48 protein-coding genes (1 of these 48 running past the window's edge) are annotated in these 57671 nt (G+C 74.9%); 22 read left to right on the top strand and 26 right to left on the bottom strand.

Annotated elements, in window-relative coordinates:
* Nucleotides 1–2346 carry the 3' portion of a ComEC/Rec2 family competence protein gene (locus tag D5H75_RS26290; protein WP_242454526.1) on the top strand. The gene continues 267 nt to the left of window position 1, outside the view, so 2346 of the gene's 2613 nt are visible here — the last part of the coding sequence; the start codon falls outside the window, past its left edge; it ends in the stop codon at nt 2344–2346.
* Here D5H75_RS26290 and D5H75_RS26285 read toward each other — a convergent pair.
* From D5H75_RS26285 to D5H75_RS26270, 4 genes are all read right to left on the bottom strand, one after another.
* A complete protein-coding gene (locus tag D5H75_RS26285) occupies nt 2273–2704 on the bottom strand; it encodes an RNHCP domain-containing protein (protein ID WP_119929222.1) in 432 nt (143 codons plus the stop codon). The two genes, D5H75_RS26290 and D5H75_RS26285, sit on opposite strands and share 74 nt — an antisense overlap.
* Nucleotides 2705–2770: 66 nt before the next feature.
* Complete coding sequence (locus D5H75_RS26280; RefSeq protein WP_242454525.1) at nt 2771–3127, bottom strand: RNHCP domain-containing protein; 357 nt, start codon at nt 3125–3127, stop codon at nt 2771–2773.
* A gap of 515 nt (nt 3128–3642) precedes the next feature.
* Nucleotides 3643–4194 (bottom strand): hypothetical protein, encoded by a 552-nt coding sequence (locus D5H75_RS26275; RefSeq protein WP_119929220.1) that lies wholly within the window; start codon nt 4192–4194, stop codon nt 3643–3645.
* Between the two features lie 300 nt (nt 4195–4494).
* Complete coding sequence (locus D5H75_RS26270; protein ID WP_119929219.1) at nt 4495–5058, bottom strand: TetR/AcrR family transcriptional regulator; 564 nt, start codon at nt 5056–5058, stop codon at nt 4495–4497.
* 128 nt (nt 5059–5186) lie between these two features.
* On the opposite strand from D5H75_RS26270, the gene D5H75_RS26265 reads away from it, so the two are divergent.
* On the top strand, nt 5187–7601 hold the full coding sequence (locus D5H75_RS26265) for an MMPL family transporter (RefSeq protein WP_242454524.1): 2415 nt from the start codon (nt 5187–5189) through the stop codon (nt 7599–7601).
* 157 nt (nt 7602–7758) lie between these two features.
* Nucleotides 7759–8730, top strand: a complete 972-nt coding sequence (gene holA / locus D5H75_RS26260; protein WP_242454523.1) for a DNA polymerase III subunit delta — start codon at nt 7759–7761, stop codon at nt 8728–8730.
* 89 nt (nt 8731–8819) lie between these two features.
* Here holA and D5H75_RS26255 read toward each other — a convergent pair whose 3' ends face one another.
* The gene (locus tag D5H75_RS26255) at nt 8820–9629 is read right to left on the bottom strand and encodes an SDR family NAD(P)-dependent oxidoreductase (RefSeq protein ID WP_119929218.1); all 810 of its coding nucleotides are present in this window, start codon (nt 9627–9629) and stop codon (nt 8820–8822) included.
* 97 nt (nt 9630–9726) lie between these two features.
* Between D5H75_RS26255 and D5H75_RS26250 the strand changes: the two genes are divergently transcribed.
* Nucleotides 9727–10341 carry a TetR/AcrR family transcriptional regulator gene (locus tag D5H75_RS26250; protein ID WP_119929217.1) on the top strand — a complete coding sequence of 205 codons (615 nt, stop codon included), beginning with the start codon at nt 9727–9729 and terminating at the stop codon, nt 10339–10341.
* 141 nt (nt 10342–10482) lie between these two features.
* On the opposite strand, the gene D5H75_RS26245 is transcribed toward D5H75_RS26250, so the two are convergent.
* The 5 genes from D5H75_RS26245 to rpsT form a co-directional block, all read right to left on the bottom strand.
* Nucleotides 10483–11175, bottom strand: coding sequence for an ABC transporter ATP-binding protein (locus tag D5H75_RS26245; RefSeq protein WP_119929216.1), 693 nt, complete (start codon nt 11173–11175; stop codon nt 10483–10485).
* Nucleotides 11172–12104: an ABC transporter ATP-binding protein gene (locus D5H75_RS26240; protein ID WP_119929215.1), complete on the bottom strand. Its 933-nt coding sequence runs from the start codon at nt 12102–12104 to the stop codon at nt 11172–11174. The genes D5H75_RS26245 and D5H75_RS26240 overlap by 4 nt, the downstream gene beginning before the upstream one ends.
* On the bottom strand, nt 12101–14779 hold the full coding sequence (locus D5H75_RS26235) for an FtsX-like permease family protein (RefSeq protein WP_119929214.1): 2679 nt from the start codon (nt 14777–14779) through the stop codon (nt 12101–12103). The genes D5H75_RS26240 and D5H75_RS26235 overlap by 4 nt, the downstream gene beginning before the upstream one ends.
* Nucleotides 14776–17997, bottom strand: coding sequence for an FtsX-like permease family protein (locus D5H75_RS26230; protein ID WP_119929213.1), 3222 nt, complete (start codon nt 17995–17997; stop codon nt 14776–14778). Before D5H75_RS26230 ends, D5H75_RS26235 begins: the two co-directional genes overlap by 4 nt.
* 199 nt (nt 17998–18196) lie before the next feature.
* Nucleotides 18197–18466: a 30S ribosomal protein S20 gene (gene rpsT / locus D5H75_RS26225; protein ID WP_119929212.1), complete on the bottom strand. Its 270-nt coding sequence runs from the start codon at nt 18464–18466 to the stop codon at nt 18197–18199.
* Nucleotides 18467–18811: 345 nt separating this feature from the next.
* Here rpsT and lepA point away from each other — a divergent pair, with 345 nt between their 5' ends.
* Nucleotides 18812–20647: a translation elongation factor 4 gene (lepA, locus tag D5H75_RS26220; protein ID WP_202638530.1), complete on the top strand. Its 1836-nt coding sequence runs from the start codon at nt 18812–18814 to the stop codon at nt 20645–20647.
* A gap of 191 nt (nt 20648–20838) precedes the next feature.
* Here the strand turns inward: lepA and D5H75_RS26215 are convergent, their stop codons facing one another.
* Nucleotides 20839–21744 carry a zinc-binding dehydrogenase gene (locus D5H75_RS26215; protein WP_119929374.1) on the bottom strand — a complete coding sequence of 302 codons (906 nt, stop codon included), beginning with the start codon at nt 21742–21744 and terminating at the stop codon, nt 20839–20841.
* Between the two features lie 115 nt (nt 21745–21859).
* Between D5H75_RS26215 and D5H75_RS26210 the strand changes: the two genes are divergently transcribed.
* The 5 genes from D5H75_RS26210 (at nt 21860) to D5H75_RS26185 (ending at nt 28562) form a co-directional block, all read left to right on the top strand.
* Nucleotides 21860–22483 (top strand): TetR/AcrR family transcriptional regulator, encoded by a 624-nt coding sequence (locus D5H75_RS26210; protein ID WP_119929211.1) that lies wholly within the window; start codon nt 21860–21862, stop codon nt 22481–22483.
* A gap of 196 nt (nt 22484–22679) precedes the next feature.
* Nucleotides 22680–23888 (top strand): radical SAM family heme chaperone HemW, encoded by a 1209-nt coding sequence (gene hemW / locus D5H75_RS26205; RefSeq protein WP_119929210.1) that lies wholly within the window; start codon nt 22680–22682, stop codon nt 23886–23888.
* Between the two features lie 126 nt (nt 23889–24014).
* Nucleotides 24015–25889: a hypothetical protein gene (locus D5H75_RS41930; RefSeq protein WP_202638529.1), complete on the top strand. Its 1875-nt coding sequence runs from the start codon at nt 24015–24017 to the stop codon at nt 25887–25889.
* Nucleotides 25890–25977: 88 nt separating this feature from the next.
* Nucleotides 25978–27762, top strand: coding sequence for a histidinol-phosphate aminotransferase family protein (locus tag D5H75_RS26190; protein ID WP_202638528.1), 1785 nt, complete (start codon nt 25978–25980; stop codon nt 27760–27762).
* A complete protein-coding gene (locus D5H75_RS26185) occupies nt 27759–28562 on the top strand; it encodes a phosphatidate cytidylyltransferase (RefSeq protein WP_119929207.1) in 804 nt (267 codons plus the stop codon). Before D5H75_RS26190 ends, D5H75_RS26185 begins: the two co-directional genes overlap by 4 nt.
* A 105-nt stretch (nt 28563–28667) precedes the next feature.
* Here D5H75_RS26185 and D5H75_RS44275 read toward each other — a convergent pair whose 3' ends face one another.
* The 5 genes from D5H75_RS44275 to hrcA form a co-directional block, all read right to left on the bottom strand.
* On the bottom strand, nt 28668–29375 hold the full coding sequence (locus D5H75_RS44275) for a DUF4870 domain-containing protein (protein ID WP_119929206.1): 708 nt from the start codon (nt 29373–29375) through the stop codon (nt 28668–28670).
* A 55-nt stretch (nt 29376–29430) separates the two neighbouring features.
* A complete protein-coding gene (locus tag D5H75_RS26175; RefSeq protein WP_119929205.1) occupies nt 29431–30243 on the bottom strand; it encodes a DUF3097 domain-containing protein in 813 nt (270 codons plus the stop codon).
* Between the two features lie 15 nt (nt 30244–30258).
* The gene (locus D5H75_RS26170) at nt 30259–31149 is read right to left on the bottom strand and encodes a TIGR03621 family F420-dependent LLM class oxidoreductase (protein ID WP_119929204.1); all 891 of its coding nucleotides are present in this window, start codon (nt 31147–31149) and stop codon (nt 30259–30261) included.
* Nucleotides 31150–31381: 232 nt separating this feature from the next.
* Nucleotides 31382–32518: a molecular chaperone DnaJ gene (dnaJ, locus tag D5H75_RS26165; RefSeq protein WP_119929203.1), complete on the bottom strand. Its 1137-nt coding sequence runs from the start codon at nt 32516–32518 to the stop codon at nt 31382–31384.
* A 20-nt stretch (nt 32519–32538) separates the two neighbouring features.
* The gene (gene hrcA / locus D5H75_RS26160; RefSeq protein ID WP_119929202.1) at nt 32539–33555 is read right to left on the bottom strand and encodes a heat-inducible transcriptional repressor HrcA; all 1017 of its coding nucleotides are present in this window, start codon (nt 33553–33555) and stop codon (nt 32539–32541) included.
* Between the two features lie 102 nt (nt 33556–33657).
* On the opposite strand from hrcA, the gene D5H75_RS26155 reads away from it, so the two are divergent.
* Nucleotides 33658–34500, top strand: coding sequence for an MBL fold metallo-hydrolase (locus D5H75_RS26155; protein WP_119929201.1), 843 nt, complete (start codon nt 33658–33660; stop codon nt 34498–34500).
* A 9-nt stretch (nt 34501–34509) separates the two neighbouring features.
* Nucleotides 34510–35244, top strand: a complete 735-nt coding sequence (locus D5H75_RS26150) for a 16S rRNA (uracil(1498)-N(3))-methyltransferase (protein ID WP_119929200.1) — start codon at nt 34510–34512, stop codon at nt 35242–35244.
* Nucleotides 35245–35535: 291 nt separating this feature from the next.
* Here D5H75_RS26150 and D5H75_RS26145 read toward each other — a convergent pair whose 3' ends face one another.
* On the bottom strand, nt 35536–36168 hold the full coding sequence (locus tag D5H75_RS26145; protein ID WP_119929199.1) for a hypothetical protein: 633 nt from the start codon (nt 36166–36168) through the stop codon (nt 35536–35538).
* On the bottom strand, nt 36165–36710 hold the full coding sequence (locus D5H75_RS26140) for a SigE family RNA polymerase sigma factor (protein WP_202638527.1): 546 nt from the start codon (nt 36708–36710) through the stop codon (nt 36165–36167). The genes D5H75_RS26145 and D5H75_RS26140 overlap by 4 nt, the downstream gene beginning before the upstream one ends.
* Nucleotides 36711–36983: 273 nt before the next feature.
* Between D5H75_RS26140 and D5H75_RS26135 the strand changes: the two genes are divergently transcribed.
* The 8 genes from D5H75_RS26135 (at nt 36984) to D5H75_RS26100 (ending at nt 47429) form a co-directional block, all read left to right on the top strand.
* The gene (locus D5H75_RS26135; RefSeq protein WP_119929198.1) at nt 36984–37337 is read left to right on the top strand and encodes a histidine triad nucleotide-binding protein; all 354 of its coding nucleotides are present in this window, start codon (nt 36984–36986) and stop codon (nt 37335–37337) included.
* Between the two features lie 188 nt (nt 37338–37525).
* Complete coding sequence (locus tag D5H75_RS26130; RefSeq protein ID WP_242454522.1) at nt 37526–38488, top strand: PhoH family protein; 963 nt, start codon at nt 37526–37528, stop codon at nt 38486–38488.
* Nucleotides 38489–38496: 8 nt separating this feature from the next.
* Entirely contained in the window at nt 38497–38976 is a 480-nt protein-coding gene (gene ybeY / locus D5H75_RS26125; protein ID WP_119929196.1) for an rRNA maturation RNase YbeY, read from the top strand.
* An 82-nt stretch (nt 38977–39058) separates the two neighbouring features.
* Nucleotides 39059–40345: a hemolysin family protein gene (locus D5H75_RS26120; protein ID WP_119929195.1), complete on the top strand. Its 1287-nt coding sequence runs from the start codon at nt 39059–39061 to the stop codon at nt 40343–40345.
* A 218-nt stretch (nt 40346–40563) separates the two neighbouring features.
* A complete protein-coding gene (locus tag D5H75_RS26115; protein ID WP_202638526.1) occupies nt 40564–42438 on the top strand; it encodes a trypsin-like peptidase domain-containing protein in 1875 nt (624 codons plus the stop codon).
* A 364-nt stretch (nt 42439–42802) separates the two neighbouring features.
* On the top strand, nt 42803–43480 hold the full coding sequence (locus D5H75_RS26110) for a hypothetical protein (protein WP_147425281.1): 678 nt from the start codon (nt 42803–42805) through the stop codon (nt 43478–43480).
* A 4-nt stretch (nt 43481–43484) separates the two neighbouring features.
* Nucleotides 43485–43805, top strand: coding sequence for a cytidine deaminase (locus D5H75_RS26105; protein WP_119929192.1), 321 nt, complete (start codon nt 43485–43487; stop codon nt 43803–43805).
* Nucleotides 43806–44024: 219 nt separating this feature from the next.
* Entirely contained in the window at nt 44025–47429 is a 3405-nt protein-coding gene (locus D5H75_RS26100) for an ATP-binding protein (protein WP_119929191.1), read from the top strand.
* On the opposite strand, the gene D5H75_RS26095 is transcribed toward D5H75_RS26100, so the two are convergent.
* Nucleotides 47396–48082, bottom strand: coding sequence for a hemerythrin domain-containing protein (locus D5H75_RS26095; RefSeq protein ID WP_202638525.1), 687 nt, complete (start codon nt 48080–48082; stop codon nt 47396–47398). The two genes, D5H75_RS26100 and D5H75_RS26095, sit on opposite strands and share 34 nt — an antisense overlap.
* An 87-nt stretch (nt 48083–48169) precedes the next feature.
* Between D5H75_RS26095 and era the strand changes: the two genes are divergently transcribed.
* Nucleotides 48170–49078 (top strand): GTPase Era, encoded by a 909-nt coding sequence (gene era, locus D5H75_RS26090; protein ID WP_242454520.1) that lies wholly within the window; start codon nt 48170–48172, stop codon nt 49076–49078.
* An 85-nt stretch (nt 49079–49163) separates the two neighbouring features.
* On the opposite strand, the gene D5H75_RS26085 is transcribed toward era, so the two are convergent.
* The 6 genes from D5H75_RS26085 to D5H75_RS26060 form a co-directional block, all read right to left on the bottom strand.
* Complete coding sequence (locus tag D5H75_RS26085; RefSeq protein WP_147425280.1) at nt 49164–49796, bottom strand: hypothetical protein; 633 nt, start codon at nt 49794–49796, stop codon at nt 49164–49166.
* Nucleotides 49797–49898: 102 nt separating this feature from the next.
* Nucleotides 49899–50348 (bottom strand): hypothetical protein, encoded by a 450-nt coding sequence (locus D5H75_RS26080; RefSeq protein WP_119929187.1) that lies wholly within the window; start codon nt 50346–50348, stop codon nt 49899–49901.
* A 4-nt stretch (nt 50349–50352) separates the two neighbouring features.
* Complete coding sequence (locus D5H75_RS26075) at nt 50353–51540, bottom strand: glycosyltransferase (protein ID WP_119929186.1); 1188 nt, start codon at nt 51538–51540, stop codon at nt 50353–50355.
* A 105-nt stretch (nt 51541–51645) separates the two neighbouring features.
* Complete coding sequence (locus D5H75_RS26070) at nt 51646–53001, bottom strand: HAMP domain-containing sensor histidine kinase (RefSeq protein WP_119929185.1); 1356 nt, start codon at nt 52999–53001, stop codon at nt 51646–51648.
* A complete protein-coding gene (locus D5H75_RS26065; RefSeq protein WP_277949973.1) occupies nt 52998–53720 on the bottom strand; it encodes a response regulator transcription factor in 723 nt (240 codons plus the stop codon). Before D5H75_RS26065 ends, D5H75_RS26070 begins: the two co-directional genes overlap by 4 nt.
* Entirely contained in the window at nt 53717–55786 is a 2070-nt protein-coding gene (locus tag D5H75_RS26060) for an ArnT family glycosyltransferase (RefSeq protein WP_202638524.1), read from the bottom strand. Before D5H75_RS26060 ends, D5H75_RS26065 begins: the two co-directional genes overlap by 4 nt.
* Before the next feature lie 173 nt (nt 55787–55959).
* On the opposite strand from D5H75_RS26060, the gene D5H75_RS26055 reads away from it, so the two are divergent.
* Nucleotides 55960–56364 carry an SgcJ/EcaC family oxidoreductase gene (locus D5H75_RS26055; RefSeq protein WP_119929183.1) on the top strand — a complete coding sequence of 135 codons (405 nt, stop codon included), beginning with the start codon at nt 55960–55962 and terminating at the stop codon, nt 56362–56364.
* A 99-nt stretch (nt 56365–56463) separates the two neighbouring features.
* Here the strand turns inward: D5H75_RS26055 and D5H75_RS26050 are convergent, their stop codons facing one another.
* Nucleotides 56464–57177 (bottom strand): biosynthetic peptidoglycan transglycosylase, encoded by a 714-nt coding sequence (locus tag D5H75_RS26050; RefSeq protein WP_242454519.1) that lies wholly within the window; start codon nt 57175–57177, stop codon nt 56464–56466.
* Between the last annotated feature and the right edge of the window lie 494 nt (nt 57178–57671).

Below are 57671 nucleotides of genomic sequence, written 5' to 3'. Positions count from 1 at the left end.
GCGTCGGCCGTGGCCGTCCTGGCCGCCCCGCCTCTCCTCGCGCGAGCCCCTGGGCGGATCGGGCGGGGCCGTGCCCTCCGGCGGCGCGCGGAGGGCGAGGGGCGGGCGGGGTGGCGGAACGTCGGGGTCGGGGTGCTGGTCTGCGTCGCCGGGGCGGCCGGGGCTGTGGGCTTCCGGTTGGAGGCGGTCAGGGGCGGGCCGGTCGCGGAGCTGGCGGGGCGGGAGGCGGTCGCGGAGGCCGAGGTGGTGCTGACGGAGGACATGCGGGTCCGGGCGGGACGGGGCGGAGCCGTTCCGGGGGAGCCGGTCCTGGGGCGGGGGAGGGTGGAGCGCGTGTGGGCGCGGGACGGGGCGGTTCGCGTGCGCGCGCCGGTGCTCCTGCTGGCGGACGGCCGTCGGTGGCTCGGGCTGCTGCCCAGCCAGCGGGTGCGGGTGACGGCGCGGTTCGCGGCGGCGCGCGAGGGGGAGCTGCTGGCGGCGGTGCTGCTCGTCCGGGGGCCGCCGGAGGTGGCGGGGGAGCCGTCGGGGCTCCAGCGGTGGGCCGGGGGGTTGCGCGCGGGACTGCGCGAGGCGTCCACCACGCTGCCGCCGGCGCAGGGCGGGCTGCTCCCGGCACTGGTCATCGGGGACACCGCGCGGATGGACGAGCAGGTGCGCGCCGACTTCCGGGACGCGGGCCTGGGCCACCTCACCGCGGTCTCCGGGGCGAACCTGGCGATCATCGCGGGCGCGGCGGTCGCGCTGGCGCGCTGGGCCGGGCTCCCGCTGGTGGCGCGGGGCGGGTTCGCGGCGCTCGCCATGATCGCGTTCGCGGTGGTCGCCCGGCCCTCGCCCAGTGTGCTCAGGGCGCTCGTGATGGGGCTGATCGCGGCGGTCGCGCTCGCCACCGGGCGGAGCCGCCACGCGTTCACCGCGCTCACGGTCGCGTCCCTGGGGCTGGTGCTCTTCGACCCGGAGCTCGCCGCGTCGTACGGCTTCGCGCTGTCGGTCTGCGCGACCGGCGGCATCCTGCTCCTCGCGCCGCGATGGCGGGACCGGTTCGCCCGGCGCGTGCCGTTCCCGCTCGCCGAGGCGCTGGCGGTGACCGCCGCCGCCCAGGCCGCCTGCACCCCGGTCCTGGTGCTGATGACCGGCGGCCTCGGCCCCGCGTCCATCCCCGCCAACCTGCTCGCGGGCCCGGCCGTGGCCCCGGCCACGGTGCTCGGGTTCCTCGTCGCGCTCGTGGCGCCGTTCCAGATGGAGGTCGCCCGGCTCCTCGCCCACCTGGCCGGCGCCCCGGTCTGGTGGATCGTGACGGTCGCCCGGATCGCCGCCGCGCTGCCCGGCGCCACGCTCCCGTGGCCGGCGGGCTGGCCGGGCCTGGCCCTGCTCCTCGTGGCGGGGTTCGCCGCCTGGGTGGTGGTCCGCCGCCACGCGCTCCGCCGCACGGTCGCCGTGGTCGTCGCGTGCGCGCTCCCGGCGCTCCTGGCCGTGCGCTGCGCCGCCGCGCCCTGGCCGCCGCCGGGCTGGCTGCTGGTGGCCTGCGACGTCGGCCAGGGCGACGCCTTGGTCGCGAACGCCGGCGACGGGCGCGCCGTGGTCGTCGACACCGGCCCCGACCCCGTGGCCGTGGACCGCTGCCTGCGCCGGCTCGGCGTGCGCGCGATCCCGCTCCTCGTCCTCACCCACCCGCACCTGGACCACACCGCCGGCCTCTCCGGCGCCCTCCGCGAGCGCCCCGCGGGCGCCGTCCTCCTCAGCCCCTACGGCCGCGACGGCTCACGACCGGACGGGGAGGGACCCTTCGGGGTCGACGTCCGCCACATCCCCCGGGGGGTCCCCCTCTGGCACGCCCGGGCGGGCACCCGCTGGCGCTTCGGCGCCCTGGAGATCACCGTGGTCGCCGCCGCCGAGACCCTGACCGGCGGCGACGACGCGGTGAACAACGCCAGCGTCGTCCTCCTGGCCCGCTGGCCCCAGGCCACCGTCCTCCTCCCCGGCGACATCGAGCCGGAGGCCCAGCGCGACCTCGTGCGCCGGGGAGTCCCCCGCGCCGACGTCCTCAAGGTCCCGCACCACGGCTCGGCCAAGCAGGACCCGGCCTTCCTCCAGGCCACCGGCGCCCGCGCCGCCCTCATCAGCGCGGGCTCCGGCAACTCCTACGGCCACCCCGCCCCCGGCACCCTCCGGCGGCTGGCGGCCCTCGGCATGAGGACCCACCGCACCGACCAGGAGGGCGACCTGGCCCTGACCACCACCCGGCCCGGCACCCTCCTGATCACTTCCAGCCAGGTCAGGAGGGGATGCCCGGGAACGCGGAGCCGGGGGAGAGGCGGGGGTCGGAGGCGAGGAGGTGGGGCGTGGTGAGGGGGCGCAGGGCCAGGCGGATCAGGGGGAGGGGGTTGTCGTCGCCCGCGATCCGGTTGGCGCTGAGGGTGCCGCAGGCGGCGCATTCGTGGATGATCAGCCATTCGCCGTCGGGGCGGGTGGTGAGGCTGATCGGACGCATCCGGCCCCCGCAGGCGGCGCGGCGGTCGCCGGGGACGTCGCGGTCCAGGTGGAGGCTGGTCAGGCAGTGCGGGCAGTGGTTGCGGTGGGCGGTGCCCGGGGCGGCCAGCGGCACGTCCAGGCGGCAGTGGGCGCAGCGGAAGGCGTCCGCGCCGGGCGCGTGGAGCGAGGGCTTGGGGCGTTGCGGGCGGTTGCGGCCGGGCTTGCGGCGGGGCATGACAGTGACGGATCCCATCTCGTACGGCCGCCGCGGGCCGCCCGGGAGCGGCCCGCGGCGGGGTGATCACAGGTTGCCGAGGGTTTCCAGCGGGAACGGCGGCTGGGCGAGTGGCCGTACGGCCATGCGCACGAGGATCAGCCGGTTGTCGTCCGCGTGGACCGGGGCAGACGCGAGCTGCCCGCACCGGGTGCAGCGGTGGATCACGCGCCAGCCGCCGTCACGCGGCGCCGCGATGGAGATGGGTGTCATGGCGGCGCGGCACTCGGACGGCCCGCCCTCGGCCTGGTCGAGGACGTGCCTGGAGTGCAGGCAGGCCGGGCAGTGGTGACGCCGCTCGCCGTCGGGGCCGAAGGTGGTGACGGTGAGGCCGCAACGTACGCAGTCGAAGGTTTCGGTGACACGAGGGAAGGTGGTGGACACCTGGATACTCCTTGCCGGTGCTTCCTGGTCAAAGGGCAGCAAGGGAGCGCCGAGCATGCCTCGGTCGCGGCCGGGCGGCGCGGGCCGTACGACAGCCGGGAACGGCCGTCGTGCGACGGAGCCGCACGGCCGGGACGGGCGGATGCGCCAGGACGTCCAGCCGGGCGTGGCGAGAACGCGTCAGCGTGAAGTCACGCGGACGGGGTGCGCGTCAGCGGCGGGGACGCCCCGGGGCACGGGGAGGCACGCAAGGCGCTGACCGGGTCATAAATCGTTCCCTCCCAGATGCGGACACCCGCGTTCGCTGACGAAACCGACGCCGCGAACGCTAACAGGGCGCCCGCGCGCCGGGCCACCGATTTTTCCCCGCCCCGTACGGCGGGCGGCGGGCCGGCGCGGTGGGCGGGGCGGCGCGGTGGGCGGGGCGGCACGGTGGATGGGCCGGCGCGGTGAGCGGCCGGGCCCGGGACATGGGAGAGGGCGCGGAGACGGCCTCCGCGCCCTCCGGGAACGGGTCAGTTCACGCAGTCCTGGTTCTTGAGGGCCAGGGCCAGCTCGTAGACCCTGTCGTGGTCGTCGACCAGGAAGTAGTAGTGCGCCTTCGGGTTGCCCGGCACCGAGACGTACGGGAAGTTCGGCCCCTGCTTCAGGCCGGGGTACGCCTTCTTGACCTGGGCGAGCGTCGATCCGATGCCGATGCCCTTCGGCGTCCGCGCCTTCGCCGGGGCGAAGATCACCGCGACTCCGCGCCGCTTGGAGATGTAGAGGCCGACCTTGTCGCGCGGGTTCCGGTGCGCCTTGAAGTCCCAGGCCGAGCAGTGGTCGCGCCACTTGAGCACGATCTGCCCGGTCGCCGTGGCCTGCCTCGCCGTCATCCCCAGCTTGACGCCGCGGTAGCCGTACGGGCCGAAAGAGCCCTGTGCCTTGGACGCGGCGTTCGCGGCCGCGGGCGGCGCCGGCTCGGTCACCGCGGCCCCCGACGGCGCGGCGGACACCAGCAGCGCGCCCGCGATCAGCGTTCCGGCCAGCGCGAACCGTCCGAGCCCGCGGCCCTGCCTCTGAATCATCTCTCCCCCTGCGTGGTCGCTGACGAGGCTGTCCCGTCGCCTCCTCTGATGGACCCGCAGGGCGAAAGGTTCGCGCCCGCATCCGGATTTCCGGTCACCGGTCCGGCCGCGGCCCCAAGCCACCCACCCGAACCGGGGCACTCTCTCCCGAACCACTCGAACTCCCGAACCACTCGAAGATCCCAGACCACCGGCCACCACCCCGAACCCCGCCAACGGCTCCCCGGGCTCGGCCCGCCGCGTCAGCGCCGGCCCCCGAGCTCGCGCCCCGGGGCCTGGTGGCCGGTGCGTGCGGGTGGGTCAGGCCTCGTAGGCGCCCAGGGCGGAGGCGGTGATCGTGCGGACGACCACGTCCTCGGGGTGGTCCATGGTCCACAGGACGCCGCTGTAGATCGCGCCGAGGGCGCACCAGGCGCGGGTGGCGAGTTCGGGGGAGGGGTCGCCGCCGGTGAGGCGGGCGTGGATCTCGTCGCGGAAGGTGGCGATGGGCCGGGCGATGACCTCGGCGGCGCGCGTGTCGGCCGTCCCGCCCGTGAAGCCGCCGGTGAGCGGGTCGCCGAGGAGGAGGCGGATGACCTCGCGGTGCCGTACCGCGAACTCGGCGAGCTCGGTCAGGAAGGCGCGGCGGTCGCCGCCGAAGTCCCGGCCGAGCAGGGTGAGGATCTCCTCGGCGGCGGGGGTGAGCAGCTCTTCCGCCAGCCGGTCCTTGGGGTGGAAGTGGTAGGCGACCGCGGTCTTGGACAGGCCGACGGCGGCGGCGATGTCGGCGAGGGAGGTCGCGGCGTATCCCCGGGCGGCGAACAGGCGCTTGGCGGCGGCGAGGATGCGTGCCCGGGTGTCGGCGGATTCCGCTGATGTGGTCATTGTCTCAGTTCCTCCCGGACGTATTCCCGCGCCCGATGGGCACACGTATCGTCGTGAACGTGCGTCCTGTACGGGCGTACAGTACGCCCGGTAAATCCCATGTTACGCCGGTTGGATGGGGTCTGACGATGAATACGTGGCTCGCGCGTTGGGGAGGCTGGTGCGCCCGACGGGGTCGCCTCGTCATCGCGTTCTGGCTGGTCTCGGCGCTGGGACTCACCGCGCTCTCGTTCATCGTAGGCAAGCCCACCACGAGCGAGGTGGAACTCCCGGGCAGCGACGCGCAGGTCGCGCACGAGCTCATGGAGAAGGGATACGGCGAGGGCCTGGCGATGGGTGGAACGATCCAGATCGTCGTCCACTCGCCGAACGGCTCGCTGCTGCTGCCGAGGCGCAAGCGGGCGGTGGACCGCGCGATCGCCGCGCTGGAGCGCCAGCCGTACGTCCACAAGGTGCACACCCTCTACAACCGGACGGGCGGGCTGGCGCCCAACCTGCGCATCGGCGTGATCCGCGTCGAGCTGTCCGGGCACTCGTTCGACCAGGTCCCCGAGATCACCAAGCGGCTCAGCGCGGCGGCGCAGCCGGCCCGGGAGCTGGGCCTGGAGGTCGTCGCCGCCGACGCCTCGAACCCGGCGGACAAGGAGGTCAAGACCGGGGCGAGCGAGGTCATGGGCGTGCTCGTGGCCCTGGTCGTGCTCATGCTGGCGTTCGGGACCGTGATCGCGGCGGGCGTGCCGATCTTCGCGGCGCTGCTGAGCCTCGCGACCGCGCTGGCGGTGATCGGCATGCTCGGCCACGTGGCCGACATCCCCAAGAACGCCCCGATCCTGGCGTCCATGATCGGCCTCGGCGTCGGAATCGACTACGCGCTGTTCCTGCTCGCGCGGCATCGGGCGCTGCTGGCCAGGGGCGTGCCCGTGGTCGAGTCGGTCGCGCGCACCGTGGCCACGTCCGGCGGCGCGGTGATCTTCGCGGGCGGGACCGTGGTGATCGCGCTGAGCGGCCTGATGCTGGCCGGCCTGCCCATGCTGCAGACCCTCGCGTGGACCACCGGGATCGCGGTCGTCGGCGCGGTGCTCGCGTCGGTCTCGCTGGTCCCGGCGATCCTCGGCCTGCTCGGCCACCGCGTGAACGCCTGGCGCGTCCCGTCCCCGCGCCCGCGCCGCCGTACGGCGGCACGCAAGAGCCGCGACGCGGCGACCACGGCGAGCGCCGCCGGCCAGGCGAGCGTGGCGAGCACGGCCGGCCAGGCGAGCGCGGCCAATCCGGCAAGCGCGGCGAACGCGAAGAACGCCGGGAACGCCCCGGCCGGGCGGACGCCGTCCGGCGACATGGGGAACGCCGAGGGCTGGGCGCGGCTGGGCCGGTGGGTCGCGCGGCGGCCGTGGCGCGCGCTGATCGGGGCCCTCGTCGTGCTCGGCGTGCTCACCGCGCCCGCGCTCTCGCTGCGGCTCGGCGTGATCGACGAGGGCTACCAGGCGTCCGACAGCCCCGCCCGGCGCGCGTACGAGCTGATCTCCGTCGGGTTCGGCCCCGGCGCGACCGGTCCCGTGCTCGCCGTCGCCACCCTCGACCGGCCGCTGCCCGCCGGCGACGAGGCCGCCAGGGAACGCCTGAAGCGGATCACCGACCGCTTCGCCGACGTCGAGGGCGTCGCGCACGCCCAGGTCATGCGGGTGCGCGACGACCAGCGCGGCGTCATCGTCCAGATCGTCCCCACCACCCAGCCCGGCCACCCGGACACCGCCGACCTCGTACGGCGGCTGCGCGGGGTCGAGGTCCCGGGCGCGGAGGTGCACCTCGGCCACAAGGTCGCGGCGATGACCGAGGTGGGCGAACGCCTGACCGAGCGGATGCCGCTGGTCGTCGGCGTGGTCGTCCTGCTCAGCGCGCTGCTGCTCCTGCTGGCGTTCCGCGCGCCGGTGGTCGCGATCAAGGCCGCGCTGATGAACCTCGTCTCCCTGGGAGCCTCGTTCGGGGCGCTGGCCGTGGTGTTCTCGTGGGGGCTGGGCACCCGCCTGGTCGGCATCGAGCCGTCCATGTGGGACAAGGAGTCGATGCTGCAGACCATCTTCTTCTCGGTCCCGGTCGAGAACTACGTCCCGCTGATGATGCTGGCCGTGCTGTTCGGCCTGTCCATGGACTACGAGGTCTTCCTGCTCACGGCGGTGCGGCAGGCGTACCTCCGCACGCGAGACAACCGGCTGGCCGTCGCCGAGGGCCTGGGCACCACGGGCCGGGTGATCACCTCGGCCGCCCTCATCATGGTCGCCGTCTTCACCGCGTTCATCGCGTACCCCGACCCGGTGATCAAGATGTTCGGCGTGGGCCTGTCGGTCGCCATCGTCGTGGACGCCACCATCATCCGCGGCCTCCTGGTCCCCGCGACCATGGTCCTGCTCGGCCGCGCCAACTGGTGGTGCCCGCGCTGGCTCGACCGCGTCCTGCCGCCCCTGTCCATCGCCGACCACGCCGACGAGGACGACACCCCGCCCCCCGCGCCCGCCCGCCAGGAGCCCCGCGTCCCCGTCCACGTCTGACCGGCGCCGCCGTACGGCACGCCGCGCCCGCCCGGCCACCGGCCGGGGCCGCGGGAAGGGCTCGCGGACCCCGGGCCGCCCGTCCGCGCGAGCCGTACGGCCCGGCGGGGCGGGCGGGGAGGCCGGAGGAGGGGCCCGGGCGTGGCATCCTGCTTGGGTGGGTGCGACGAGTGCGGCCGTGACGCTGGTGGTGGGCGAGGAGGAGTTCCTCGCCGACCGGGTGGTGGGGGAGATCCGGGCCGAGGCCCGGGCGACCGATCCCGAGGTCGAGGTGCATGATCTGGTGGGGTCGCGGCTGGAGAAGGGGGAGCTGGCCGCGCTGACCTCGCCCTCGCTGTTCGGGGACCGGAACCTCGTGGTGATCCGGGGGGCGCAGGACCTCGGGAAGGACGTGATCGCCGAGATCGTGGCGTACGCGGCGCACCCCTCGGAGGACGTGACGCTGGTCGCGGTGCACCCGGGCGGGGTGAAGGGGAAGGCGCTCGTCGACGGCCTGACCAAGGCCGGGGCGCGGGTCGTGCGGATCCCCAAGATCACCAAGGCGGGGGAGCGGGTCGAGTTCGTCCGGGCCGAGGCGCAGCGGGCGGGCCGGACCATCGGGCGCGACGCGGCGACGGCCCTGATCGACGCGGTGGGCTCCGACCTGCGTGAACTCGCGGCGGCGGTGAGCCAGCTCGCGCTCGACACCTCCGGCCAGGGCAAGGGGATCAGCGAGGAGGCGGTCGCGCGGTACCACCGGGGCCGCGCCGCCGTCAGCGGGTTCACCGTGGCCGACGGCGCGGTGGAGGGCCGCCTGGCCGACGCGCTGGAGCAGCTCCGCTGGGCCCTGGCCACCGGCGTCGCCCCCGTGCTGATCGTGAGCGCCCTGGCCCAGGGCCTCCGCGGTCTGGCCAAGGTCAGCGGCGCCCGCAACATGCGCGGCCCCGACATGGCCAAGAACCTCGGCATGCCCCCCTGGAAGATCGACCGGGTGCGCCGCCAGCTCTCCGGCTGGGGCCCCGAGGGCCTGTCCCACGCCCTGCGGGCGGTGGCGGAGGCCGACGCCCAGGTGAAGGGCGCCGGCACCGACCCGGCGTACGCCCTGGAGCGGGCGGTCCAGCGCATAGTCGCCAGCCGGACCGGCCGCTGAGCGGGCACCGCCTGATCCCGGCCGCCGATCCCGACCGCTGATCCCGGCCACCCGACCCCGGCCGCTGACCCCGCCACCCCCGCGCCCTGTCAGGACAGGCTGAGGCCCCCGTCCACCGTCAGGACCGTGCCGGTGACGTAGGTGTTGGACATCGCGAACACCGCCGCGGACGCCGCCTCCTCCGCGGTGCCCATGCGGCCCAGCAGGAACGCCTCCCCGGCCGCCGCCACCGCCGCGTCGCCCTCGGGTCCGGCGGGGATGCCGAACACGCCCCGCGCGAGCGGCGTGTCGAAGACGCCGAACCGGATGGTGTTCGCCCGGATCCGCCGGGGCGCGAGCTCGACCGCGAGGGCGCGGGTGAACGCCTCGACCGCGGCGACCGACGCCGCGCCCACCGCGACACCGGGGACGGGCCGCGTGGCGTACACCCCGGAGGTCAGGGTGATCGAGCCGCCCGCGGGGAGGTGGGCCGCCGCGACGCGCGCCGCCGCGTAGGCGCCCCAGATCCGGCCCGCGACCAGGTCCTCCACGGCGGAGCGCGGGGTCTCGGAGAGCGGGCCGCCGCCCATGGACCCCGCGGTGACCAGCACGTGGTCCACCCGGCCCGCGGTCTCGAAGACCTTCTCGATCGCCCCTTCGTCCGTCATGTCGGCCGGCACGCCCAGGACGTCGCCGTCCTCGCCGCCCTTCACCCGCGCCACGGCGGCGGCCAGGCGCGTCTCGTCGCGTCCGGCGAGGACGACGCGGGCGCCCACGGAGCGCAGCAGTGACCCGGCGGCGAGCCCGATCCCGGAACTGCCGCCGACGATGACCACGGTGGAGCCCGCGAGCGACTGCGGCAGGGGCGACCGGACCGGGGCGGGGCCGGCGGCGGTGGTGGGCGCGGAGGTGCTGGTCATGATGTTCCCCTCAAATAAACCATCTGGTTGTTTTAGTGCCGGGCCAGACTCTCCCGCAGTTCGGCGGATAAGTCAACCGGATGGTTTAATTGCTTCCATGACGTACGACGCGGAGGCCACCCGGCAGCGGATCTTCGCCGCGGCCACCGCCGAGTTCGCCCGGCACGGCCTGGCGGGCGCGCGCGTGGACCGGATCGCCACCGCCGCCCGCGCCAACAAGCAGGCCATCTACCTGTACTTCGGGGGCAAGGAGAAGCTCTTCGGCGCCGTGGTCCGCGCCAAGCTCGACGAGATCTGCCACGCCGTCGCGCTGGACCCGCAGACCCTGCCGGAGAGCGTCGGCGTGCTCTTCGACTGGTACCACGAGCACCCCGAACTGATCCGCCTGCTGCTCTGGGAGGCCCTGGAGGTCGGCGACGCCCCCGTCGAGGGCGAGGAGGGCCGCCGCCAGGCGTACGACGGCCACGTGAGCCACCTGCTCGGCGCCGGCCTCGGCGAGGACCTGCCCGAGGAGGCGCGCGCCCCGGCCGCCCGCGACTGGCTGTTCACCGTCCTCGGGCTCGTGGCCTGGAACTTCGCCGTCCCCCAGATGCGCCGCCTCATCCTGGACGAGCCGGACCCGCGGGCCGCGCTCGCCCGCCGCCGCGCCGCCGTCGTGGACCTGGCCCGCCTCATCGCCGAGCGCGCCGCCGCCGCTCCCCGTACGGCCTGAGCCCGCCCGCCCGCCGTACGCCCAAGCCCGCCGTACGCCCAAGCCCGCCGCACCCCGATGCCCCGCCGTACGGCGATGCCCGGACCGGACACCGGAAGCCCCGGCCGTACACCGGAAGCCCCTGGGCGAGCCGGGGCCGGGTCAGACCGGGATCGCCGGGTCGACGACCCTGCCGTCGTGGAGTTCGACCACCCGGTCCGCCAGGCCGACCAGGGCGGCGTCGTGGGTGGCCACCAGCGCCGTCACGCGCTCGCCGTCCACCAGGGCCCGGAGCAGCGTCATGATCTGGCGCCCGGTCTGGGAGTCGAGCTGCCCCGTCGGCTCGTCCGCGATGAGCAGCCGGGGCCGGTTCGCCAGCGACCGCGCCAGGGCGACGCGCTGCTGCTGCCCGCCGGACATCTCGTACGGCCGCTGGGCGGCGTGGTCCGCGAGCCCCACGAGCGAGAGCAGCGTCGCGACCCGCTCGTCGCGCTCGGCGGCCGTGGCGCGGGTGAGCCGCAGCGGCACGCCCACGTTCTCGGCCGCCGACAGCACGGGGATGAGCCCGAAGGACTGGAACACGAAGCCCATGAGGTCGCGCCGCAGGACGAGCAGTTCCTCCTCGGGCAGCGTGCTGACCTCGTGCCCGGCGACCACGACGCGCCCCGCGTCGGGCCGGTCGAGGCCGCCGACCATGTTGAGCAGCGTGGTCTTGCCCGACCCGGACGGCCCGCGCAGCACGATGAGCTCGCCGGGGGCGGCGCGCAGCGACACCCCGTCGAGCGCGGTGACCGCCGCCTCCCCCTGCCCGTAGACCTTGCGGACGCCCTCGACGACGACCAGGTCCTCGCTCATTCCCGTTCCTCCCGCTGGTCGGGCCAGACGCCGATGTGGTCGCGTTCCAGCTCCAGCCGTACCCGTCGTTCCATGTTCAGCGCGGTCATGAAGTCGCGCGGGAGCTGGAGCCGGCCGGCCCGGTCGAGCACGGCGTACTCCTCGGCGACGACCTCCTCGCGCCCGTGCTCGTCGGTGGCCACGCGCCGCAGCACCTCGCTGCTGGTGCGGCCGTCGCGGATGCCGACGGTGCGGTCCACGCTCCCGGCCACCATGTCGTCGTGCGTGACGACGACCACCGTGGTGCCGAACTCGGTGCTGGCCGTGCGCAGCGCCTTGAACACCTCGGCGGAGTTCTCGCTGTCCAGCTCGCCGGTGGGCTCGTCGGCGAGCAGCACCTCCGGCCGGTTGGCCAGCGCCACGGCGATCGCGACGCGCTGCTGCTGCCCGCCGGACATCTGGCCGGGCCTGCGGTCGCCGCAGTGGGCCACGCCCAGCGCCTCCAGCAGTTCCTCCGCGCGCCGCCTGGACCGCTTGCCCGCGAACCGCATGGGCAGCAGCACGTTCTCGATCCCGCTCAGGTAGGGCAGCAGGTTGCGCGCCGTCTGCTGCCAGATGAACCCGACGGTCGATCGGCGGTAGCGCAGCCGGTCCCGCGACGACATCGACAGCAGGTCCACCCCGGCCACCCGCGCCACCCCGGCCGTGGGCACGTCGAGCCCGGACAGGATGTTGAGCAGCGTGGACTTGCCGGAGCCGGAGGCCCCGACGATGGCGATGAGCTCCCCGCGGTCCACGAGCAGGTCGAGGCCCTGAAGGGCGACGACCTCGACGCCCTCCGTCTTGAAGATCCGGACGAGGTTGTCGCAGAGGATGTGCGCGTTCTCCCCGAAGGCCGGCTTGTGCCGTACGGCCTCGGCCTCCAGGTCGGCGATGGTCGGACTGTTCACTGTTCACCTACTCGAAGGACGTTGCCCAGGGTCCTGCGGCCGCTGGCGGCGGCGTGGAGGAACGCGCCGAGCACGGCGAACGCGGCGAGTCCCGCCGCGAGCGCCACGGGGGTGACCGGGTCGATCCGGAACGCGCCGAGGGTGAGCCCCCCGGTGTACGGACGCATGTCGAGGGCGGGCCCGAGGAGGTACGGCAGGGCCAGCCCGAGGCCGAGCCCGACCGCGGCGGCGACCGTCACCATCGGCGCGATCTCCAGCACGGTGATCACCCGGGCCTGCCGCCCGGAGAGCCCGAGCGTGCGCAGGTAGGAGATGGTACGGCTGCGCTCGGCCGCGCCGGTGACGAGGGCGAGCACGATCACCAGCAGCGCGTACGCCGCGAGCGCGATCGACACCGCGGTGAACGTGCCCTGGACCAGCCCGGCGAGGGGCGCCGAGCTCACCTCGTCCAGCGCCGCCTCCCGCGTCTTCACGGCGTGGCCGGGCAAGCCCGCGGCCTTCGCGAGCGCCGCCGGGTCCGCCGATCCGGCCACGAAGGCCACGTTGGCGGCCGGGAGGCGGGGGGCGCGGCCGGGGGAGTCGTAGGGGATCACGACGAGGCCGGCGCTCCCGGCGTGAACGCTCGCGAACCCGTCGATCACGCCCGCCGGCCGGATGGTCAGCAACCCCGGCCAGTGCAGGTTCAGCTCCTTGGCGCCGCGCAGGTCCGGCGTGACCAGCCCGGGCACCGTGCCCCCGCTCTTGAGCACGGGGGTCCCCGGCGACGCGGAGGGGGCGGGCGTGGGGGCGGGGGCGGCCCCGGCGGCGGGGGCCGGGGGGACGGAGAGGGGGCCGCCCGCGGTGAGGCGGCGGTACGCGTCCAGGTCGATCGCCAGGACCGACCGCGCGGTGCCCCAGGCGTAGGCGTCCCGCGCCTCCCGCTGGTACATCGCGGGGACGACGCCGGTCACGCCCGGCACCCGCCGTACACGCTCCAGGGCCTCGGGCGTGAGACCGGCGTCGCTCATGATCCGCGCGTCGGCGCCGGTGTTCCGCCAGGCCGCCGACTCCTGCGCGGTCCGAAGGCTCGTGCTGAACACCGAGCCGAACACCGCGACGGCCACGGCCGGCAGCAGGATCACGATCGGCAGGGCCGCGCCCGTGCCCGCGCGGGACGCCAGGGTGAGCCCGAGGAACGGCACCGCGCCGGGGCGGCGCCGGGCGAACGCCCCGGCCAGCCGCAGCGGCAGCGGGTAGGCCCGCAGGGTGATGAGCCCGGCGGCGAGCGCCAGGGCGGCGGGGACGGCCAGCAGGAACGGGTCGGGCCCGGTCTGGGGGTCGGCGGCGAGCCCGCGCGAGCGCAGCGTGTACGCCCCGGCCAGCGCGAGCACCACGATCAGCCCCTCGAACACGGCGCGCCGGGCCGAGGGCCGCGCCGCCACGAGGTCGCGCCGCCGTACGGCCCCGGCCTGCCGGTGCTCGCGTACGACCTGGAGGGTCGCGGTGAGCACGGCGGCGAGCGCGAGCAGCGCGGGGGCCAGGTGCGAGAACGGCGTGGGCCGGCCGGGCACGAGCCACGACGCCGCCTGGCCCAGCGCGGCGGCGGGCACGGCCGCCACGGCGAGCAGCCCGGCGGTGAGCCCCGCGACCTGCCCGAGCGAGGCGCCGCGGGCCCGGCTGAGCGCCAGCCCCGGGCTCAGCCGCGCGGTCACGAGCCCGACCGCCACCACGATCACCCCGGCCGCGACCAGGATCAGCCCGCCGAGCGCGAGCAGCAGGACGAGCCGCGCCGAGGCCAGCCGGGCCTGGAACGCGCCCAGCGCGTCCCGCAGCCCCTCCCGGATCTGCAGGCTCCCCGGGGGGACCTCGCCGATGTTCCGCTCGAACGCGCCCAGCCGGTAGACGAGCTCCCCGGCCTGGTCGGAGGTGAGCCGCCCGATGTCGGTGCGGAAGGTCCACGCCGTCGTGACGTCGCCCATCAGGGCCTCGGTGCTCTCCCTGGCGATGAGGGCGTCGCCGACGGTGATGTAGGCGTCCGCGCCGTGCCGCAGGAACGGCTTGGCCAGGGTGGACTGGTGGACCCACCACCAGGAGCCGGGGTCCGCGACCTCGAAGATCCCGTCGATCCGCACGATCTGGTCGCCGACGACCAGCGACTCGCCCACCTTGAGCTTCATGGCCGAGGCCGTGGCCGTGGACACCGCCGCCGGGATGAGGTGGGACTTGGGGATGTCGTGGTCGACGCCGGAGAGCGGGCCTATCGTGCCGTTCCCGGCCGGCGGGCCGCCGCTCACGTACCGGATGTGGCGCTCGGCGCCGGAGACCCAGTTCAGGCCGAGCATGTAGTCGGTCTGGGCGCGTGAGCCCAGCCGCCGCTTGATCGTCACCTCGGTCTGCTCGACGGCGGTCTGGTCCGGGGAGGTGACCCGCGCGACGAGCGACGGGCGGGCGGCGGCGATCCGCCGGCCCAGGTCCTCCGCGCGGTCCGCGGGGTGGGCCTCGGTGACGTCGAAGACCTGCAGGTCCGCCCGGCCGGGGGCCAGCGACTCGGTGACCTGCCGCAGCGCGGCGTCGAAGGCGGACTCGAACGCGCGCGGCAGCCCGGCGGCCAGCGCGGACACGCTGAACACCAGCACCGTCACCAGCGCCACCGGACCGCGGAGGGTCCGCAGCAGCGGGACCAGCAGGCTTCTCACCGGTCATCCCCCATCCTGAGCGCGTCGCCGAGCCCCCGGCGGCGCAGCGACCTGGCCAGCCCCGCGACGATCAGCGTGAGCAGCGCGAGCACGCCGAGCAGCAGCGCGGCGGCGGCCAGCGGTGGCAGCTCCGTCAGCACGGGCGGGCTGACCACCGTCGCCTGCCCGGTCAGCACGATGTACGGCACGACGACCAGCGTGATCACGATGGCGAGCGCGACGCCGCCGAAGATCGACAGGCCCGCCACGAACGCCTGCTCGACCGCGAGCAGCCCGAACACCTGCCGGAAGCTGACGCCCATGGCCCGCAGGACCGCGAACTCGCCGGCGCGTTCCCGGGCGGAGACGGCCGCGTTCACCAGGAACCCGAGCGCCGCGAACGCCAGGGCCGCCGCGAAGCCGAGCGCCAGCGCCCCCTTCAGACCGCCCGTGAGCGGGTCGTCCCGCAGGTGCGCGCGTACGGCGTCCCGCGTGGTGACCGACTCGGCCCACTCGGGGTGCCCGGCGAGGGCGGCGGCCGCGGCCGTCCCGCCGTCGCGGGCGGCGGCGAGCCACTCGCCCGGGTCGTGCGGGGCGTCTCCGGCGCGCAGGTCCAGGAGCTGGAGGGTGGGCAGGTCGATGAGGACCGCCCCGCGCCCGGCGGGCACGGCCGGCATCGACTCGACGATCCCGGCGATCCGGACCCTCAACTCGATCCCCGGGGCGTCCAGCGGCAGCACGCCGCCCACACCGAGCCGCTGGCCGGCCGCGAGTTCGGCGGTGACGACGCCGGGGACCGTCGGGGCCTGCGCGTCCGACGCCGGGAAGACGTCCGTGTCCCTGGTGTCCCGGCCGGCCAGCAGGACGGTCGCGCCCCGGTACGCCCTGCCCTCGGCGGCGGGCAGGTCCAGCGTGATCAGGCCCCCGTCTGACACGGTCCCGCCGCCCATGCCCAGCCGGCCGAACGTCCAGCGGGAACCGTCAGGAAGCCGGAGCGTCCCGCCGTCGGCGCCGGGGAGCCCGATCGAGAGCCGCGTGCGCCGCTCGGGGGCCGCGTCGACCACGAACCCGCGGAGCGCGAGCGGATAGGCGACCCGCCCGGCGGGCCCGGCCAGCCGGGCCAGGTCCACCGAGACGCGGTGGACGCGGTCGTCGGGCTCGGGGACGGGGAGGGGGACGCGGTGGTTCACGCCCTGCCCGTCCATGACCAGGGCGCTGACGGTGGCGTCCGCGGGGGCGGACAGGCGCAGGTCGGCCTCAAGGCGTTCGGGCCGCCCGGGGAGCGGGACGACGGGGAACCTCGGCCGCTCCGCCGCCAGGGGCCGGACCAGCTCCCGCAGCGGCCGGTCGGACAGGTCAGGGCGCAGCCGGAGCACCTGGTCCAGGACCGCGGCGTCGGCGGCGAGCAGCGTGGTCCTGTCCCCGTCTCCCTCGGGCGGGAGGTCGCCGCGGTGGAGGGGGCTGACCGCCGTCACGCCGGGCAGCGAGGCGTAGAGCGAGCTGCGGCCCAGGATGCCGACCCGGTCGGTGCCGGGCGGGACGGTGACGCGGAGGTCGGCCCCGGCCTGGTGGTCGGCCTGGTCGGCCTGGGAGCGGTGCCAGGTGGCCGTGGTCGCGACCGAGACCAGCCCGATCGCGATGGCCATGACCAGCAGCAGCACCGGCCCGGAGTACCGCAGCGGGCGGCGGCTCACCTGCCAGGCACCCAGCACGGCCGGCAGGCCCGGGCGGCGCGAGGTCATCCGCTCGGCCGCGCGCCCCACCCATGGGACCAGCCGCAGCGCGAGCAGGCCGCCGCAGAGCAGCGCCAGCGCGGGGCCGGTCACGATCAGCGGGTCGACGCCGAGGCCGCCCGCGGTCTCGGTCACGGGCCCGCCGTACGTCCGCAGTTGCCACAGCGCGATCCCCGCGATCACCAGGAGCGCCAGGTCGGCCCCCGCGCGCTGGACCAGGCCGCGGCGTTCCCCGCGCCCCCGCGCCGCCTGCTCCTCGGAGTAGGTACGGCGTGAGCCCGCGAGCGCGGGCAGCGCCAGCAGGGTCCCGCAGATCAGCGCGGCCCCCGCGGCCAGGGCGAACGAGACCCCGTCCACCCGGTTCTCCACGCGCACGCCGCCGGAGACGGCGCTGACGGCGTCGAGCAGCGGGGGCGCGAGCAGCGGGGCGAGGACCACGCTGGGCGCGGCCAGCAGCAGCGACTCGGCGAACGCCCACCGCACGATGTGCGAGGTCCCGGCCCCGCGCGACCGCATCAGGGCGACCTCCATGCGGCGGTGGTCGGTGAGCAGGCGGGCCGTGAGCAGCAGCGCGTACCCGGCCAGCAGGAGGAGCTGGAGCACCGGCACGAGCATCGTGGAGCGCGAGACGAGCGTGGCGCGTTCGAGCTGGGCCAGCATCTCCGGCAGCTCGGACTCGAACCCGCAGGAGGAGCAGTCCGGCATCCGCCGGATGCTCCCCTCCAGCCCGCTCGCCGCGTCGCTGAGGGAGCGCAGCCGGTCGAGGCCGATCGAGGAGAGGTCGGGGGTGATGGTCCAGCTCGCCGGGGTCTTCTCCGCGAACTGGGCCTGGAACGTCTCCCGGGGCACCATCAGCGGCCCGAACGTGGTGAAGTCGCCGCGCTCCTCGCCGGTGCGCATCAGCGCGTCGTCCGCCCAGCGGGGGTCGCCAGGCCGGGTGAGCGTGTAGACGCCGACGACCGTGGCGGCGGTGGTCACCTCGCCCGTGCGCCGCTCCATGGTCAGCTCGCTGCCGGGCCGTACGCCCAGGGCGCGCGCCGCCCCCTCGGAGACGGTCACCTCAAGCCGGTCGCCCCGCGAGGTGACCGGGGCGGCCCAGCGGCCGGAGACCAGCCGGGCGTGTCGCTGGAGGTCGTCCCGGAAGCCGAACCTGACCAGCTCGGGCCGTTCCAGCCGCTGCTGGCCGGGCGCCGCGTACGACTCGGACCGCGCGGTGAGGGAGATCTCCAGCCGCGCGCCGGGGTGGGCGGCGGTGGCGGCCCGCCGTACCTCCGCGTCCACGGACGGCAGGGACGGACCCTCGACCGAGGCCGTGACCTGGGAGGACACCCTGGATGGAGGGGCCTCGGCGAGCGCGCGCCGGACGCCGGCGTCGACGACCGAGGTCGCGTACGTCGTGAGCGCGACGAGCACCGTCGTCGCGAGCAGCACTGAGACCGCGGCGGCCAGAACGAGCAGGGGCTCGCTCAGGGCACGCCGGAGCACCAGCATCGAGCGCCCCCGCATCGAGCCCTCCCGTGGATCCTCCCGTTGCACGCACCCTTTCCGGACGGTTCAGAAACCGGCAAGGGGAGGTGCCCAACGGTGACCATACGGTGACCCTTCCGAAATTCGGCTCGATTACCGGCCAGACATGACAGAAGAGTCAGGGCGCACCAAAACGCCGTGCCTCCGGAGAGGCACGGCGTCGCGGTGAGTCAGGAACTCAGGCGGCCTGCAGGGCGGCGACGCGCTTGGCGATCGCGGACTTGCGGTTGGCGGCCTGGTTCTTGTGGATGACGCCCTTGCTGGCGGCCTTGTCGAGCTCGCGGCAGGCGGCGCGCATGAGGTTGGTGGCCTCGTCGACCTGACCAGCGTCGGCCGCCTCGCGGAACTTGCGGACCGACGTCTTCAGCGACGACTTGACGGCCTTGTTGCGAAGCCGGCGCTTCTCGTTCTGCCGGTTGCGCTTGATCTGGGACTTGATGTTCGCCACGAAGAAGCCTCGGTTGGATGTCGGTGGAAAATCGGGGACGCGCGGACAGCTCGCGCGTCACACGCAGTGGAACAGCCTACCAACACGGCGGGCAGAGTCCCAAATGGACCACTCACTCTGCCTCAGGACCGCGGATCCGAGCCGTTCCCCGCGTCAAAGGTAGCCGGAATCCGGCGGTGCCGCACCCATCCGTCCAGATGTTCCGCCCAGCCGCGCCACCAGGGCCGGGGCCAGGGCCGCCGTCAGAAGCCGGCGGAAGGGGCGCCGCGCGGAGGCGTCGCCGGGCACTCACCGGGACATGGGACCATAGATGAGAGACGTAGCCAAAAAATACTGAGGACATCCGTGCCCGCGCCGAACCACACCGACCCCGCGGTGATCCGCAACTTCTGCATCATCGCGCACATCGACCACGGCAAGTCCACGCTTGCCGACCGGATGCTGCAGCTCACCGGCGTGGTCGAGGAGCGGCAGATGCGCGCGCAATACCTCGACCGCATGGACATCGAGCGCGAGCGCGGCATCACCATCAAGAGCCAGGCCGTCCGGCTGCCCTGGAAGGGGCGCGACGGCGTGGACTACGTGCTCAACATGATCGACACGCCGGGCCACGTGGACTTCACCTACGAGGTCTCGCGGTCGCTGGAGGCGTGCGAGGGCGCGATCCTGCTGGTGGACGCCGCGCAGGGGATCGAGGCGCAGACGCTCGCCAACCTCTACCTGGCGCTCGAGGCCGACCTGCACATCATCCCGGTGCTCAACAAGATCGACCTGCCGGCCGCGCAGCCGGAGAAGTACGCCGCCGAGCTGGCCGGGATCATCGGCTGCGACCCGTCGGACGTGCTGAAGGTCTCGGGCAAGACCGGCGAGGGCGTCGAGGAGCTGCTGCACGAGATCGTCGCGCAGGTCCCGGCCCCCGTCGGCGACCCCGACGCGCCCGCCCGCGCGCTGATCTTCGACTCGGTCTACGACATCTACCGGGGCGTCGTCACCTACGTCCGGGTGATCGACGGGCGGCTCACCAAGCGTGAGCGCAGCATGATGATGTCCACCGGGAACGTCCACGAGACGCTGGAAGTGGGCGTCATCTCCCCCGAGCCGGTGCCCACCCAGGGCCTGGGCGTGGGCGAGGTCGGCTACCTGATCACCGGCGTCAAGGACGTGCGGCAGGCCCGGGTCGGCGACACCGTCACCACCTCGGTCAAGCCGGCCACCGAGCCGCTGGGCGGATACGAGCACCCCAAGCCGATGGTGTTCTCCGGGCTCTACCCGATCGACGCCGACGACTATCCCGAGCTGCGCGAGGCCCTGGACAAGCTCCAGCTCAACGACGCCGCGCTCGTCTACGAGCCGGAGACCTCGCTGGCGCTGGGCTTCGGCTTCCGCTGCGGCTTCCTCGGCCTGCTCCACATGGAGATCGTGCGCGAGCGGCTGGAGCGGGAGTTCAACCTCGACCTCATCTCCACCGCGCCCAACGTGGTCTACCGGGTCGAGATGGAGTCCGGCGAGGAGGTCGTGGTCACCAACCCCTCGGAGTTCCCCGGCGGCAAGATCGCCCGGATCTTCGAGCCGGTGGTCAAGGCCACGGTCCTGTCGCCCGCCGAGCACATCGGCGCGATCATGAAGCTCTGCCACGACCGCCGCGGCGTCTCCGAGGGCATGGACTACCTGTCGGAGGACCGCGTCGAGCTGCGCTACACGCTGCCGCTCGCCGAGATCATCTTCGACTTCTTCGACCAGCTCAAGTCGCAGACCCGCGGCTACGCCTCGCTCGACTACGAGCCGTCGGGCGAGCAGGAGGGCGACCTCGTCAAGGTGGACATCCTCCTGCAGGGCGAGCAGGTCGACGCCTTCAGCGCCATCGTCCACAAGGACAAGGCCTACGCCTACGGCGTGGAGATGGCCCGCAAGCTCAAGGACCTCATCCCGCGCCAGCAGTTCGAGGTCCCCATCCAGGCCGCCATCGGCAGCCGGGTGATCGCCCGCGAGAACATCCGGGCCATCCGCAAGGACGTCCTCGCCAAGTGCTACGGCGGCGACATCACCCGCAAGCGCAAGCTCCTGGAGAAGCAGAAGGAAGGCAAGAAGCGCATGAAGATGGTCGGCCGCGTCGAGGTGCCGCAGGAGGCCTTCGTCGCCGCGCTGGCCACCGACACCGCCGCCGAGAAGCCCAAGAAGTAGCCCGCACGGCCGCTGCCGGCCGCCGCACGCGCGGTGGCTCAGCCGCTCGGCGTCGCCGGGGCCGCGCCGGATCGTCCCGGCGCGGCCCCGGCGTTTCCCGCCCGCACCCGCGCCCCCGCACGCCCGCGCTCCTGGCCGGCCGCGCTCCTGGGCGGCCGCGCGCGGGCGCCGTGCCGTACGGCGGGGGCGGCTCAGGGGGTGACGTCGAGGACGGCCTTGCCGCGGATCCGGCGGGACAGGAGGGCCTCCGCCGCCTCGGGCGCCCGGTCCCAGGGGGTGCGCCAGTCCACCTGGGCGTCGAGGGCGCCGGACTCGACGAGCGCGACCAGGTGGGCCAGGTCGCCGCCGATCGGCATGTGGACGTGGAAGTTCGACAGGCGCCAGCGGCGGTCACGCTGGGCCTGGGCCAGCGGGGCGGCCCCGCCGGCCGCCGTGCCGATCCACTCGATCGCCCCGCCCTCCTCCAGGAGCCCGATCACGTCGGCGAGCTGGGGCCCGCCCACGTTGTCGAGCACGCCGTACACCGGCTCGGTCACCCCCTCAAGGCCGATCACGACCTCGTCCGCGCCCAGTTCCCGCAGGCCCTCGCCGCGCTTCTCGCCGCCGACCGAGGCGATCACGTGGGCCCCGGCGCGCGCGGCGAGCTGTACGGCGAACCGCCCGACGCCGCCGGACGCGCCGGTGATCAGCACGCGGCGGCCGACCACCGACCCGAGCGCGCGCAGGGCCTGGAGGGCGGTCACGCCCGCGACCGGCAGGGCGCTGGCCGTGCCGAGGTCGACGGAGTCGGGGACCACGGCGAGCTGGTCGGTGTCCACCGCGCGGAGCGCGCCCCAGGCGCCGGTCCAGCCGAAGGTCACCACGCGGGTCCCGGCCGCCGGGCCTGAGCCCTCCGCCGCGGCCTGGCGGACCACGCCCGCGGCGTCCCAGCCGGGGACCGTCCCCGGCTGGGTGCCGCCGAGGTAGTACAGCTCGCCGTAGTTCAGTGAGATCGCGGAGACCTCGATCAGCGCCTGGCCGTCGCCGGGGACGGGGTCGGGGGCCTCGCCGAGGCGCAGTCCGCTGGGCGCGGCGGGGTCGTGGATCAGGGCACGCACGGTCATTCCTCCGGGTTCGTCCGATGAGGAGGCAGACTTTGGCACTCAGTGCCAAAAGATGTCAAATGACAAATAGCGTCGAGAGGCATTGGCCGCCGCGTGCTAGCGTGGGGGGATGTACGCCGAGCCCGACCTGCGAGAGCTCCCGCTGCGCGAGCGCAAGAAGCTCCGCACCCGCAGGGCCCTCGCCGACACCGCGCTCCGGCTCTTCACCGAGCGGGGCTACGACCGGACCACCTGCGACGACGTCGCCGACGAGGTGGAGGTCTCCAAGCGCACGCTCTTCCGCAACTTCGCGACCAAGGAAGACCTGGCGATGGCCGCCGACGCGGAGCTGTGGGACGCCTTCCTGGACGAGATCGAGACCGGCCCCCTCACCGGCCCCGTCGTCGAGACGCTCCGCCGGACCATCTACGAGGTCCTGACCGGCCTGGACGAGGACTGGGACCGGCGCTTCCTCGCCACCCGCGCCCTCGTCGCCGCGACCCCCGCCCTCCACGTCCACGGCCTGCGGTTCTGCGCCACCACCATCGACCGCGCGGTCACCCGGGTCGCGGCCGCCACCGGCCTCGCGGACGGCCTGCGCCTCCGGCTCGCGGTCGAGGTCACGATCGCGGCCTGGCACACCGCCTCGCTCACCTGGTCCGAGGCCGGGGGCCCGGACGGGCGGCGGGGCCTGATCCGCCACCTGGACGAGGCCTTCTCCGCCCTCCCCGACGTCCTCGCCCTGGCCCCCTGAGCCCGCCCGCCGCCCGCACGGCTGCGCGCCGGGCTTCTCCCGCGCCGGGAACGGCCGCGCCGGTCTCACGGCGTCGTACGGCGGCGCGGGCGGCCGGGGCGGCCCGGTCGCGGGGGTGGGCTCAGGCCGTACGGGCTCAGGCCGTACGGGCGCCGGAATGGACGGGGCAGTGGGGGCGGGGCGGCAGACTGGAGAGATGCCGTCTGTGCTGCCTGAGGGCGATGCCGTGCCCGTGACCGGGGAACTGCCCGCGACCGCCGTGGAAGGGGTCGGGGAGCGGCCGTTCGGGTTCTACGTGCACGTGCCGTTCTGCGCCAGCCGGTGCGGCTACTGCGACTTCAACACCTACACCGCCACCGAGCTGGGCGGGGGCGGCTCGCAGGCGGCCTACGCCGAGACCGCCGTCGCGGAGGTGCGGCTGGCGCGAGCCGTCCTCGGCGACGCCGACGTGAAGGTGGAGACGGTGTTCTTCGGCGGCGGGACGCCGACCCTGCTGCCGCCGGAGGACCTGGCGCGGGTGCTGGACGCGATCGACGCCGAGTTCGGGCTCGCGGGGGACGCCGAGGTGACCACCGAGGCCAACCCCGAGTCCGTCGGGCCGCGCGAGCTGGAGGTGCTGCGGTCGCGGGGGATCAACCGGATCAGCTTCGGCATGCAGAGCGCCCGGGAGCACGTCCTGCGGGTCCTCGACCGGCAGCACACCCCCGGCCGGGCGGCGAGCGCCGTGCGCGAGGCCAGGGCGGCCGGGTTCGAGCACGTCAACCTGGACCTGATCTACGGCACGCCGGGGGAGACGGACGACGACTGGCGGGCCTCGCTGGAGGCCGCGCTGGCCGTCGAGCCCGACCACGTGTCGGCGTACGCGCTGATCGTCGAGGACGGCACGCGGCTGGCGGCCCGCGTCCGGCGCGCGGAGATCCCGGTGCCGGACGACGACGTGATGGCCGACCGGTACCTCCTGGCCGAGGAGACGCTGACGGCGGCGGGCCTGCGGTGGTACGAGATCTCCAACTGGGCCGCCGGCGACGCGGCGCGGTGCCGGCACAACCTGCTCTACTGGACCGGCGGCGACTGGTGGGGCGTCGGGCCGGGCGCGCACAGCCACGTCGGCGGGGTCCGCTGGTGGAACGTCAAGCACCCCTCGGCGTACGCCGGGCGGCTGGAGCGCGGGCACTCCCCGGCGCACGCGCGCGAGATCCTCACCGAGGACGACCGGGCGATCGAGCGCGTCATGCTGGAACTGCGCCTGGCCTCGGGATACCCGCTGGACCTGCTCGACCCGCGCGGGGCCGCGCGGGCGCTGGCGGACGGCCTGCTGGAGCCCGCGGCGTACGCCTCGGGGCGGGCGGTGCTCACGCTGCGTGGCCGGCTGCTCGCGGACGCCGTCGTACGCGACCTCACTTAACGCGACGATCACGCCGGACTCGGGAGATTGCCCGCGCCGGTGACTTGCGGCGTGCGCGCGGTCACGGTTATGCATGACGGGGGACGACCCGATCGGGGTCCGACAGAGGCGGTGTGAGGAGTGGCCATGCGGTGTCCGACCTGTGGCACCGACGTCAACCCGGCGCTCACGCGCTGCTCGTACTGCAACGCGCCGCTCGACCGCCGCTACGGCCCCGCCGAGGACCCGCCGCCGGAGACTCCCTCCCCGGACGCCCTCGCGTTCAGCATGGGCAGCGAGCACGAACCCTGGCGCGCGGCCGGGCGAGCCCCCTTCTCCGCCCCGACCTGGGAGGACGACCCGGCCCCCGAGCCCTCGGCGGACCCGCCGGGGCCCGCCTGGGACCCCTCGGTGCCCCCCTGGAAGCAGTCCCCGCCCCCGTCCTCCGCCTCCCCGGCTTCTTCATCCTCGCCGTCATCCTCGCCGCCCGCGTCGTCGCCCTCCTCGCCCTCCTCGCCCTCCTCGTCATCGTCGTCCTCCTCGTCCGACGAGGACGACCTGCTGCCGCCGACCACGGTCCGCAAGGCCGGGCCCGCCGAGGGCACGCCCGGCCGCGACGCCCGGCCGTCCGCCTGGGACCGCGAGCCCCGGCCCGACCCCTGGGCCCGCTCCCCGGAGAGCGCGCGGGGGACGCCCCCGCCGCCACGCGGGCCGTCCGAGTCCGGCTCGCCGGCGGAGGCTCCCGCGGACCCCTGGAGCCGCCCGTCCGAGCACGGCTCCCTCGGCCCCCGGACCGGGGATGTCTGGGGGCGCGGCACGCCCGGCCCGCGATCCGGCGACCCGTGGGCGCGGGAGCCGGAGGGCACGCGAGCGGAGCCGCCGAGGCGCGAGCCCGCCCCGCCCGAGTCCGCCGCCCCGGCCGACCCCTGGGGCGGTACGGCGGGCCGCGGCGGCGCGGGTCCCCGGCCCGCGGACCCGTGGGAGCGTGACCCCGAGGGCGCGGCGGGTCGGAGCCCGCGGCCGTCGTGGGAGCGCGACCCCGACCCGTGGGCCCGCTCTCCCGAGGGCGCGAGCCCCGGATCGCGAGCGGGCGACCCACGAACGGGTGACCCGTGGGCGCGGGACCCGGAGGGCGCGGCCCCCGCCTCGCGGCCGCTGGACCCCTGGGACCGGGAGCCGCAGGGGGAGACGAGCCCGCCGACGCGGCGCTGGGAGCGCGGCCCGGGAGACGCGGACGCGAACCCCTGGGAGCGGGGAGCCGCGGGCCGCACACCCGAGGGGCGGGACCTGCCGCCGGGCAGGCGCGGGACCGCCCTGGACGAGCGCCCGGCGGACCCCTGGGGAGACCCCTCGTCCCTGCCCGAGCGACGCCGCCCCCGGATCGGGCTGATCGTCGGCGTGCTGCTGGCGGTGCTGCTGCTCGGCGCCGTCGTCTGGTGGGTCTTCCTGCGCGGCGACGACCCGCCGGCCGCGAACACGTCCACCGGCGGATCGGTGTCCGCCCCGCCGCGCCCCGGTTCCGAACCCCCGCCCACCGACCAGGCGACCGAGCCGGCGAACCCGCCCGCCGAGGGCGCCGAGGCCCAGGCGAGCGCCGTGAACGACCTCATCGAGCGCAGCAAGCCCAGCCGGGGCGCGCTGGGCCCGGCGATCGCGCAGGTGCGCGGCTGCGAGCAGATCGACGAGGGCATCAAGACCATCCGCCGCGTGACCGGCGAACGGCGCGACCAGGCCCAGCAGGCCAAGTCCCTCGCCGTGGACGGCCTGACCGGCGGCGAGGAGCTGAAGGCCGACCTCGTCCGCGCCCTGGAGAGCTCCCAGCGCGCCGACGAGCGCTACCTCGCCTGGGCCCAGCGCTTCAAGGCCGAGGGCTGCCGCGGCCAGACCACCGGCGACCCCGACTTCGACGAGGGCAACCGCATCTCCGCCGAGGCCACCCAGGCCAAGAACGCCTTCGTCCGGAAATGGAACGCCATAGCCGACGAGCACGGCCTTCCCACCCGCACCGCCGCCGAGATCTGACGCCCGGCGAGTAGCGTCCCCCGCTCTTCGTGGATACTTCCACTCCCGCCCGGCATCGGGCCGGCGGGGGAGGACAGGGGGAACGCACGTGATCGTCGAGGGCGCCGCCGGGCTGGAGTTGCGGCCGGGGCTGGACTCCGACCTGGAGTGGATCTACCGGCTGCGGCACGAGGTGTACGCGAGGGAACTCGGGCAGCACGCGGTCAACGAGGACGAGCGGCTGACCGACGGGCTCGACGGGCGCAACGTCTACCTCGTCGCCACGCGGGACGGGCGCAGGTGCGGCTTCGTGAGCGTCACGCCCCCGTGGGCGGGCGACTACTCGATCGACAAGTACCTGCGGCGCGCGGACCACCCGGAGCTGGCCGGGGACGACCTCTTCGAGATCCGCATCCTCACCGTGGACCCGGCGGAGCGCGGCACGGCCGTCGCGGCGCTCCTCATGTACGCCGCGCTGCGCTGGACCGCCGCGCACGGCGGCCGGCGGCTCGTGGCCATGGGCCGTACCGGGATCCTCTCGATGTACCTGGCCGCCGGGCTGACGGCCACGGGCACCCGGATCCGTTCCGGGGCGGTGACCTACGAGGTGCTCACCGGGGACGTGCGCGACCTGACCGAGCGGACCTCCCGGCGGTACGGCGGGCTGCTGCGCCGGCTGGAGCCGGGGCTGCGATGGGGGCTGGAGACGCCGTTCCTGGACGGAACGGACGGCTGTGAGCACGGCGGCGCGTCGATCGGGGCGCTGGGCCGCCGGTTCGAGACCCTGGCGGCCCACGGCGAGGTCGTGCCCGCGGACGTGCTGGACGCGTGGTTCCCGCCCGCGCCGGGAGTCGTGGCGGCCCTGGACGGGAACCTGGACTGGGTCGCCCGCACCTCGCCGCCCGCCGACGCCGGAGGGCTCACCGAGGCCGTCGCGGCGGACCGCGGCCTGCCGGAGGAGTCGTTGGCCCTGGGCGCCGGCTCCTCCGACCTGATCTTCCGGGCCTTCCGGCAGTGGCTGACGCCCTCGTCCAGGGTGCTCCTCGTGGACCCGTCGTACGGCGAGTACGCCCACGTCACCGAGAGGGTCGTGGGGTGCCGCCCGGACCGGTTCACCCTCCGGCGCGAGGAGGGCTGGCGCGTGGACCCGGACCGGCTGCGCGACGCCCTGCGCGAGCCGTACGACCTCGTGGTGATCGTCAACCCGAACAACCCGACGGGGGTGCACCTGGACTCCGGGGACCTGCGCGCGGTGCTGGACGACGCGCCGGGGGAGACGCGGTTCTGGATCGACGAGGCGTATGTCGGGTACGCGGGGCTGGGGCGATCGCTGGGAAGGCACGCGGCCTCCTCGGAGAACGTGGTCGTGTGCACGTCCCTGTCGAAGATGTACGCCCTGTCGGGCCTGCGGGCGGCGTACCTGGCGGGCCCGCCGGACCTGGCCGCCGAGCTGCGCCGGTGGACGCCGCCGTGGGCCGTGAGCCTGCCCGCGCAGATCGCCGCCGCGCGCGCCCTGGGCGATCCCCGCTACTACGCGGCCCGCTGGGCGGAGACGGGGGACCTGCGGGCGGGACTCGCGGCGGGGCTGGCGTCCCACGGGCTGGACGTGCGGGAGTCGGTCGCCAACTTCGTGCTGCTCACGTTGCCTCCGGGCGGGCCTTCCGCGTCCGCGCTGGTCCGTGAGTGCCGGAAGCGCGGGGTTTACCTGCGGGATCTCTCCGCGCTGTCCCCGGCGTTCGAGGGAAGGACGGTCCGCGTCGCCGTGCGGGACGCCGCGGCGAACGCCCGGATCGTGTCGGCCGTGGCGGCCTCGCTGCGAGACCTCGGCTGGGCCGGACCCGAGTACGCCACCTCGGGCCACGCCGCCGGATCCGGGCGGAACGGGCTCACGTGATCTCCGTGGAGGCGGCGATCCCCTACCTCGGGGGAGCGCTCGCGGCCGGGGGAGTGGCCGTCGTGCTGTCGCGGCGGCGGGAGTACCTGCTGCGGTGGTGCGCGTGGGCGGTCGCCGTGCCCGTCGTGGTCGCCGCGATCCACGCCGGGCCCGCCGGGGCCGCCGCGCTCGCGGCCCTGGCCGGGGCCGCCTGCGCCGTGGAGTACGGAGGGCTGACCGGGCTGCCCCGGGCCGACCGGGTCGTGCTCGCCCTCGCGGCGGCCGTGCCGCCCCTCGCGGCCTGGCTCGCGCCCGCGCACCTGCCCCGGGCGATCGGGGCGGCGGCTCTCGCGGTGGCGCTGGTCCCGCTGCTGGCGGCCGACGCGGACGGCGGGCTCCGGCGGCTGGGGCTGGGCGTGCTCGGGGTGGCGTGGTTCGCGCCGCTGGCCGGGGTGGTGCTGCTCGGCCCGGTGGCGCTGGCGTTGTTCGCCGCCGTGTCGGTCGGGGACATCGCGGCCTCGTTCGCCGGGCGGCGGTTCCGCGGGCCGCGCCTGTCGCCGCTGTCCCCCGGCAAGCACTGGAGCGGGACGCTCGCCGGGGCCGCCGCCGGGCTCCTCGTGCTCGCCGCGCTGGAGGCGTTCACGGTCCCCCTCGCCGTCGCGGTAGCCGCCGGGGCCCCGCTGGGCGATCTCCTGGAGTCGATGGTCAAGCGGGGCTCGGGCGTCAAGGACTCGGCGTCCTGGCTGGCGGGGGCGGGCGGCCTGCTGGACCGCCTTGACTCGCTCCTGCTCACGCTGGCCCTGGCCCTGCTGCTCACGTGACCCCGCCGTCCCCGGTACGGCCGGGCGCCGGCGTCCCGCGCCGGGGGGCGGGGACCTCGCGCGGAGAGCTGATGGGTGTCCGCCCGCGCGGGGACGTCCCGGCGGTCAGTGGACCATGCGGATGCTGATGGGGTAGCGGTAGTCCTCGCCCCGGTTGGCGGCGACGGCGGCGAGGATGCAGAAGACCAGCGCGCCTATCCCCACGACCATCATGAGCAGGGCGCCGATGAACACGAAGACGAGGACGAAGCTGACGATCATCGCTATGGCGACGGTGATCTGGAAGTTGAGGGCTTCGGCGGCCTGGCCGCGGACGTAGGGCGACTCGTCCTTCTTGACCAGGTAGATGACCAGCGGGCCGACGAAGTAGGTGAAGATGCCCAGGAGGTGCGCGAGCATCGCCATGCTGCGCTCGTCCGGGGTGCGCGCCATCCCCGGGCCGTACGCGCCGTAGCCCGGGGGAGGCCCGTAACCGGGACCGTGACCCGGCCCGTAACCGGGCGGCGGGCCGTAGCCGGGGGGCGCTCCGTGGCCGGGCGGCGGGCCGTACCCCGGCGCGCCGCCGTAGGGCTGCTGGCCGTACCCCTGCCCGCCGCCGTAGGGCTGTTGCCCGCCGTACCCCTGCCCGCCGTATCCCTGCCAGGGGTCGTGTCCCGGGGGCGGGGCGCCGTGGCCGGGCGGGGGCTGCTCGCGCGGCGGAGGCGGGGGCGGAGGCGGGCCGTGGTCAGGGGAGGCGGAGGAGTCCGGCGGGGTGTCCTGCGGGGCCCGCGAGGGGTCCGGCGCTTCCCCGGGCGTGGGCGGTGGGTTGGTCATCTTCGCATCAAACCAGGTCAGGTGGGACGGCGTCGATCGTCCACCGTAGACGATGTCAGGCCGGCGCGGTCACGAAATCGATCAGCTCCTCGACCCGGCCGAGCAACTGCGGCTCCAGGTCGGTGTACGTCCGGACCGAGCCGAGGATGCGCCGCCACGCCTCGCCGGGCTCCATGTCCCAGCCGACCGCCGCCAGCGCCCCCTCCTTCCACGGGACGCCGCGCGGCACGTCGGGCCAGGCGGGGAAGCCCAGCACGGAGGGCTTGACCGCGGCCCAGATGTCCACGAACGGGTGCCCCACGATCAGCACGTGCGGCGAGGTCACCTCGGCGGCGATCCGGCTCTCCTTGGACCCGGGCACGAGGTGGTCCACCAGCACGCCCAGCCTCCGCCCGGGCCCCGGCTCGAACTCGGCCACGATCGCGGGCAGGTCGTCGACGCCCGAGAGGTACTCCACGACCACGCCCTCCACGCGCAGGTCGTGCCCCCAGATCTTCTCCACCAGCTCGGCGTCGTGCAGCCCCTCGACGTAGATCCGGCTCTCCCGCGCCACCCGCGCCCGCAGCCCCTCCACCGCGATCGACCCCGAGGCCGTACGACGGGGTCCTGCGGGGGCCGCGCTCGGCCGTACGAGCGTCACGACCTGGCCCTCCAGCAGGAAGGCGGCCTTGCCGAGGGGGAAGACGCGCCGCTTGCCGAAGCGGTCCTCCAGCGTCACGGCCTCCTTGTCGCAGGCGACGATCGCGCCGCAGAACCCGCTGCCGGCGTCCTCGACCACCAGGTCCCGCTCGGCGGCCACCTCGGGTATCTGCCCCCGGCGAGGACGCCGCCAGTCCCCGCCGAGTACGTCAGAGCCGTAGCGATCCATGACGACAACCGTAGATCACCGTCCGGCGAGTTCCTCCACGACCGGGATGAAGGCGTCGAGATCGTTCTCGTTGTGCAGGATGAAGTAGGACACCCCGCGCTCGTCGCGCCAGTGCCGGATCTTGTCGGCCATGTCCCGCGTCCCGCCCAGGAGCACCTGCGGCGTGTCCGCGTGCGCCGCCAGGCTCAGGGGGCCCCACGAGCCGGGCGCGTCCCCGCCCGCCTGGAGCACGTTGACCGCGATCTCCGCGCCGCCCGGCCGTACCAGGTCCAGCTTGGCCAGCAGCTCGCGGAGGCCGGTGTCGGAGTCGTCCATCCCCGACCCGTCGGGCCGCGTCTTGATCATGACGTTGACGATGTCCGCCTCGGACGCCGCCAGGCTCAGCACGCGCCGCCCGCCCCCGCCGATCAGCAGCGGCGGGTGCGGCCGCTGCGCCGGGACCGGCCCCACCTCGGCGTCGCGCACCCGGTAGTGCTCGCCGTCGTACGTGAAGGGCCGCCCCGACCACACCCCCTTGATCACGGCGATGGCCTCGGCGAGCCGGTCCACCCGCACCCCGGGCGGCTCCTGCGCCACCCCGGAGTACTCGTAGTCCTCCCGCTGCCACCCGCTCCCCAGCCCCAGCTCCAGCCGCCCGTCGCTGAGCAGGTCCACGGTGGCCGCCTCCTTGGCCAGCAGCACCGGGTTCCGGAAGTCGTTGCCCAGCACCAGCGTCCCCACCCGGAGCCGCGAGGTCGCGTTCGCAGCCGCCACCAGCGCGGGCATCGGCGCGAACCTGGCCCCGGCCAGATGGTCGCTGATCAGCAGCGTCGCGAACCCGGCCCCCTCCAGCCGCCGGGCCTTCTCCGCCCACTCCCGCGCCGACCCGGCCCCCCGCACCAGCGCCCCGAACCGCAACCGTCTCATACCCCGAGTCTCCCAAACCCGTCCCGCCCCCTCGCGCACTCCCCTCCGGGGAGGTCGCTCGCGCGGGGCGCGCGCGGGCGGGCGGGCGGGGGTGCCCAGGATCGCCCGCGCGGACCGGCCCGCGCGGGCGGCCTCGGCCGGGAACGCGGACGCCTCCCGGCCCGGGCGGGCGGGGAGGCGTCCCTGCGGCGGTCAGCGGCCGTCAGCGGCCGTCAGCGGCGGTCAGCGGCGGTCAGCGGCCGTTGAAGGCGTCGCGGAGGCGGGAGAAGAAGCCCTGCTGGCCGGGGGCGAACCGGCCCGGAGGGTGCTCCTCACCGCGGAGCTTGGCCAGCTCGCGGAGCAGCTCCTCCTGCTGGGGGTCGAGGCGGCTCGGCGTCTCCACGCTCACGTGGATGAGGAGGTCGCCGCGGCCCGTCTCGTTGAGGCGCTGCACGCCCTTGCCGTACAGCGGGATGACCTGGCCGGACTGGGTGCCGGGCCGGACGTCGATCTCCTGCGGGCCGTCCAGCGTCTCGACCGTCAGGATCGTGCCCAGCGCCGCCGCCGTCATGGGGATGTGGACGGTGCAGTGCAGGTCGTCGCCGCGCCGCTCGAAGATGGGGTGGGCGCGCTCGACGATCTCCAGGAAGAGGTCTCCGGGCGGGCCGCCGCCGGGACCGACCTCGCCCTCGCCGGCGAGCTGGATGTGGGTGCCGTCCTCGACGCCCGCCGGGATGCGGACCTTGATCGTACGGCGGGTGCGGACCCGGCCGTCGCCGGAGCACTCCTGGCAGGGGTGGCGGATGATCGACCCGAAGCCGCCGCACTGCGGGCAGGCCCTGGTGGTCATGACGTTGCCGAGGAAGGACCGGGTGACCTGCGAGACCTCACCCCGGCCCTGGCACATGTCACACGTGTCGGGGTGGGTGCCCGCCGCCGCGCCGGAGCCCTGGCAGACCTCGCACAGCACGGCGGTGTCCACGACCAGCTCGCGCGTGGTGCCGAACGCGGCCTCGGAGAGGTCCAGCTCCACCCGGATCGTGGCGTTGCGGCCCCGGCGCGCCCGGGAACGCGGGCCCCGGGCGCTGGTCGCGGTGCCGAAGAAGGCGTCCATGATGTCGCTGAACGGGAAGCCCTGGCCGAAGCCCGCCCCCGCGCCCGCGCCGCCCCCGCCGAACGGGTCGGCCCCGAGGTCGTACATCTGCCGCTTCTGCGGGTCGGACAGGACCTCGTAGGCCTGGGTGATCTCCTTGAACCGCTCCTGCGTCTCCGGGTCGGGGTTGACGTCCGGATGGAGCTCCCGCGCGAGCCGGCGGTAGGCCTTCTTGATCTCGTCCTGACCGGCGTCGCGTCGCACGCCGAGTGTCGCGTAGTAGTCCTTCGTCGGCACCTATACTCCCAGTCCCACCTCTACGAAGCGGCCAGGATCTGGCCGACGTACCGTGCCACGGCGCGCACCGCCCCCATCGTCACCGGGTAGTCCATCCGGGTGGGGCCGAGAACGCCGAGCCGGGCGAGTTCCTTGTCGCCTGAACCGTACCCGGCCGCCACGATGGACGTGCCCCGCAGCCCCGAGTACGGATTCTCCGAGCCGATGCGCACCGTGAGCGCGGACGGCTCGGCCGTGGTCTCCCCGAGCAAGCGGAGCAGCACCACCTGTTCTTCCAACGCTTCGAGGACCTCGCGCAATCCCACGGAGAAGTCCGCCGCGGCGAGGTTGGCCGCGCCGCCGAACACGATCTTCTCCTCGTGCTTGTCCACGAGGGTCTCCAGCAGCACCGACAGCACCGTCGCCGCGACCGGCCGCTCCTCGGACGGCAGCCGCTCGGGCAGGTCGGCCACCGTCGTCGGGACGTCGGTGAGCCAGCAGCCGTCGAGCGCGCCGTTGAGGACGGCCCGCAGGTGGGCCACGCTCTCCTCGGACACGTTCTCCGGCACGTCGATGATGCGCTGCTCGACCCGCCCGGTGTTGGTGATCAGCACCATCATCAGGCGGCGCTCGGCGACCCGCACGAGCTCCACGTGACGCACCGACGAGCGGGTCAGCGAGGGGTACTGCACGACCGCGACCTGCCGGGTGAGCTGCGCGAGCAGCCGCACCGTGCGGGTCACGACGTCGTCGAGGTCCACCGCGCCGCCGAGGAAGTTCTCGATCGCGCGCCGCTCGGCCCCCGACAGCGGCTTGACCTGGGAGAGCCGGTCCACGAAAAGCCGGTATCCCTTGTCCGTGGGCACCCGTCCGGCACTCGTGTGCGGCTGGGTGATGTAGCCCTGCTCCTCAAGGGTCGCCATGTCGTTGCGGATCGTCGCGGGGGACACGCCCAGGTTGTGACGGTCCGCCAGGGACTTGGACCCCACCGGCTCGTTGGTGGACACGTAATCCTCGACGATGGCACGGAGCACGGCCAGTTTCCGGTCGTCGAGCATGCGCGCTCACCTCCGTTCGAGACTGGCACTCCTGACCTTCGAGTGCCAAGTGTACGGCTCGCGCCCGCCGATCGCGATGGGGCGAGCATAGGGTCGTCGGCCATGACCTGGGATTCAGCGAAGGAATCAGGACGGGCCGCGGGGTGGGACGCCGTCGGGGACGGCTGTTTCCGCAGGCGTTACCCCGGCTTCGACCTCAACGTCGGCGTCGTGATCGGGGATCGCGGGGCGCTGCTCGTGGACACCCGGGGGAACCTCGCCGAGGCCGCCGAACTGCGCGCCGACCTGCGGGCCCTGGGTGTCGCCGAACCGTTCGCGATCGTCAACACGCACGCGCACTTCGACCACCACCTGGGCAACTCACGCTTCCCTCATACCGACATCTGGGGGCACGAAAGTGTTCCCGCGGCGATCGCCGCCGAGGACCTCGCGGCCGCCGCCCGCGACTTCCCCGAGTGGGCCGCCGCGCTCTCCCCCGGGGAGCCCGTACGGCGCCCGCCCACGCGGCTGGTCGGGGAGCGCGCGGTGATCGACCTCGGCGACCGTGAGGTGGAGCTGCGCCACCTCGGCCGGGGCCACACCGCGGGCGACCTCGTGGTGGTCGCGGGCGACGTGGTGTTCGCCGGGGACCTCGCCGAGGAGGGCGCGCCCCCGGCGTACGGGCCGGACTCCTTCCCGCTGGAGTGGCCGGCCACCCTCGCCGCCGTCGCCGCGCTCGGCCCGCCGGTGATCGTGCCCGGCCACGGCGACGTCGTGGACCGCGCGTTCGCCGTACGGCAGGCCGACGGCCTCGGGGAGGTGGCGCGGCTGATCCGGGAGCACCACGCCGCCGGGACGCCCTCGGAGGAGGCGCTGCGCGACTCCGGCTGGCCGTACCCGCCGGAGACGCTGCGCGACGCGGTGCGGCGCGGCTACGCGGCGCTCCGGTCCCCGGGGGTCTCTTAGGGTTGGACCATGAGCGTTCCCGTGTTCCTCGCGCCCCGTGACCTGCTGCTGCGAGGCGACCGCGCGGTGCTGGGCGGCGCCGAGGGGCGGCACGCGGCGGCCGTGCGGCGGCTGCGCGCGGGAGAGCGCGTGGACCTCACCGACGGGGCCGGCCTCGTCGCCGAGTGCGAGGTGCGCGAGGCGCTGAAGGACTCGCTGGCCGTGGAGGTGCTGCGGCGGCGCGAGGAGCCCGCCCCCTCCCCGCGCGTCGTGGTCGTGCAGGGGCTGCCCAAGGGGGACCGGGGCGAGCTGGCCGTGGAGATGATGACCGAGGCCGGCGTGGACGAGATCGTGCCCTGGGCGGCGTCCCGCTGCGTCACCCAGTGGCGGGGCGACCGCGCGGACAAGGCGCTGAACCGCTGGCGGAACACCGCGCGCGAGGCGGGCAAGCAGGCCCGGCGCTTCCACCTGCCGGAGGTCCCGCCCCAGGAGACGACCGCCCGGGTGGCCGAGCGCGTCCGGGGCGCCGCCGCGGCCTTCGTGCTGCACGAGGAGGCGAAGACGCCGCTGTCGTCGGCGGACCTGCCCCGCGAGGGCGACATCGTGCTGGTCGTGGGCCCCGAGGGCGGCGTCGCGGACGCCGAGCTGGAGGCGTTCGCCGCGGCCGGGGCCGTCCCCGCGCTGCTCGGCCCCACCGTCCTGCGCACCAGCACCGCCGGCGTGGCCGCCGCCGCGGTCATCCTCGCCCGCACCGGCCGCTGGTGACCCCGCGCCCTCCCGCCGGAGCCCGTACGGCCTGAGCCCGCGCACGTACGGCCTGAGCCCGCGCACGTGCGGCCTGAGCCCGCGCACGTGCGGCCTGAGCCCGCGCACGTGCGGCCTGAGCCCGCGCCCGCCGTACGGCACGCGGCGTGGTGGCCGCGCCCGCCGCACACGCCGGCGTGGTGGCCGCCGCGGCCGTACGGCTATGCGCACGTGGTGGCCGCGGCGGCCGTACGGCGTGCGCGCGGGCCGCGGGAGGCCGTGGGGCGGGAGGGCCGGCGGCGGGTCAGCGGGTCAGGGGGCGTCGGGGGTGCTCGCGCCGGTGATGCCGGGGGCGGAGCTGGGCGTGGCGGGCGGGGGGTCCTGGGACGGGGTGCACGTCTCCGTCGGGCAGGTCTGCGTGGCGCTCGGCGACGGCCTGGGCGGCCTCGGGGTCGCGGTCGCCGTGCCGGACGGGCCCGCGGGGGTCGGCGACGGGGTGGCCGTCGCGCAGGCCCTCGACTTCTGCGCCGGGGTCGGGCAGGGCGTGGGGGTCGGGGTCCTCGGGGCGAGGGTGGCGCGCGGCGTCGGCGGCGGGGGCGCGACCGGGACGGACGGGCGCACGGCGGGCGTGCGGGGCCGGGCGCCGCGGAACGTGCTGGAGCCCTCGGGGCGGCGGCCGTCGGTGGAGCTGATGCCGGCCATCTCCTTGCCCGGGATCGCGCGTTCGCGCAGGGCCGGGACCGCGACGACCACGGCGGCGGCGACCGTGAGCGCGCTGCCCACGGCCACGGCCGGACGCCACCACAGCAGCGTGGGACGGCCTTCGCCGCGCTCGATCCGGGCCCGGATGCGCTCCAGGCCCTCGGCGGAAGGGAGCACCGCGTCCGCCTCCGCACGCAGGGCACGGCGCAGGCGCTCGCCGTACTCGTCGTGGGACTCGGTCATGACAGTTGCTCCAGGACTGTGCGGAGCGCGGCCATGCCGCGCGCGGTGTGGCTCTTCACGGCTCCCCGGCTGATCCCCATGGCCCCCGCGATCTCGGCCTCGGACAGGTCGCCGTAGTAGCGGAGCACGAGGGCCTCGCGCTGCCGCGTGGGCAGGGCGCGCAGCGCCTCGATGACGGCGGACCGCTCGATCTCCCCGATCGCGCCGTTCTCGGCGCTGGGGGCGTCGGGCAGGCCCTTGGGCGCGTACTTCTCCACGACGGCGCGGTGGCGCAGCACGGAGCGCGAACGGTTGACGACCGACTGCCGCAGATAGGACAGCGCCTTCTCCGGGTCGCGCAGCCTGCGCCAGGCTCCGTGGATGGCGACGAAGGCGTCCTGCACAACTTCCTCCGCGGTTGCGACGTCGCGGACCAGCAACACGGCGAGGCGCACGAGCGACCGATAGTGCGCGCTGTAGAGCGCGGTGACGGCCGCGTCGGCGTCCCACCCCGTGGGCACCGCCCCCAGGGACCGGTCGGCCACGAGGGTCTCGGTGGTCACATCAGTAGGACGTGCGGGGTCCCCCGCAGGTTTACCCTGAGCCGGTTTACGCTGTGCTGGTCTGGGAAATGGCATGACCCTCGCCATGGCCTGACTTGACCGCCGTCGAGATCCCTCAGGAATGTCGCACCCAAACCCTATCGGGCTGGATCTTTCGGCGCGGCCTCTGCCGAATTACCGATTGGCAACGGGAGACCCGCCGCGGGCTACGATTCCGCCCAGGGACCGCTGCCGGTGAGACGGGGGGTAGGGCGAGTGAATCAGGAGACAGGTGTGGCACGAGTTGACGACTGCCTGTTCTGCAAGATCGTCGCGAAGGAGATCCCCGCGACCGTGGTGCGCGAGACGGACACGACGCTCGCCTTCCGCGACATCAACCCCCAGGCCCCCACCCACGTGCTGGTGATCCCCAAGGCTCACCACCCCACCGCCGCGGCGCTGGCCGACGAGGACCCCGGCCTGGCCGCCGACGTGCTGTGCGAGGCCCGGAACGTGGCCGCCGACGAGGGAATCGAGGACGCGGGCTACCGCGTTGTCTTCAACACCGGGCCCGGCGCCGGGCAGACCGTGTTCCACGTGCACGCCCATGTTCTCGGAGGGCGTGATTTGCGCTGGCCGCCCGGGTGAGCACGACGGATATCATTCCTGTGGGACCACCCCCACGACACTGGGAGGCGAGCGGGCCGCACGGCCGAGCCATGGCTCATCCAACGACATCCCGCCCAGGCGAGCCCGGGCGCAGGGACAACAGAACGCAAGAAGGCCACCCCAAGCAGCGAGTCCAGGCGAAGGTGGTCATCCCCGACGGTCAGTCCATGGTGGGGCTGCTGGGCTCGCGGGACGAGATCCTGCACGTCATCGAGCGGGCGTTCCGCGGCGACATCCACGTGCGCGGCAACGAGATCACGATCACCGGGGCGCCGGGTGACAGCGCGCTCGTGGTCCGGCTCTTCGAGGAGCTGGTCGAGCTGCTGCAGTCCGGGGCCACGCTGACGCCCGACGCGGTCGAGCGCAGCATCGCGATGCTGCGGGCCGAGACCGCCGAGCGCCCGGCCGAGGTGCTGACCCTCGACATCCTCAGCTCCCGCGGCCGCACCATCCGGCCCAAGACGCTGAACCAGAAGCGCTACGTCGACGCGATCGACAAGCACACGGTCGTGTTCGGCATCGGCCCGGCGGGCACCGGCAAGACCTACCTGGCCATGGCCAAGGCCGTGAAGGCCCTGCAGGCCAAGGAGGTCAACCGGATCATCCTGACCCGGCCGGCCGTCGAGGCGGGCGAGCGGCTGGGCTTCCTGCCCGGCACGCTCTACGAGAAGATCGACCCCTACCTGCGGCCGCTCTACGACGCGCTGCACGACATGCTCGACCCCGACTCGATCCCGCGCCTGATGCAGGCCGGCACGATCGAGGTCGCGCCCCTGGCGTACATGCGCGGCCGCACGCTCAACGACGCGTTCATCATCTTGGACGAGGCCCAGAACACCAGCCCCGAGCAGATGAAGATGTTCCTGACGCGGCTGGGCTTCGGGGCCAAGATCGTCGTGACCGGCGACGTGACGCAGATCGACCTGCCGGGCGGGCAGGAGAGCGGCCTGAAGGTCGTGCAGGACATCCTCGAAGGCATCGAGGACATCCACTTCTGCCGCCTGACCAGTGCCGACGTGGTACGCCACCGGCTGGTCGGGGACATCATCGACGCGTACGGGCGTTACGACGCCACCAAGCAGCGCGAGCCGCAGTCCATCAAGGGCGGCAAGCGCACACGGGGGAGATAGATCCAGGCATGAGCATCGACGTTGCCAACGAGTCGGGCGTCGACGTCGCCGAGACGGACCTGGTCGAGCTGGCCAGGTTCGTCCTCGACCGGATGGGCATCCATCCGCTGGCGGAGCTGTCCCTGCTGATCGTGGACGAGGCCGCGATGGCCGAGCTGCACCAGCAGTGGATGGGCGAGCCGGGACCGACGGACGTGCTCGCGTTCCCGATGGACGAGCTGCGCCCGGGACCGGGCTCGGCCGGCCAGGACGCCGACGCCCAGCCCGAGCCCGGGCTGCTCGGCGACGTCGTGCTCTGCCCGCAGGTGGCCGAGGCGCAGGCCCGGACGGCCGGGCACAGCACCGAGGCCGAGCTGGAGCTCCTGTGCACGCACGGCATCCTGCACCTGCTGGGCTACGACCACGCCGAGCCCGAGGAGCACGCCGAGATGTTCGGCCTGCAGGGCAAGCTCCTGGGCGAGTGGCGGGAGTCCCGGCAGGACGCGTGAGACCTGAACGCCGCGCCGGCGAGCGAGCGGAGCCGGGGGCCGGACAGGCGCCCCCGGCCCGGCGCGTGAGAAGAGCGCGGTCATGAGCACGGCCCAGGGATGGTTCTTCGCCGCGGCCGTGCTGGCGGTGATCGGCGGGCTGTTCGCCGGCGCCGAGTCCGCGCTGTCGCGCGTCTCCCGCGTGCGCGCCGAGGAGTTCGTCAAACAGGGCCGCCGGGGCGCCCCCCGGCTCCAGGCGATCGTCGGCGACGCCCCGCGCTACCTGAACCTCCTGCTCCTGCTCCGCGTGAGCTGCGAGCTGTCCGCGACCGTGATCGTCACCCTGGCGTTCATCGACGTGCTCGGCGACGACTGGCGCGCCTACACGGTGTCGGCGGTCGTGATGATCCTGGTCAGCTACGTGATCGTCGGCGTGATGCCGCGCACCCTGGGCCGCCAGCACGCCGAGCCGATCGCGCTGGCCGCCGCGCCCGTGGTGTACGGCCTGACGCGGATCTTCGGGCCGCTGCCCAAGCTGCTGATCCTGCTGGGCAACGCCCTCACCCCCGGCAAGGGCTTCCGCGAGGGGCCGTTCACCACCGAGGCCGAGCTGCGCGACCTGGTGGACCTGGCCGAGCAGCGCCGGGTGATCGAGCCGGACGAGCGCGAGATGATCCACTCGGTGTTCGAGCTGGGCGACACGCTCGTGCGCGAGGTCATGGTGCCCCGCACGGACATGGTCTTCATCGAGCGCGGCAAGACGCTGCGGCAGGCGCTGTCGCTGGCGCTGCGCAGCGGCTTCTCCCGCATCCCCGTCGTGGGCGAGAACGAGGACGACGTGGTGGGCATCGCCTACCTCAAGGACGTCGTGCGCCGCACCCACGAGCACCCCGGCAGCGGCGAGACCGAGAAGGTCGAGTCGGTCATGCGCGAGGCGACCTACGTCCCCGACAGCAAGCCGATCGACGAGCTGATGCGCGAGATGCAGGCGCGGCAGATCCACATGGCCGTGGTCATCGACGAGTACGGCGGCACCGCCGGGCTCGTCACCATCGAGGACGTCCTGGAGGAGATCGTCGGGGAGATCACCGACGAGTACGACCAGGAGGCCCCGCGCGTGGAGCACCTGCCCGGCGGGTCCGTCCGGGTCACGGCCCGGCTGCCGGTGGACGAGCTGTGCGAGCTGTTCCCCAAGGCGGAGATCGAGGTGGACGACGTCGAGACCGTGGGCGGCCTGCTCGCGCACGCCCTCGGCCGGGTCCCGATCGCCGGCTCCACGGCCGCCGTCTCCGGCCTGCGCCTGACCGCCGAGAGCCTGGCCGGCCGCCGCAACCGCATCAGCACCGTCCTGGTCCGCTGGGAGGAACCCGAGACCGGCGAGCCCGACTAGCCGTTCCCCCGCGCCCCGCCGTACCAGCCCTTGGGCCGGTCGGGAGGGGCGCGTTCCCCTTCCGTCACAAGTGCGGCGCGAGTCCGTGCCGTGTCATCGGCCAAGTCCGTGGCAAGAGGCCCACAAGTCCGGCGCGCCAGGCTGCTCGGCGATGGGCGGCGTGCGGGCCGCCCGACGGTCGATGTGGCCCGATGACGGGCGGAGACGGTAGGACGACGATGTTTCGGACAGCACGGCGCACCTGGTCGGTCGTGGCGGCGACCGCCGCCCTGGCGGGGCTGACGGCCCTCCCGGCGGCGCCGGCGGCGGCCGAGCCCGAGAAGCCGGAGGTCCCGATCGGGACCCGCCTCGCGGCGCGGACGAACCCCTCGGTGCAGCTCACCAGCCTCACGTTCACCGGCGAGGTGGTCGTGCCCGTGGCGGAGCTGAAGAGCGGGCCCCTGAAGGACCTCCAGGCGGAGATGGTCCGCATGGCGCTCAACGGCAAGATCGCCCAGGACGAGAAGAGCCTGGTCAAGTACATGCTCCAGCGCATGGCCTCGAACGTGGGCAGGTTCCTGCGCCCCGGCGGCCAGGAGCGCACGGTCCAGGCCGAGGTGGGCGGCCTGTGCACGGGCTGGTGGGTCACCCCCGACGGGTACATGGTCACCGGCGCGCACTGCGTGCAGCTCGGCGAGGAGGAGCTGTCGCGGGCGTTCGCCAAGCAGGCGCTGGACAAGTTCAACAAGGAGGACACCAGGGAGTTCGTCAAGGGCTTCAAGAACATGGCGCTCGACGAGGAGATGCTCAAGCTCGGGGCGCAGATGTTCGCGGAGTTCAACGCCTCCCACATGAAGATCCGGGGGCTGAAGAAGGACCTGTCGGTCCTGCAGAGCCTGCCTGGCGGCGGCGTGGACAAGACCGCCAAGGCCGTCCCGGCCGAGATCGTGTCGGTGGGGGAGAACTACCCGGGCAAGGACTTCGCGCTGCTCAAGGTCAACGGGCAGCAGAACCTGCCGACGGTGCCGCTGGGCGACGACCCGGACGTGCAGGTCGGTGACGTGCTGTACATCAGCGGCTTCCCGGGCCTGATCACCAACACGGCGTTCTTCAGCCTGGAGTCCAAGCTGGACCCGGCGCTGACCGAGGGTCCGTACAACGCCAAGCGCACCACCCAGACCGGCGTGCCGTACATCCAGGCGCAGGCGCCGTCCTACCGGGGCAACTCGGGCGGGCCGGTGTTCAGCCGGCAGGGCAAGGTCGTCGGCATGCTGATCGCCGGGTCGGTGGACCAGAGCACCGGCGAGTCGGCCGAGAACCACAGCTTCGTGCTTCCGGTGAGCATCGTGAAGGAGAAGCTCAACGAGAAGAACGTCAAGCCGGCCGAGTCGGTGACGACGAAGACCTACGACGCGGCCCTCGACGCGTTCTTCCAGCGGCACTACAAGATCGCGTTGCCGCTGTTCCGCGAGGTGCAGGCGCTGTACCCGAACCACCCCTACGTCGCGCGCTACATCAGCGACTCCCAGCAGGCGATCACCGCGGGCAAGGACGAGACGCCGCTGCCGATGGGCGTGTGGATCGGCGTCGCCGCCGGGGCGGTCGTGCTCGTGGTCGCCGGCGTCCTGGTGTTCGTCCTGCTGCGCCGCCGCAGGGCCCGCCGCGCCGCGGCCGGTCCCGCCTATCCCGCGCAGCCCGGCGTGCCCGGGGCTCCCGCCGCTCCCGCCGCCCCGGCAGGTCCGGGCGCTCCGGGCGGGGTCCCGGCGGGGCCCGCGTACCCGGCCTACGCCGAGGCGGCCGTCCCCGCGGCCGACCCGTCCGCCGGGCCGTACCCCGGCCACCAGACCGACCCCTACGGCCGCCCCGCGGAGCCGTACGGCCACCAGGCCGGCGGGCACGGCGGGCACGGCGGGCACGGCGCGCGGCCGGGGCTCGCCGGGCAGGTCCCGCCGCAGCGCCCCGGCGCCCCCGAACCCCATCCGCGGATCCCGGCCCCCGGGTTCGTGGACCGCGACGGGGACGGGCGGGACGACCGGGTCCAGCAGCTCGAAGACCTGGAGCAGGAGCTCGCCCAGCTCCGCCGGCAGCTCGACCGGCGCCCGCCGGCCGAGTGACCTGACGGCCGCCCGCCCGCCAGGTCAGGCCGCGAAGGCCCGGTCAGGCAGGGCGAAGGCCGGGTCACGGCCGCGCGACGGCCGGATGACGGCCGCACGGGCCAGGTCCAGGCCGTCGCCGTAGGGCCGGCACCGGCTTCCGGCCGGCGGAGTCGACACCGCCGCCGGGAGAAAGGGGGGGCCGGACCGGGATCCTGACACCCGGACCGGACCACACGGGGCGCTCTCACCCGCCGCACACGGGTGAGGGCGCCCCGTTCTTTGTTCCGTCTTTCCCGGCGCGTGTCGAAGAGGATGGGCAGGGTAGGCAATTCCCAGGGTGTTCTTCCGGCGCGGCGGACTTCGGCTGGGGTGGGGGCCTGCGATGGGTGAGACGATCGCGCGACGCCTGGGCGCTGCTGCCTGCGCCGTCCTCGCACTGTGCGGCGTGGCGGCGTGCGGCTCCGAGCGGGCCTTCGGGTCCGGTGGCGGGGAGGAGCGCGCCGACGTGCGCGCGCTCCTGCGCGACCTGAAGGGGCTGCCCGACGGGATGCGCAAGGCGGGGGACCGGCCGTGGAAGCCGCCGGTGAAGAGCAAGGACCGCGACTGCAAGCTGATCTTCGACGCCCTCTCCGGCCGCCCGCCCAAGTCCGGGCTCCGGCAGCGCGCCGAGGTCAGCCTGACCGGCGACCTGCTCGGCGAGGATGGCGGGATCGCGCTGGCCGCCTACTCCGGCGACGCCGCCCACCGCCACCACAGCGCCCTCGGCGACGCGCTGTCGGGCTGCGAGGAGATGGGCTCGTCGGACCCGGTCGCGGCCACCGAGTTCACCGCCGCGCCGTCGGAGGTCCGGGACCTGGGGGAGGACACCCACACCCGCACGTTCCAGGGCACGCTGAACGGCTTCCCGTACCAGATCGAGGTCGTGTTCTCCCGGGTGGACGACACCCTCGTCTCCGTCGTGCACACCTCCCTGGGCGAGGCGGACGGCTCGCGCACGGCGGAGCTGGCGCGGTTCGCGCTCGCCCGGGTGAGGTCCGGGCCGCCGGGCGACGTACGCTAACGCCGTGAACCCCGAAGACGAGAAGATCATCACGCTCGCGCGCTCGTCCCGCGCCCGCTCCGGCGCCGCCCAGGGCGCGGCCGTACGCGACGAGACCGGCCGCACCTACGCCGCCACGGAGGTGAACCTGCCGTCCCTGCGCCTGTCCGCGCTCCAGGTCGCGGTGGCCATGGCCGTCTCCAGCGGCGCGAGGTCCCTGGAGGCCGCGGCGCTCGTGGCCGGGGACGCGCCCGCCGAGGCGGACGAGGCGGCCGTGCGCGACCTGAACCCGGGCGCCCCGATCCTCGTCGCGGGCCCGGACGGAGTCCTCCGCGAGACCCGCTGACCACCCGCCCCGAACGCGCCGGGAACCGGCCGGTGACGCCGCCCGGGACCCGGCGTGGGACCGGCCTGGAACCCGGCTTGGAACAGGTCGGGGCACACTCCAAGGACGCCTCCAGGCCCGTTCCAAGTCACATCCAAGCCATCTCCAAGACCCTGATGTGAACCTTCTCCCGATCTGAAAACGCCCGGGGGATGGGCGACGCGCGTCGGGCAGGCGGGGATGGATTTGCGATTTCGGGTACTCGGACCGTTCACGGCCGAAAGCGGGGGGCGTCACATCGATCTGGGCGGGCCGCGGCAGCGGTCCGTTCTCGCGCGGCTCGTGGCCGCGCGCGGGCAGGTGGTCTCGGTGGACCGCCTCATCGACGACCTCTACGCCGAGGAGGTGCCGCCGCGGGCGCTGGCGGCCCTCCAGGCGTACGTCTCCAACCTCCGGCGGGCGATCGAGCCGGACCGGGCCCCGCGCACGCCGGCCCGCGTCCTGGTCACCGCCCCGCCCGGCTACGCCGTACGGCTGGACGCCGACGCGGTGGACGTGTGGGTGTTCGAGTCGCTGATCCGGCGCGGCGGCGCGCTGCTCGACGAGGGCGACGCCCGTACGGCGGCCGCGGTGCTCGCCGAGGCGCTGGCGCTGTGGGGCGGCCCGGCGTACCAGGAGTTCGCGGACCTGGCGTGGGCGGCCGGCGAGGCCGTGCGGGTCGAGGAACTGCGCATGGTGGCGGTGGAACGGTCCGCCGCCGCGGGGCTGCGGCTGGGGCTGGCGGTGCAGGTGGTGCCCGAGCTGGAGCGGCTGGTCGCCGAGCAGCCGCTGCGCGAGGAGGCCTGGCGGCTGCTGGCGCTGGCGCTGTACCGCTGCGGGCGGCAGGGCGACGCGCTCGGGGCGCTGCGGCGGGCCCGCACGGCGCTGGTGGACGAGCTGGGCGTGGACCCGGGCCCGGCGTTGCAGCGCCTGGAGACCGACATCCTGGCCCAGGCCGCGCACCTGGACGAGCCGCGCCAGGCCCCGCCCGCCACGATCGCGGCCGATCCCGCTCAGCCCGGGCCAGAGCCGGCCGCGGGGCCCGCGGGCCCGGTCCTGGAGCCCATCGCCGAGCCGGCCGCCGAGCCGTTCGTGGGGCGCGAGGGCGAGCTGGCGCGCCTTTCGGCCATCGCCGACCAGGCGGCGGCGGGCCGGTTCACGATCGCGCTCGTGCAGGGCGAGCCCGGCGCCGGCAAGACCGCGCTGGCCCGCACCCTGGGCGCCGGACTGGCCGGGCGCGGGTGGACCGTCGCCTGGGGCCGGTGCCCCGAGGCGGCGGGCGCCCCGGCGGCCTGGCCCTGGGCCGAGCTGCTGAGCGACCTGACCGGCCGGTTCGCCCCGGAGGACCGCGCGGCGCTGAACCCGCTGCTCGACGAGGCGGGCGAGGCGCAGGGCGGGGACGTCGCCGCCGCGCGGTTCCGGCTGCACCGCGCGGTCGGGCGCTACCTCGCCGCCGTGGCCGGGCGCGCCCCGCTGCTGCTGGTCCTGGACGACCTGCACCGCGCCGACGAGGAGACCCTGGCCCTGCTCGGGGACCTGCCGGCCGACCTGGCCCCGGCGCGGGTGCTCGTGGTCGGGACGTACCGGCCCTCGGAGGAGCAGGAGACGCTGCGGGCCGGCCTGGCCGCGCTGGCCCGGCACGACCCGCACCGCCTGGACCTGCCCGGGCTGGCCGCCGACGGGGTGGCCGCGCTGGTCCGCGCCGTCTGCACCCGCGAGGTCACCGACGAGACCGTCCGCGTGATCGTCGCTCGCACCGGCGGCAACCCGTTCTTCGTGCGGGAGACCGCGCGGCTGCTCGACTCCGAGGGCGTGCTCGTCGCCACCTCCGAGGTGCCGTGCGGCGTGCGCGACGTGATCCGCCGCCGCGTGGCCCGCCTGCCCGCCTCCGCCCAGACCGTGCTGCGCCACGCGGCCGTGGTCGGCTGGGAGTCGGACGTGGACGTGCTGATCGAGTCCGGCGCGGGCGACGAGGACACGGTGATCGACGCCATCGAGTCGGGGCTGGTCACCGGTCTGATGCTGGAGCCGGAGGCGGGCCGGGTGCGGTTCACCCACGGCCTGATCCGCGACACGCTCTACGAGGACATCTCCCGCCTGCGCCGGTCCCGGCTGCACGCGAGGGTGGCCGAGGCGATCGAGCGCAAGACGCCGCACGAGACCGCCTCCCTGGCGTACCACTTCGCCCAGGCGGCGACGCCGGAGACCGCCGCGCGGGCGGTGCCGTACGCCCGGATGGCGGCCGAGCGGGCCGAGCGCGGGTTCGCCCACCGCAAGGCCGTCACGCTGTGGGAGCAGGCCCTGGACTGCTTCGACCGGGCGCGGCTGAGCGACCCGCGCGAGCGGCTGGAACTGGTCATGCGGCTCGTGCGCGCGTTCGCCCTGACCGGCGACCTCGCGCAGGCGCGCGCCCACCGCGACCACGCGATCCTGCTGGCCCGGCCGCTGGCCGACCCCTGCCTGACCGCGCGCGTCATCGCCTCCTTCGACGTGCCCACGCTGTGGATCAGCCGGTCGCACGGGGCGGGGGCGCAGGAGCTGATCGAGATCATCGAGCAGACCCTGCGCGAGCTGCCCGCCGAGGAGACCGAGCTGCGCTGCCGGCTGCTCACCACGCTCGCGTTCGAGCTGGAGGGCGATCCGGCCGAGCGGGGGTACGAGGCGTCGATCGAGGCCGTGGCGCTCGCGTGGGACCACGGCGACCCCGAGCTGCTGGCGATGGCGCTCAACGGCCGTTACGTCCAGGCGTTCCGGTACGGCGGGCTGGACGAGCGGCTGGAGATCGGCCGCATGCTGCTCAAGCTGGCCGCCCGCCACGGGCTCGTCACCGTCGAGATGCTCGCCCACCTGATCCTCATGCAGGTCCACTGCGGCCGGGTCGAGTACGACAGGGCGGACGGGCACGCCTCGGCGGCGCGGGAACTGGCCGAGCGGTACGACCTGCCGCTGCCGCTGGCGCTGATCGGCTACTACGACGGCCTGCGGATCGGCGTGACCGGTGACTTCGCCCGCGCCGAGGCCGTGTACGGCGACGCGTGCGCGCGGATGGGGCAGGTCGGCGCGTGGGGCGGGGAGGTGGCCATGCTGGGCGTGGCCGTGTTCTGCCACCGCCTGGCGCAGGACAGGCTCCACGAGCTGGCCGACTCGCTGGAGAGGCTCCACAGCGACCCGAGGTGGCGGGAGTTCGTCGCCGAGCCGTACGCGCTGGCGCTGGCCAGGTCGGGCCGTCTCGCCGAGGCGCGGCAGGTCGCGGCGGCGCGCAGGCCGCTGCGGAGGGGCTACTTCTGGCACCTGATGGCGGCGGTCCGCGGGCTGCTCGGCGTGGAGCTCGGGGACCGGGCCCGGGTGGAGGAGGCGTACCAGACGCTGCTGCCGTTCAAGGGGGTGCCGGTGGGGGCCATGACCGGGGCCGTGCAGTACCTCCCGACCGACCAGGTGCTCGGCGACCTCGCGCTCTACCGGGGCGAGCCGGAGACGGCCCGCGAGCACCACCGGGACGCGCTGGCCGTGGCCGAGCGGGCGGGCTCGGCCCTGTGGCGGGACGCCGCGCTGGCGGCGCTCGGCGAGGGCGGTCAGCCGAACACGCGGCGTTCGAGCGCGGCGTGACGGCCGCGGAAGAGCGCGAGCAGCACCCGGAACGGCAGGCCGCCCCGGCGGAGAAGGTGATCCATCTCCGCCGGGGCGGTGTGCCGGGCGATCCACGGCAGCAGGAAGCGGATGTGCCCGAGGCCCGCCTTCTCCTGGAACCGTCTTTCGCACCATTCGAACGACTCGCGCGGCACGAACCTCCGTACGACAGGGAAGACCTGCCGCTCCTCGTCGGCGATGTGCTCCTCCAGCAGGTCCCGCAGGTCCGCCAGCGCGTCGGCCAGCTCGCGCAGCGCCTCCCGCCCGCCGGGGCCGAGGCCGGCGAGCGCCCGCTCCGCGCGGGCCAGCACCGGCGCGAGCGCCCGGTGGTCGTCGGTGAGCGGGGCCAGGTCGATCGCCTGTCCCGCCGCGGCCTCGATCACCGGCCACAGCACCTCGTCCTCGTTCTCGTGGTGGTGGTGGATCTCGGTGAGGTACGGCCGCGCGTACGCCCGCACCGCCGCGATCCGCTCCGGCGGCGGGGGAGCGCCCTCGGCCATCGCGGCCAGGGCGCCGGCCAGCCGCCGCGCGTCGGCGATCATCGCCCGGTGGATCACGACGAAGCCGGTCAGGTCGGGCTCGGGATCTCCGGAGCGGCGCCGGGCGACGGGGGGAGTCTGGATGTCAGCCATGCCGATCAGCGTAGGAACGGCACTTGCCGTGCTCTTGGGACGGTCTAGTGACCAGTCCACCGGGGCGCGTAGGCGACAATTGGTGTTGTGAATTCGCTGACAGACGGCCATCGCGCCGGGTTCGCCTGCTTCGTCGGCCGTCCCAACGTCGGCAAGTCAACCCTGATGAACGCCCTCGTCGGGTCGAAGGTGGCCATCACCTCGTCCAAGCCGCAGACCACCCGCCGCGTGATCCGCGGCGTCGTGCACCGCCCCGACGCGCAGCTCGTCATCGTGGACACCCCCGGCCTGCACCGCCCCCGCACGCTGCTCGGCGAGCGCCTGGACAGCCTCGTGCTCTCCACCCTCACCGAGGTGGACGTGATCGGCTTCTGCGTGCCGGCCGGCGACCCGATCGGCCGCGGCGACCGCTTCATCGCCGAGAAGCTCGCCGGCCTGCGCAAGACCCCCGTGGTGGCCGTCGTCACCAAGACCGACCTGGCCCCGCGCGACCGCGTCGCCGAGCAGTTGCTGGAGGTCTCGCGGCTCGGGGAGTGGGCCGACATCGTGCCCGTCTCCGCCGCCGACGGGGAGAACCTCGACACCCTCACCGACGTCCTGGTCGAGCGCCTGCCCGAGGGGCCCGCCCTGTACGCCGGGGGAGAGCTCACCGACGAGCCCGAGCAGGTCATGGTGGCGGAGCTGATCCGCGAGGCCGTCCTGGAGGGCGTCCGCGAGGAGCTGCCGCACTCGATCGCGGTGGTCGTCGAGGAGATGAACCCGCGCGAGGGCAAGGACATCCTCGACATCTACGCGATCATGTACGTCGAGCGTCCCAGCCAGAAGGCCATCGTCATCGGCAACAAGGGCGCCCGCCTCAAGGAGGTCGGCACCAACGCCCGCAAGCAGATCGAGGCGCTCCTGGGCACCCGCGTCTTCCTCGACCTCCGCATCAAGGTGGCCAAGGACTGGCAGCGAGACCCCAAGCAACTCCGCCGCCTGGGCTTCTACGACTGATCCCGTCCTCCCCTGGCGGAGAGCTCCTCCCTTTTCCCGGGATTCGTTCCCCGGATTCGCCGCGGCGCGGCGTCCGGGGCCGGGATCAGGGCCAGGGTTCGGTGTCGCGCCGGGCGGAGCCTTCGCCTGGCCAGGTGCCGTGGGCGCCATGGGCGCCCGGGCCGTGGGCGCCGTGGGGGCCGCTCTGGTGCGGGCCAGGCTGGTACGGCGCGCCCGGCTGGTACGGCGGGCCCGGGGGAGGGTAGGCGCCCGGGCCGTACGGGGCCGCGGGCTGGGGGCGCTGGGTGATCCAGCCCACGGCGCCGAGGACGGCGACGGCGACGGCCGCGGCCCCCGCGACGTAGGCGCCGTAGTCGAGGGAGATCTCGAACAGGTCCCCCACCAGGGGCAGGTCGCCGAGCTGGCCGAGCTGCCCGAGCCGGCTCTCGGCGTTCATCACGTCGCGCGCCCCGAACCAGACGACGAACAGCGCGAACACGCCGGGCACCGCCGCGAACGCCAGCACCCGGGGCACCCCGGCCGCCGCGATCAGCCCGATCGCGATCGAGACGAGGCCGACGGCCAGCACCGTCTTGCCGTCCCAGGTGTCGATGCCCACCTGTCTGCGGTTGAAGATCACGTACCAGGGGAGCAGCGGTGAGACCGCGAGAACCAGACCCGCCACGGTGAAGGCGACGGCGAGCCCGCGCCCGCCGCGCCCGGTCACTGGGTACGTCACACGACCACGTTAGGCCCTCGCCCCCGCCCGGCGACAGCGTGTCGCGGCAGGCGGCGGCCGCCGTACCGGTACGTCAGGCCCGGCCGGGGCGGCGCCGCCGGATCAGGCCCGGGCGCGGCGCGCGGCGGCCGAGAGCGCGAGGGCGGTCACGGCGACGGCGGCGGCGAGGGCGAGGAACGCCCACACGGTGAGCCGCGGCCCCAGCTCCTCGGCCAGCTCGCCGACCTCGGGCGCGCCCTCCGTCGCCCGGTCGATCCGCTCCTGGAAGCTCGCCAGGGTCAGCATGACGTACACGATCGCCCCGGCGGCCACGAGCCCCGGCGCCGCGGCGAGCGCCGCCAGCCGGGGGCTCCCGGCCACGGCGACCGCCCCCAGCGCCGCGGCGACCAGCCCGCACGCCAGGACGACCCGCCCTTCGGCGTGCTCGTAGGCGGCGATCGGCGTGCCCAGCAGCCGCACCCAGGGCAGTCCCGCGCTCGCCGCCAGCAGCAGGCCGGCGAGCGTGACGGCGGCCGGTACGCCTCTCCCGGTCCGCCCCGGAGAGCCGAGCATGATTTCAGCGTATGTCGGTATTCAGCACCCGAACAGGCCCGTCCGCGCGCCCCGCCTCCGGCCGTACGGCTCGCGCCGGCCGCCCCGCGTGGAACACCCACCCGCGCAGGAGCAGGAACCGCACCAGCGTGGCCAGCGCGTTCGCGGCGACCACCACGGCGAGCTCCACCGCCCGCCCGGGCCCCGGCGCGACCGCGTGCAGCAGGGCCAGGCTCCCGCTGCTCACCCCCAGCCCGATCAGGAACGCCACCCCGCCTTCGAGCTGGTGCCGTACGGCGCCGGCCGCCCCGCGCACCCCGAACGTGAACCGCCGGTTCGCGGCGGTGTTGCCGACCGCGGTGACCAGCAGCGCCAGCGCGTTCGCCGCGACCGCGGGCAGGACCAGACCCAGCAGCAGGAACAGCCCGAGGTGCGCGACCGTGCTGAGCGCCCCGACGAGCGCGAACCTCGGCACCGCGGGGTCGCGCAGCAGCGTGCGGCCGACCCGGGCGACGCCGCGCAGATCCGCCAGGGCGGTGCGCAGGATGTCCACCCGGCTGTCGGGGTCGTCCACCCAGTCCACCGGCACCTCGTGGATGCGCAGCCCGTGGTGTTCGGCGAGCAGCAGCAGCTCGGTGTCGAAGAACCACTCCTCGTCCCGCACCGCGGGCAGCAGCGCCTGCGCCACCTCGGCGCGCACGGCCTTGAACCCGCACTGCGCGTCGGAGAAGCCCGCCCCGAGGGCGAGCCGCAGCAGCAGGTTGTAGGCGCGCGAGATCAGCTCCCGCTTCGGCCCGCGCACCACCGACGCGCCCCGCGACAGCCGCGTCCCGATCGCGACGTCGCTGTGGCCCGACAGCAGCGGCGCGACCAGCGGCAGGAACGCCTCCAGCCCCGTGGACAGGTCCACGTCCATGTAGGCGACCACGTCCGCGTCGCTGTCGCGCCACACGTGACGCAGCGCCCGGCCCCGCCCCTTCCGCTCCAGCCGTACGGCCCGCACGTGCGGCAGCCGCTCCGCCAGGCCGCGCGCCAGCTCCCACGTGCCGTCGGTGCTGGCGTTGTCGGCGATGGTCACGCGGAAGGAGTACGGGAACGTGCCGCTCAGGTAGTCGTGCAGCCGCGTGACGCTGGAGACGAGGACGCGCGCCTCGTTGTATACCGGCACGACCACCTCGACGAGGCGGCCGCGTGAGGGTGCGTGTTGACTCATGCTCCCAAGCTCGGCGCCCCGTCTGGGACCCCTCTGAAGCACGCGTTAATCCTGGATGAGAAGCCACGCGAGCCGCCGGGCGCCGCCGCGGGGGATGGGGAGCGGTCACTCGCCGGGCGGGGCCCCGGGGAGGGTGAGGCGGGCGGTCGTGCCGCCCCCGGGAGCGGGTTCGAGGGTCACCTCGCCGCCGGACTCCCGTACGGCCCGCGCCACGATCGCCAGGCCGAGGCCGGAGCCGGGCAGGCCGCGGGCGGCGGGGGAGCGCCAGAAGCGGTCGAAGACGTACGGCAGGTCCTCATCGGCGATGCCGCCGCCCCGGTCGCGCACCGTCAGCTCGCCGCCGCGCAGCCGTACGGCGACGGTCCCGCCCGGCGGGCTGAACTTGATCGCGTTGTCGAGCAGGTTGACCACGGCCCGCTCCAGCGCCGCCGCGTCGCCGCGCACCCGGTACGGCTCGAGCTCCACGTCGAGGCGGACGTCCTGGCGGCGCGGGCGCACCCGCCGTACGGCCCGCTCGGCGACCTCGTCCAGGCGGATCACCTCGTACGGCACGGCCGGGTCGGGCCCGCGCGCGGGGCGGGACAGCTCCAGCAGGTCCACGACCAGGCTGGACAGCTCCCTGAGCTGGGCGCGCACGTCGTCGAGCAGCCGGCGGCGGTCGCGGTCGGGCAGCGGGCGCCCGGTCTCGTCGCTGCGGAGGAGGAGGTCCACGTTGGCGCGCAGGCTGGTCAGCGGCGTGCGCAGCTCGTGCCCGGCGTCGGCGATCAGGCGCTGCTGGCGCTCCCGGGAGGCGGCGAGCGCCGCGGTCATGGTGTTGAAGGCGCGTCCCAGGCGGGCGATCTCGTCGTCGCCCTCGGCGGGGATGCGCGTGTCCAGGTCCTCGGTGCGGGCGATGTGCTCCACCGCGCCGGTGAGCCGGTCCACGGGGGCGAGCGCGGCCCGCGCGATCAGCAGGCCCGCCGTCGCCGCGCCGAGCACGCCGACCGCCGCGACCCCGGCGAGCAGCAGCGCCAGCCCCCGCAGCGAGTCCTCCAGCTCGGTCCGGGACCGGGCGGTGAGCAGCGCGACCCCGGGCCCGGCCGGCCGCGTGAAGACCCGCATCTCCGTGCCGTCGGCGGCGACCCCGTCGCGCAGCGTCTCCCGGCTCCGCCCCGCCGCCACCGCCAGGTCGGCCGGCGTCACCCTCACGGCGCGCTCTCCCGGCGCCGTGCAGGTACGGCCGTCGGCCCACACCACCTGCTGGACGAACAGGAACGGCCGCAGCCGCGCGTCCGGCGGCGGCTCCTCGCACAGGTGCGGGGGCGGCGGCCCGGCCCGGCGGCCGGTGAGGGACTCGTCGAGCTGGTGGTTGAGCTGGCCGCGCACGAGGAACCAGCAGGCCGCCGCCGACACGGCGATCGCCGCCGCCACCGCCAGCGCGGTCAGCAGCGTCAGCCGCGCCCGCAGCGGCGCCCGCCTCACGGCCGCCCCGCGCCCCGCAGGACGTACCCGACGCCCCGGACCGTGTGGATCAGCCGGGGCTCGCCCCCGGCCTCGGTCTTGCGCCGCAGGTACATCACGTACACGTCGAGCGAGTTGGACGACGGCTCGAAGTCGAAGCCCCACACCTCCTGGAGGATCCGCTCGCGCGTCAGCACCTGGCGGGGGTGGGCGAGGAACAGCTCCAGCAGCAGGTACTCCGTCCGGGTCAGCTCCAGCGGCCGCCCGCCCCGGGTCACCTCGCGCGTCGCCGGGTCCATGCACAGGTCCTCGAACCGCAGCGCGCCCTCGGCCGCCCGCGCCGACAGCGCGCTCCGCCGCAGCAGCGCGCGCACCCGCGCCAGCAGCTCGTCCAGCTCGAACGGCTTGACCAGGTAGTCGTCCGCGCCCGCGTCGAGCCCGGTCACCCGGTCGCCCACCGTGTCGCGCGCGGTCAGCATCAGGATCGGCACCGTCTCCCCCCGCGCCCGCAGCCGCCGGCAGGCCGTGACCCCGTCCAGGCGCGGCATCATCACGTCGAGCACCACGAGGTCGAAGCCCTCACGCTCCAGCTCGCCGAGCGCGGCGAGCCCGTCCGGCGCCCCGGTCACCCGGTACCCCTCGAACTGCAGGCTGCTCTCCAGCGCCTGCCGTACGGCGGGCTCGTCGTCCACGACCAGGATCGACGCGCCGCCGGATTCCCTGAGGCGTCCCCCGCTCACGAGGTCGTCCTATCCGCGCGGGAGGGGGCGCAATCGTAGAGCCCGGCCACGTCCTTCACCGCCGAGCAGCGCGTGGAGACCCAGGTCAGGCGGGTGTCCCGGTCGCCCCCGGCCCCGCGGAACCCGCTCAGCTCCACGAACCGCAGCCGCCCGTCCGCCACCAGCCGCGCCAGCTCGTCCACGGTGATCGCCTGGTCGGTCCCGTTGAACCCGCCCAGCGCCACCACGTCCTCCCCGGTCGCGATGATGTACGGCGCCGCGCCCGTCGCCGACGCGGTCGCGAGCAGGATCTCGGCGCCGCCGCGGTTCTTCCGCGCGTGCTCGATCACGGCCTTCTGCGCGGAGGTGAGCCCGCCCGAGGCCACCCCGAACCCGGCCATCCCCCCGCCGCGTCCCCGCGACCCTCCGGGCCCGCCCGCCCCGCCGCCGGCCGTACGACCGCCGGGAGAGCCGCCGTCCGGGACAGCGCCGTCCGGGACAGCGCCGTCCGGGGTGCCGCCGCCCGGGGGCGTGCCGGGCGGAGCGGCGGGGAAGCCTCCGCCGCCGCCCCGGCCACCCGGGAACCCGCCGGGCGGGCGGCCTGGACCGCCGCGCCCGCCCCCGGGGCCGCCGAAGCCCGAGGGCCCGGCCGTGGGGTTGACCCCGCCCATGCCGCCGCCGTCGCCCGCCGGGACGCTCGCCGCCCAGACGGCCGGCGCCGCGATCACCGCGAGACCCGCGACGACCCCGCCCGCGACCGCCGCGCGGAACGCCCGCGGATGGGCGAGCAGCCGCGCCCCGACGAGCAGCAGCACCGCGAGCGCGCCCGCGGTGAGGATCGCGGGCCGCAGCCAGGGCCGCCAGTCGGGCGTCCGCGCGACGACCTGGCCGGCCCACACGACGGTCCCGGCGACGGCGGCGGGCAGCAGCGCCCAGGCGAGACGCCCGGGCCGCCGGTAGAGCCGCCACATCTCCACCGCTCCAGCGCCCGCGAGGGCGGCGACGGCCGGGGCGAGCTGCGTCGTGTAGTACGGATGGAAGATCCCTTCCGCGAAGCTGAAGACGGCCCAGCACAGGACCAGCCACCCGCCCCACAGCACCCAGCCGCCCCGCCGCGCCCGCGCCCGCACGACGAACGCCGCGGCGAGCGCCGCCGCGCAGAGCGGCAGCAGCCAACTGATCTGCCCGGCGAGCTGGTCGTTGAACAGCCGCGTCAGCCCCGGCTCCCCGCCGAAGCTGGGCCCGGCGTTCCCCGCGCCCGTGCCCGCCCCGTCCCGGTTCCCGAGGATGCGGCCCAGCCCGTTGTACCCGATCACCAGGTCCCAGGCGCTCCCGTCCCGGCTCCCCCCGATGTACGGCTTGCGCCCCGGCAGCAGGTCCACGGCGGCCACCCACGCGAACGAGGTCGCGAGGAGCACGGCCGCCGCGCCCGCCAGATGCCGCAGCCCGCGCGCGAGCCGTACGTCGGCCGCGAAGAGGTAGGCGGCGAACAGCGCGGGCGCGACCACCCAGGCCTGGAGCATCTTCGCGGTGAAGCCGGCCCCGACCAGCGCGGCCCCGGTGGTCAGCCACCACCCCGACCCGGCGGCGACCGCGCGGGTGACGCAGTAGGCGGCGCAGACGAGCAGCAGCACCATGAGCGTGTCGGGGTTGTTGTCCCGATTGATCGCCACCGTGATCGGCGTCAGCGCCATCACCCACGCCGCGATCGACGCGGCCGCCGGCCCGTGCCAGCGCAGCACCGCGCGGTGCAGTACGGCTATCGCCAGCACGCCCAGCACGGCCTGCGGCACGATCACCGCGGCCCCGGAGAACCCGAAGACCCGCGCGGACAGGGCCTGCACCCACAGCGCGGCGGGCGGCTTGTCCACGGTGGACACCCCGAGGGGGTCGAACGAGCCGAAGAAGAAGGCGCTCCAGTCCTGGCTCATGGAGCGGGCCGCCGCCGCGTAGTAGGAGTTGCCGTACCCGATCGAGTCCAGCGCCCAGAGGTAGAGCAGGCCCGCCGCCGCGCATGCGGCCAAGAGGGCCCACCGTGACCACGCCGGCTCACGCGGCCGGACCGGGGTGTCGTCGATCGCTATCATGCACCCAGCATCGGCGCCGCAGGTCAGAGCCCTCTTGAGCGTTGATGAAAGTCTCATGAGAAGTCGCCGGGCCGCAGGGTTCCGAGCGGCGCCGCCCACTTGCGGAGTGATTCGCTCCGGTGTAACTTCACCTTATCGGAGCGAATCGCTCCGATTCGAGGAGGATGAGGGACATGAGCACGCGTGAGCAGGACATCGCGGCGATCGAGCGGCTCGTGCGGGACGCGGCCCGGCTGCAGAGCGACGTGGACGGGTTCACCGGCCTGCTGACCGAGGACGCGGTGATCGTGAACTTCGGCGGCCGGGTCGTGCGGGGCAGGGCCGAGATCGCCGAGGCGATGAGGCAGGCCCTGGCGTCCCCGCTGGCCGATGTGATCACCGAGAACGAGCTGGAGGACATCCGGTTCCCGCGCCCGGACGTGGCCCTGGTCGGCTTCGTCAAGCACGTCTCGGACCGGCGCGACCCGAAGGTGCGGGGCGCGGAGCTGGAACAGCGCGGCCGGTCCACGTTCGTGCTGGTCAAGGAGGACGGCCGGTGGCTCGTCTCCTACGCGCAGACCACCCCGATCCGGGCGTGACGCCGGGGCCGGCCGCCCGCGCCGCGCATTCGCCGGCCGTACCGGAGGCGGGGCTCCGGGCTCGGCGGGCGGGCCGGCGGGCGGCTCCGGCGGGCGGGGTCAGCGGGTGCGCGAGGGGCGGGGCGGCGAGGGGTAGCGCAGGGCGGCGGCCTCGGCGGGGGTGAGGGCGCCGATCTCGCGCATGCCGTCCACGACGTAGCGCCAGCGGGCCTCGGCGGCGGGGCGCCGCGCGCCGTAGGGGCGGTCGAAGTGGTTGGGGCGCTGGACGACGGCGGCCAGGAAGGCGGCCTGGGCGGTCGTCAGGTCCTGGACGTGGCGCTTGTAGTACGCCTGGGAGGCGGCCTCGATGCCGTACGCGCCGCGGCCGAAGTAGATCGAGTTGAGGTAGGTCTCCAGGATCCAGTCCTTGGACTGGGCCTCGGTGACCTTGAGCGCGATGATGATCTCCTTGAGCTTGCGGCCGACGGTCTGCTCCAGGCCGATGCCCGGGTAGTAGTTGCGCACCATCTGCTGGGTGATCGTGGAGCCGCCCTGGACGTCGTCGCGGACGAGCGTGGACCAGGCCGCGCGCGCCAGCCCGGTGACCGAGACGCCGGGGTCGTCGTAGAAACCGCGGTTCTCGGCGGCGATGAACGCCATGCGCACCTTGCGCGGAACCCGCGACAGCGGGACCGGGTGGTGCCGCGCCCCGTGGCCGTCGCCGCCGTAGGAGAGGCTGACGGGCTCGCGAGGGGCGTCGGGAATGGGCGTCGTCGTGTAAAGCAGCCCGAAGATGGCCACCGACGCCACCACCGCGATAACGATGAAGCGCACGACCAGCTTCCCCGCCAGTCGTCCCGCCCTGCCCGCGGCCCCCATCGGTGCCCCCCGTCCATGACCCGGTTCTGATCTTATTTCCATTAGGCCAGGCTTTGCCCTCCCTTCGCGTCAGCCGAAGGACGGAAAGCCGGCGTTGGTGATCGGCCGAAAGTCCTAGTCAGCGGCGGGACCCGTCCACCCGCCGGGCCCGGCCGCCCGCTCCGGGCCGTACGGCTCACGCCCGCGGAGCCGTCGCCGAGGGCGGGCGAAAGCCCCGACGTGGTCGGGGATGCCGTCGAGGTGGGTTATGCTGTTTCCACTCCACCAACTGATCCACTCGATCCGGCGGGTTTGAACGCTGCGAGAGAGTGGTAAGTTTGAGGGGTTGCCCCGAAAGGGGATGCTGGCGAGTCCGAACCGGTCAGGTTGACACGGATCGGGACGAACCGGTAAGATTGGGAGGCGCCCTCTGCGGGCCGGTCCGGGTGGCCGGGTGCGGTGAGTGGGGG

This window comes from Bailinhaonella thermotolerans, from assembly GCF_003594875.1.
Classification (GTDB): Bacteria; Actinomycetota; Actinomycetes; order Streptosporangiales; family Streptosporangiaceae; genus Bailinhaonella; species Bailinhaonella thermotolerans.
The sequence above is the reverse complement of the archived record's forward strand: the minus strand, read 5'-3'. Positions and strand labels throughout refer to the sequence as shown.

What these genes read in the sequence shown, in the direction of transcription:
- D5H75_RS26265 (WP_242454524.1), top strand. Translation starts at nt 5,187, where the DNA reads ATGAATACGTGGCTCGCGCGTTGGGGAGGCTGGTGCGCCCGACGGGGT.
- D5H75_RS26075 (WP_119929186.1), bottom strand. Translation starts at nt 51,540, where the DNA reads ATGAGTCAACACGCACCCTCACGCGGCCGCCTCGTCGAGGTGGTCGTG.
- D5H75_RS26150 (WP_119929200.1), top strand. Translation starts at nt 34,510, where the DNA reads ATGAGCGTTCCCGTGTTCCTCGCGCCCCGTGACCTGCTGCTGCGAGGC.
- D5H75_RS26100 (WP_119929191.1), top strand. Translation starts at nt 44,025, where the DNA reads ATGGATTTGCGATTTCGGGTACTCGGACCGTTCACGGCCGAAAGCGGG.
- D5H75_RS26080 (WP_119929187.1), bottom strand. Translation starts at nt 50,348, where the DNA reads ATGCTCGGCTCTCCGGGGCGGACCGGGAGAGGCGTACCGGCCGCCGTC.
- D5H75_RS26245 (WP_119929216.1), bottom strand. Translation starts at nt 11,175, where the DNA reads ATGAGCGAGGACCTGGTCGTCGTCGAGGGCGTCCGCAAGGTCTACGGG.
- D5H75_RS26115 (WP_202638526.1), top strand. Translation starts at nt 40,564, where the DNA reads ATGTTTCGGACAGCACGGCGCACCTGGTCGGTCGTGGCGGCGACCGCC.
- D5H75_RS41930 (WP_202638529.1), top strand. Translation starts at nt 24,015, where the DNA reads ATGCGGTGTCCGACCTGTGGCACCGACGTCAACCCGGCGCTCACGCGC.
- D5H75_RS26285 (WP_119929222.1), bottom strand. Translation starts at nt 2,704, where the DNA reads ATGCCCCGCCGCAAGCCCGGCCGCAACCGCCCGCAACGCCCCAAGCCC.
- D5H75_RS26170 (WP_119929204.1), bottom strand. Translation starts at nt 31,149, where the DNA reads ATGAGACGGTTGCGGTTCGGGGCGCTGGTGCGGGGGGCCGGGTCGGCG.
- D5H75_RS26210 (WP_119929211.1), top strand. Translation starts at nt 21,860, where the DNA reads ATGTACGCCGAGCCCGACCTGCGAGAGCTCCCGCTGCGCGAGCGCAAG.
- D5H75_RS26145 (WP_119929199.1), bottom strand. Translation starts at nt 36,168, where the DNA reads ATGACCGAGTCCCACGACGAGTACGGCGAGCGCCTGCGCCGTGCCCTG.
- D5H75_RS26110 (WP_147425281.1), top strand. Translation starts at nt 42,803, where the DNA reads ATGGGTGAGACGATCGCGCGACGCCTGGGCGCTGCTGCCTGCGCCGTC.
- D5H75_RS26130 (WP_242454522.1), top strand. Translation starts at nt 37,526, where the DNA reads ATGGTGGGGCTGCTGGGCTCGCGGGACGAGATCCTGCACGTCATCGAG.
- D5H75_RS26175 (WP_119929205.1), bottom strand. Translation starts at nt 30,243, where the DNA reads ATGGATCGCTACGGCTCTGACGTACTCGGCGGGGACTGGCGGCGTCCT.
- D5H75_RS26060 (WP_202638524.1), bottom strand. Translation starts at nt 55,786, where the DNA reads ATGATAGCGATCGACGACACCCCGGTCCGGCCGCGTGAGCCGGCGTGG.
- hemW (WP_119929210.1), top strand. Translation starts at nt 22,680, where the DNA reads ATGCCGTCTGTGCTGCCTGAGGGCGATGCCGTGCCCGTGACCGGGGAA.
- ybeY (WP_119929196.1), top strand. Translation starts at nt 38,497, where the DNA reads ATGAGCATCGACGTTGCCAACGAGTCGGGCGTCGACGTCGCCGAGACG.
- D5H75_RS26250 (WP_119929217.1), top strand. Translation starts at nt 9,727, where the DNA reads ATGACGTACGACGCGGAGGCCACCCGGCAGCGGATCTTCGCCGCGGCC.
- D5H75_RS26155 (WP_119929201.1), top strand. Translation starts at nt 33,658, where the DNA reads ATGACCTGGGATTCAGCGAAGGAATCAGGACGGGCCGCGGGGTGGGAC.
- D5H75_RS44275 (WP_119929206.1), bottom strand. Translation starts at nt 29,375, where the DNA reads ATGACCAACCCACCGCCCACGCCCGGGGAAGCGCCGGACCCCTCGCGG.
- D5H75_RS26055 (WP_119929183.1), top strand. Translation starts at nt 55,960, where the DNA reads ATGAGCACGCGTGAGCAGGACATCGCGGCGATCGAGCGGCTCGTGCGG.
- D5H75_RS26095 (WP_202638525.1), bottom strand. Translation starts at nt 48,082, where the DNA reads ATGGCTGACATCCAGACTCCCCCCGTCGCCCGGCGCCGCTCCGGAGAT.
- D5H75_RS26230 (WP_119929213.1), bottom strand. Translation starts at nt 17,997, where the DNA reads ATGCGGGGGCGCTCGATGCTGGTGCTCCGGCGTGCCCTGAGCGAGCCC.
- D5H75_RS26120 (WP_119929195.1), top strand. Translation starts at nt 39,059, where the DNA reads ATGAGCACGGCCCAGGGATGGTTCTTCGCCGCGGCCGTGCTGGCGGTG.
- D5H75_RS26255 (WP_119929218.1), bottom strand. Translation starts at nt 9,629, where the DNA reads ATGACCAGCACCTCCGCGCCCACCACCGCCGCCGGCCCCGCCCCGGTC.
- D5H75_RS26270 (WP_119929219.1), bottom strand. Translation starts at nt 5,058, where the DNA reads ATGACCACATCAGCGGAATCCGCCGACACCCGGGCACGCATCCTCGCC.
- hrcA (WP_119929202.1), bottom strand. Translation starts at nt 33,555, where the DNA reads ATGCTCGACGACCGGAAACTGGCCGTGCTCCGTGCCATCGTCGAGGAT.
- D5H75_RS26275 (WP_119929220.1), bottom strand. Translation starts at nt 4,194, where the DNA reads ATGATTCAGAGGCAGGGCCGCGGGCTCGGACGGTTCGCGCTGGCCGGA.